Raw genomic sequence first — 50470 nt, forward strand, 5'->3', positions numbered from 1 at the left:
CGGGTCAGCCGCTGTTCGCGCTGGATGCCAATGGCGACGGCATTGCCGATCGTGACGGCAACAACCGGGTCATCCTATCGGGGGCGCCGACCGATCCGACATCGGGCGTTGCGTTCAATGAAGACGTGATGTTCGCGGGCTGGCGTCCGCTGGGCAAGGATTTCCAGGGCCTGCCGACGGTCTCGAATGACGACAACTCGTCACCGCTGACCAACAAGGCAACCTTCAGCCGCTATTCCGTCGGTTTCGATATCGAGATCACCGACAACTGGCTGGCGGACATCGATTACACCTACAACCGCTTCCGCGACATGCAGACGCGCGCCGACGCCTCGCTCATGGGCATCGCCCTGGGTCTGGAAGGCAAGCTCGGTACCAACCGGGACCAGTGGTACAACCCGTTCGGTACCTCGCAGATCGAGTGCGTCGACAGGGTGTGCGGCAGCACCATCACGCCCGAGTCGAGCCCGGCCTACAACACTCAGTACGTTGCCGACCAGGTGGCCTATCGTTCGACCTGGAACGGCGAAACGAAGCTGCAGGCGGTCGATCTGGTCGTGAGCAACGGCTCGCTGTTCTCTCTGCCCGGCGGTCGTGCCGGCGTGGCGGTGGGCCTGCAGCTGCTCGACTCCGCAGAGGACTACTACGCCGACAGCCATCGCGGCGGTTGCGACTCCTGGTCGCTGGGCTGCGATTCCGATTTCCGGGACGGTCGCCGGACGAACTCCTATTTTGCGGAGTTCAGTCTGCCGCTCATGGACAACCGTGCGGGCAAGCTGAACCTGGATCTGGCCGGCCGGTTGACCGACGTCGACGACATGGACAGCAGCTTCGATCCCAAGGTGGGTCTCGTCTATTCGCCCATCGATATCCTGTCCCTGCGCGCTTCCTGGGGAACGTCCTTCCAGGCGCCCACGCTGCGGCAGCAGAAGGCGACGACGAACGTCACGCGGGAAACGATCGATCCCACCTGCGCGCTCTCCGGCGGCCGGTGCAGCCCGACGATCGCCAACTTCGTGGTGAGCTCCGTCGCGGGCAATCCGAGCCTGGAACCGGAAACGGCGGAAAGCTACACCGTGGGCTTCGCGTTGCAGCTGCTGGACGGCGATCTGTCCCTGAAGGCTGACTACGTCAACATCGACTTCACGGATCGTATTACGGAGTACCCGTCAACCAGCATCCTGAATGCCGATGCCGTCAATTACGCCGCCTACGCCAATGCGCAGTGCGGTGCAACGCCGACCAATGCCTGCCTGAGTGGGGCGCACGAGCGATGGACCAACGGCGGATTGAACGATCCCCGCATCCAGTACTCCGGACCGCAGCTGGGCCGGGTCATCACCAGCTTCATCAACGCGGCTGCCGTGGAGACGACCCAGGTCGACATCGCGGTGGACTACCGGCTGGATCTCGGCAGGGCCGGCGAACTGCGGCTGGGCGCCAACGCCACCAACGTCCGCAAGTACGAGTATCAGTCGGTCGAGAACGGTCCGGTCGTCGATGCCAAGGGCAAGACCAATGAAGGGACGGTGTATCCGGCACTGCCGGAATGGACCGTGGCTCCCCGCATCGGCTGGTCGCTCGGCTCGCACAACGTGCTGCTGTCCGGACACTTCCATGACGGTGTGTTCGTCCGCAACATTCCTGGCGGTCAGCTGACCCTGCCCAGCTATTCGACCTTCGACCTGTCGTACTCCTACGACTTCAGCGATCTGATGTTCAGCAACCAGGGTCGGATCACGGTGGGCGCCCTCAATGCGTTCGACCAGTTGGCTACCCCGTACAGCACCCCGGGTGGCTACAACGCATACCTCGAGGATCCGTTCGGCCGCACCTGGTACGCCCGGCTCACGACGTCTTTCTAAGAGACCTCGAGTGCTCAGGATCGCCGCCCGTCAGGGCGGCGATCTTGACCCGGAGCGGAAAGTCCATGCATAACGAGGCCATGAAACTTCATCGCAAAGCTTTCCTCGTGGCACTGGCGCTGCCGTTTGCTTCACAGGCGACGGCGGCGGGATTGGATGATGCAGTGGCGCGGTGCCAGGCGATCGCAGACCGGGCAACCCGGCTGCAATGTTTCGACGAGTTGCCTGGGCGCGCTGCGCAGGAAGCGGCGCCCGCTCCTGTGGCGACGGACACAGCCAAGGTTCGGCCGTCGACGGATCAGGGCGGACAAGCCGCAAGCCAGAAGACGGTCGCAGCCTCACGCGATACGGTTGCGCCGCGAATCGACGAGGCTCCCAAGGCATTCGAAGTCACGCGCATCAGCAAGACCATCGACGACCGTCACATCTTCTATCTGAGCGACGGCTCGGCGTGGCAGGAGTCCAGCGGCGGATCGAAACGGTTCCGTGCGAACAGCATGGCGACCATCGAGCAGTCCAGCCCCTTGGGAGGCACGCTGCTCGCCAGCTACTGGATGAGAATCGACGGTGCGAAATTCAAGGTGATTCCGCTGAGATAGAGAAGGGCGCTGTCGCAGCATCAGCGCCGCCATCGATGTCTCGCCTCCTTCCTTCCTGAAACACGCCTGCGTCGTTGCGACGTGGGAATGCGGTCTGCGTCTGAGCGAAATCACACATCGTGGTCACTTCAGCCACTTCAGTTCGCGTCGGCTCGGTCGCCGACGCTGAAGCCATCGCGGCGCTCGCGATACAGGTCTTCCTCGACACATATGCCACGGAAGGCGTCCGTCCGGATCTGGCCAGGGAAGCATTTGCCGAGTACGGTCACACTGCGTTCGTGCAGCGACTATCTCAGGAAGAGAGGATTTTCTATCTGGCCGAACAGGGTGAGGGTCTTCTGGGATTTGCCGAGGTGCTGCGCAACGATACGGAGTCTCCGGTTCCTGGTATTCGCGGCTCGGAGCTGGTTCGCTTGTACGTTCAGCCGCAGGCGCAAGGCCGTGGTCTGGGACGTGCGCTTCTTCAGCGGGTTGAACGCGGGGCCAGGGAGGCCGGCAGCGCGGGCGTCTGGCTCTCCGCGTGGGAGCGCAACACGCGGGCGCTTTCGTTCTACAAGCGTCAGCGCTACGAGGATGTGGGGCACGCCCTGTACGTCATCCAGGGCCAGTCGTTCGGGAATCGCATCTTCTTCCGGTCTGCTGCGGGCGAGGCCTGAACCTCGCTCCGCGCGTCGCCATCGCCCGGACAGGGCGCATCAATGGCCAGGACTGACACGCTCCTCTTTCAGCGGTGATCCATCTCTGCTCAGCCGCACGCCTGTAATCTTTTTCTGCGCCAGCAGCTGAATGATGCTGTCGTCGCCAGCCAGATGGCCGGTACCGACGACGATCATCTTTGTCTGCGGTGCCGATTCGAGCAGTCCGGCAATCTGGTCGGCCATCTTCTCGTTGCGTTCCCGGAAGACCCGTCGGTGCCAGTTCCGGAGTTCGGCGGAAGCGTCGTAGTCCGTCGCCATCAGGCTGGCGATTCGCTGCAGGTCTCCGAGGTACCAGGCTTCCAGCAGTTCATCGGGCCGGTGACTCAATGTCTTGCTGTCGAGGGTCGTTCGCGACTGAATCTTCTGCAGGTCGACCGGCATTTCTCCCAGCAGCGCAAGCTGGAATTCCAGGGTTTCCAGCTGGTCGACGGTCTTGCCGCCCTGCAATGCCCGGGTCAGCAGGTGCTGATCGATACCTGCCTGCGGAAAGTATCCGCGAGTCATGAACAGCGCTTGCGAAAACTCGATGCCGAGGGCCGCCGGCGTCAGCGTGGCCACAGCGCTCCAGGGGACGCCCAGATCGGCGATCTCTTTCTTTGTCTTCTCCAGCAACGGCTCGGGCAACACTGAATCCAGGGTCTTGCCGTCGGGAAGCATCAGATGCTTCTGCCGGAGCTTCATCAGATCCTGCGGAGGCACCGCGGCCAGATTGACTTCGAGGATCAGACTCTCCGAGTCGGAGAATGCCTTCTCATAAGCTGCGGGCAGGGGATAGAGCGAACTCTTGAAGACGTGCAGCGAGCCGGCAAGGTAGAGCGTCCTGTCATTTTTCTGGAAGCGCCAGACCATGGCAGGCGTTGCATCGGACGCATTGATGCGCTTCGCGAACGCCCGGCCAAGCTCGAGCTCCTGATCGTTCACCCGGATGATTTCGCAGGGTGTGGCGATTTCCTTCTGCCGCCGTGCCTGCTCGCAACCCTGCAGCGCGGCCCCGATGGCAGGCAGTACGCCGGGCGCTTTTTCCAGCCAGCCGAACGCCCAGGCACCGTCTTCGCCCAGGGCCATCGCCAGTGCTTTGGGTTCGGCAAAGCCCTCGTACTGTTTTCGCCAGGTCTCGACCAGGTCACTGCTCGCCTTCACAGGAAGAGTCTGGAAGACGGCCCCTTCATCGACGGGTTTGCCCTCATCGGCATTTGCCACCGCAGCACAAACGAAAAACAGCAGGGCTGCTCGAACCGGTTCAGTCGCATGCTCAACTTCCTTGAATGCCAACGTCGGGGAATCTTTCTTGAAGGTGCTAGTGTCGCGAATGCAGGTGAGTAGCAGTATGGCGATAGTTGGTTGGTGATATTCGACTGGCGGGCAGCGAACCGCCGCGTACACACAGCTCACTGCGACGTCGCCGCTGCGTTCTCTGCCCTATGGACCGCCGCCGTCGATCCAGGTGTCGTCATTGAGGAGAGGCTGGTCATCATCGATTGCCGTGTGTAGCTTCCTGTGTGAGGTGTTACACATGGCAACCAATCTCTCTGTTGATCCGGAACTGATCGAGCAGTCGCTCAAGGTCAGCGTAGATAAAGACCAAGGCCGCTGCCGTCACGAAGGCATTGCAGGAGTTCATCGCCCGGCGGCGTCAGAAGGCGCTGCTCGAACTTGCTGGAAAGCTCGAATGGGACGCCGGGTATGACTACAGGAAGGAGAGATCCCGCGATTGAGCCTCTTCGTAGACATCAGTGTCTGGTCGCTGCTGCTGCGTCGCGACCGGCCGGCGGAGACGCCGCAGGCATGTGGCAAGGCACACGACGCTGAATCTCTGGACAGGCTGAGCGGGTCCCGAGGCTTCCGATGTCCGTTCTGACGCAGTTCGCGCCATATTTCGACGGTGCCACGCGCCGGCGTGGCGATGCTTATGCCGACAGCGGCCGGGTCGCCGTCGAGGAGATCGATGACCGGCGCGTACGGGCGCTCGTTCGCGGCAGCGAACTCTACGAGACGATGCTCGAACGTCGCGGGTCGCGCTTGCGCGCAGCATGTACATGCCCCTATGCGGAGGACGCGCCGTGCAAGCATCTGTGGGCATTGATCGTCAGCGTGCGGGACGATCCGATACTGCAGCCTGCCGGAGACGGCAAGCGCCTCGGATTGCAGCACATCGAGCCATGGGCCTTCGATCGTCCCATGGCAGACATGTCGCCCGGACGGTCGCGAAAGCCGCAGAAACCTCAGCCCAAGGCTGCGTGGCGCACGCAACTGAAAGAGATCAGCGATCTGTCGCGGGCATCGCAGTCACCAGCCATGCTGGACTGGCCCTCCGCACGTCAGTTGCTGTACGTCATCGATGTTGCGTCGACCCGCGCCAGCGGTGCGATCGCGCTGCATGTCATGACGCGCGATCCCAGGAAGGACGGCAGCTGGGGCAAGCCGAAAGTGCGCGCCGTGCCTGCAGAAGTCGTCGAAGAATTGCTCGATGCGCCGGATCGTCGCGTCCTGACGCTGCTCGGCGGAGCGCAGGAGTACTTCGGCGGGTATGACTTTTATTCGATGCCGGCCTATGGGGCGTTCAGATATCGCCCGGCGCTCGCTGCGCGCTACCAGATGTCGGAAGGACAGGCACGCGAATTGCTGCCCGTGCTGTGCGCGACTACGCGCTGTTACGTGCGATTGCAGCCCGAGGACGATCAGTCATCGTGGACCCTGTTGTCGTGGGACGATGGCGAACCCTGGGAATTCGTGCTCACGGTTGCAGCGCCGTCCGGCGATCGCTACGAAGTGCAGGGTGTGTTGCGCCGGAACACGCAGACGATGAGTCTGAGCGAGCCCGCTGTATTGCTCAGACAGGGCCTCATGATCACGCCCTCGACGATCTCGCGCTACCAGCCGGCTCATGCATTTCCCTGGATGTGGCTGCTGCGACAGAAGGGCCCAGTGTCCGTGCCTGCCGCAGATGCGGGGGAGTTCGTGGCGGCACTCGTGCAATCGCCGTCGTTGCCGCCCATCGAATTGCCGCCGGCGCTGCGCTACGAAGAAATCGCAATGGAACCGCGTCCGCAACTGCGTCTGCGTCCGACGCCGCGTTCGTGGGAAGGCGACAAGTACGAAGGCGAGCTCGGCTTCGCGTATGCAGATGCAGTGATCGGCCATGCCGATCCGCGCGGCGTACTTCTGACCAGGGAACAGCGACAACTCATACGCCGGGACATGCAGGCGGAGACGGCGGCGAGGCAGCGGTTGATAGATGCGGGACTGAAGCACCGGCCCGCCAGCGGTCTCGATGCGCACGACACATTCACGTTTGCCTCGCGGCGTCTGCCTGCAGTCGTCTCCGAACTGCTCTCGGCCGGATGGCAGGTCGAAGCGCAGGGACGCCTGTACCGCCAGGCCGGCAGGATCGACGTACGCGTTCAATCCGGTATCGACTGGTTCGAACTGCATGCCGACGTGCACTTCGGTGACCAGGTCGCGCACCTGCCGGACCTGTTGCGGGCAGCGCGCAGCGGCGAGCAGTTCGTCAGACTCGGCGATGGCACGTGGGGCGTGCTGCCTGAACAATGGCTGCAACGCTATGCCGGATTCGCCGGAACCGGAAAGACGCACCAGGACCATGTGCGCTTCGGCCGCAGTCAGGCAGGGCTGCTGGATGCGTTGCTGGCGCAGCAGTCGCAGGCCAGCGTCGACGAGCCGTTCGCCAGGCTGCGTGCCGATCTGAAACGCTTCGGCGGCATCGCATCGCTGGAACCGCCGCCTGGCTTTAGGGGCGAGCTGCGCCCGTACCAGCGCGAGTCGCTCGGCTGGTTCGCCTTTCTACGGCAGTACGGTTTCGGCGGCTGTCTTGCCGACGACATGGGGTTGGGCAAGACAGTGCAGGTGCTGGCGTTGCTCGAAAGCCGTCGAATGCAGCGTTCGCACCCCGAACGCGTGGCAGGCCGCAGCAGAAAATCCTCCCGCGCCGTGGCGCAATCGGTGCCGCCTTCGCTGATCGTGGTCCCGCGATCACTCGTCTACAACTGGAAGCAGGAGGCTGCACGCTTCACGCCCCAATTGCGCATGCTGGATCACACCGGTTCGCAGCGCCAGAAGGATCGTGCGCATTTCGAGCAATGGGACGTCGTGCTGACCACCTACGGCACGCTGCGGCGCGACGCGGCCGACCTCATGAACATGCGCTTCGACTACGCGATCCTCGACGAATCGCAGGCCATCAAGAATGCGGCATCCGATTCGGCCAAGGCCGTGCGGCTGCTGCGCGCCGACCATCGTCTGGCCCTGAGCGGTACGCCGATCGAGAATCACCTGGGCGAGCTGTGGAGTCTGTTCGAGTTCCTCAACCCGGGCATGTTCGGCACTGCGGCGCTGTTCAAGGACATGACGACGGGCAGCACGGCGGACGACGATGCCCGCAGGCTCATCGCGCATGCGCTGCGGCCCTTCCTGCTGAGGCGCACCAAGGAGCAGGTCGCACGCGATCTGCCAGCGCGCGTCGAGCAGACGCTGTACTGCGAGCTGGACGACAAGCAGCGCAAGCGCTACGACGAGCTACGCGACCACTATCGCAAAGCCCTGCTCAGCCGCATCGCCATCGAAGGCATCAACAAATCCAGGATGCAGATTCTCGAGATGCTGCTGCGATTGCGCCAGGCGGCGATTCATCCGGGCCTGATCGACGACAAGCTGAAACGTGAATCTTCCGCGAAACTCGAAATGCTGTTGCCGCGCCTCGCGGAAGCCGTCGAGGAGGGGCACAAGGTGCTGGTGTTCTCGCAGTTCACGCAGATGCTCGGCATCCTGCGCGCCGAGCTCGATCGCATGAAGATTACGTACGAGTATCTCGACGGCAGGACGCGCGACCGGCAGGCCTGCGTGCAACGGTTCCAGTCCGACCCTGACTGCAAGCTGTTCCTCATCAGCCTGAAGGCGGGCGGAGTCGGCCTGAATCTCACCGCCGCGCAGTACGTATTCCTGCTCGATCCCTGGTGGAATCCTGCAGTCGAAGCGCAGGCCATCGATCGCGCGCACCGTATCGGCCAAACACAGCAAGTGTTCGCCTATCGCCTGATCGCCCGCGACACCGTCGAAGAGAAGATCCTCGAACTGCAAACCAGCAAGCGCGATCTGGCGGATGCCATCGTCAACGCCGACAACGCATCGATCCGGAATCTGAGCAGGGAGGATCTGGAGTTGTTGCTGGCGTAGAGGGTACGGCAGTGCAGTCTCGTCAGGACGATCGCCAGCTGTATGCCGATAGGTGGTTGAGGATATTCGTCGATTGACGAGCGGCCTTCTCTATCGGGTACGCAGAATGCGACTACACCTGCGTCAAGCAGGGACGATCAAGATCGAAGCGGTCGGATGCGCGCTCAGTGCCACGGCTGCAGAAGAACGCGAATCAGGGAAGGGAGAGGCGGGATGTCCACACGCAGGCACGTTTCATTCTTCACGACGTGCGCGCTCGTTGTGCTGGCGGTTTCAATCCCGCTGTCCGCCGTCGCCGATACGGCGCAACGGGAACGATGGGAACTCCTGAATGCGAAAGTGACGGTGTTGCTTGAACGGGGGCAGCTGAAGGCAGCGTTGCCTCTCGGGTTGCAGGCCGTGGAACTGGCCGAGCAAATGGGAGATCCCGAGTACCCGATGCTCAGCAACAGCCTGCACAACCTGGCGGAGATCTATCACCGGCAATACAAGCACGACGAGGCAGAGCCACTCTACAGACGTGCCCTGGCGATCCAGGAGCTTGCCGGCGCAAAGGAGTATCCGGAGATTTCCCGCGAACTCGATGGTCTGGGAAAGCAGTACTTCATGCAGCGCAAGTTCGCCGCTGCGGAAGAGTTGTACCGCCGGTCGCTGACGATAAAGCAGAAAAACCTGCCGGCCGACAGTGCGGTCGTGCAGTCGGCGCTCGGCAATCTCGCGCTCGTTCTGGAGTCGATGGGGAATCCGGCGGAAGCAGCGTCGTTGCTTGAAACCGCGCTGGTCGCAAAGGCGGATCCGGCTTCCGTCGATCTCGTGATGTCGCTCGCGAGAATCTACGAAAGCCTGGATCGGATTCCAGACGCCGAAGCGATGTATGCCAAGGCCCTGTGGGAAACGCGCGATTTCAGGGGACTCCGGCTTTGGAAATTCGCGCTCGTGCGGTACGGGGCGGCCACATTCTATGAGCGACAGGGCAAGTGGCAGGACGCCCAGCAACTCTTCGAGAAGGCGTTGTCGGCCGATTCGGAAATCTATGGAACGAAGAGCGTCGTGCTCGAACGCAATCTCATCCATCTGGCGAATGTCTACAGAAAGCTGGGCAATGACAGGAAGGCGATCAAGACCGCAGCCCGCCTGCGGCAGGTTCTGGAGGCGAACTGGGCGGCGTCGAACCGATACTTCCAGAAGCAGGCCGACGAGCACAAGGTTGCCGATGCCGTGACGCTGATCGTGAGCGCGTACGTTGCCGATGGAGGCAGCGTTCATGACCCCGAAGTGGTGCTGTCGTCGGGTCAGGGCCGGCTCGACGATGAAGCACTGGCATATATGGGTCAGCGGGTATTCAACCCCGTCGTGCTCTTCGGCGTCGCGATCGGGCATCGGCAGACCTACCGGGTGGAGTTCCGCGAATCGAAAACCGACGGGCTGTATGTGATGACGCGGTTCGATGAATTCGTGACCGCATCGGCAGATCTCCCGGAGGGATCGTAGCGTCTCTATAAGTTGAAGAATGCATCCTCATAAAGATTCGCTATCTTCATTGTCGCGACAGCAGCGTCAGTAGCTGCCCGATCCTGCGCTTCGATGGCATCCATCGCCACGCGTTCCGGTTTGACTACAGCATTCGACGTGAGAGGGAGACCGAGATGGAACAGGGCAAGCCTCGATACTGGTTTCCGGTGAAGCGGTATGGATGGGGCTGGGGTCTTCCGGTCAGATGGCAGGGTTGGGTAGTGCTGCTGCTGTACTTCGCACTGATCGGCATCGGCATCGGGTACTTCCGTCCCCGGGATGACGTGGCCGGCTTTTTCGGGGTCCTCGCTCTCGCTTCCGTCATGTTGATCGCGGTCACCGCGTGGAAAGGTGAGAAGCCGCTCGCATGGCGGTGGGGGAAGAAGTCGACGACTCGCACCCCCTGAACTGTTCTTCTTGTAGGTCAGGCTTCAGCCTGACTCCTTAAGAAGGCCGGCTGTGACCGAAGGAAATCCCGCGGGAAAGCCGGCCCCACAGGCAGAGCGGATGAAACCCGTCTGCCGTTTTTCCTCCTGTCCGCAATCGCGATCGTTATCGCGCCGACAGCATCAGCTTGACGATCTCTTCCGTGACATGCGGCTCGAGTCCTTCGGTGTGACCCTTGCCGAGGCGCACGATGTCGGCGACGACGCGGCCGTCGGCACAGTCCGGATAGACATAAACCTGCGCGGTGCCGGGGCCGGGCTGCAGTCCCCAGATCTTGCTCGGCGGACGCGTGCCGCTGCCGTCGAAGACGTAACCGGCCTGGGTGTCGACGATGTCGGCGCGCTGCTCGCGCTTGCCGCATTGCAGTTTTTCCGCCCAGGGTGAGGTCTTCGGCACACCGGCTGCCGTGTACTCGTGTTCGCCCGCTTCATAGATATGAGAGAACGGGTAGTCCGGCAGGTTCTCCGCATAGGCGGCGAGCGTGCGCGGAGCGCCCGCGGCGGCTGGCGGCGTGCCGGGAATCGTCGCGCGGATGTCTTCGCGTTTCGAACCGAGCCGCCCGCCCGACAGGCTTACCCAGCCGGTGAGTTTTTCGCGAAAGAAGTCGGTCTGCAGCAGGCGGTTCGAGGTCTGGCCGCCCTGCGAGTGGCCGGCGAGCCAGAACGCTTTCACGTTGTCCTTGCCGATCTGGTCGTAGACGAACGTGACGATGTTCTGCAGATATTCATCATCGGCCGGCGACCAGGCGCGCGTCGGCGAATTCGGCGTCGCGATCACGAGGCGGTACTTGTCCTTGTAGTCGAGCAGCGGAAAGTAGTGACGTTGCCAGTTCCCGTACGAACCGCCGCCGTGCAGGCTGAGGACGAACGTGACCTTCTCGCCGGGTTTGAGATCGCACGGATAGTCGAGGAAGTACGTGCGACGCGTCTTCATCTCGACGACGTTGCCGGGATTGATCACGCGGTCGCCCGAGCAATCCTTGTCGGGGCAGTGCAGGGGCGGCGGCGTCACGCACGGCGCGCCGGCAAACTGGAACGGTTTGTCCTGCGCCATCGCGGCGGATGCGCCGCACGCCAGGCCAAGGGCCAGCAGGATCTTTGCACTTCGCATGGGATTCTCCTTCTTCATGAATGTCGCGGCGCTACGCCACGTGGGTCGCGGTGCCCGCGACGATGTACCAGGTCACGAACAGGCCGCTGATCAGCGCGCCGGGCAGGTAGTGACCGGTTCGCTGCCAGGTGAAGACGCTGATGATCGCGAACACGCTCATGAGCGGCAGGAACTGGATCGAGATGATGGCGTTCAGCGCCTGCGCCGGCACCAGCAGATGCCCTGCGATGAACAGCGGCGCGTATTGCGCGACGATGAACAGCGCGAAGCCGCCCGCCAGCGCGACGAGTGCTGACGTATAGATTCGCCGCGTCGAATCGCCCTTCACGGCAAGGAAGCCGTGCAGGGCGCGGAAGGCGACGATGAAGAAGGCTGTGAACGGCACGAGATAGATGAGGAAGGTCGTGAACCGGTCGGCGCCGAGCAGCTTGAGCGCCACGACCCAGAAACGGAAATCGACCTTGAAGAAATAATCCGCGAGCAGCAGCGCGAGATAACCGACGCCGACCGTGCCGAGCGCAATCGCGATCGATGCACCCCAGCGCGCCGGCAGCCGCGCGGCGCCGGACTTGAACAGCACGCCGAGCGCCAGCGTGATCGCGCCATTGAGCAGCGCCCAGGCGACGATCTGGTTGGTGATGCCTTGCGGCAGCCATTTCGATGCAGGCAGCGCCTGCGATCCGAGAGTCAGGAAGGGATAGAACGTCAGCACCGGCACGAGCGCACTCAATGCCAGCGCAATCCACCAGCGCGCGTCGCGACGATCGCGCGCCGGTATTGCAGCGTTGCGCAACGAAGCGAAGGCGGGCAGTTGCAGCAGCCAGTCGAAGGCGCCGAGCAGCACGGCGACGAATCCGCCGAAGGCGATCAGCGTGCCGATCTCCTTCCACCACCAGATCTGATCGCCACGGTCGCGCGGCGTGCCGCCAGCGAGCGTGCGCTGGAACCACTCGATGCTGTCGCCGATCGCTTCAGGCGAAAGGTGATCGCCCGGATGCGTGGTGCCCGGGGTGTAGAGAATGCGCGCCGTGCCGTCCTCGATCGAGCCATGGAGTTCACCGGGGACGACCGGCTGCTGGGTATCGAAGAGCGAGAGCAGTTTGGGACTTTGCGTGACGTCGACCGCGCGCGGCACGCTCCACATGAGCTGGCTGAACTCGTCGTACTTGCTGAAGACGATGGCGAGATTGCGCGGGAACTTCGCATCGCCCGGCGGCGAGAACAGCGTGCGCGTTGCCGAGCCTTCCAATACCACCGACTTGTAGCCGTCCGGATAGGCGAGGGCAGCGGCGAGCACCGAGCCGCCGCCCATGCTGTGACCTTCCAGGCCGATGTTGTCGCCGTCGACGATGTCGAGGCTGCGCAGATACTTGAGGCCGGCCGGTCCGCCGAAGCCATCGGCGAAAGCCGGCGCGGCGCTGTAGCCGTGACCAGTCTGATCGAGCGCCAGCACCACGTAGCCGCGGCGCGCATATTCGATGGCGAAGCCCGATTGCGTCTCGCGCGAGTTGATGTAGCCGTGCACCGCGAGGATGCCCGGCGCCGGCGTCTTCGCGGTTGCGTTCGGCGGAATGTACAGCAGCGCGCTCATCGGCTTGCCGTTCACGCCGGTGAAGCGCACATCCTGAATGCGGATGTCGCTGGATGTCTGAATCCAGTGCGCCAGCAGACAGCCGATCAGTACGGCGAGCCATCCCCACGTGAACCAGGAACGCGATGCCTTCATGAACCCCCCCCTATATGTCGATGTGCCGTCTGCGCTACCACGCCCCTTCCCCCGCTTGCGGGGGAAGGTTGGGATGGGGGCAGGCGTGCGAAAGCACGCGCATTCTGCGCGCCCCCCTCCCTTGCCCTCCCCCGCAAGCGGAGGAGGGGAAGAACAAGCGAATCAGCGTTCCCCCGGATACTTCGAATGCGTTTCGATGACCCGTACGCCGTGCGTTTCGCAGACGGCTGCCATCTGCGGACCGCTCAGGCGGTCGGTGACGAAAATATCGACGTCGCTCAGATGGCCGATGCGCACCGGCGCCGGACGGCCGACCTTGTTGCCGTCCGCGACCAGGATGACCTGTCGCGCGTTCTGGATGATCGTCTGCGACACCTGCACTTCGTTGATGTCGAAGTCCAGCAGCGCGCCGTCCTCGTCGATCGCGGAGGTGCCGATCACGGCGAAGTCGACCTTGAAGTTCCGGATGAAATCGACGGCGAACGGGCCCACCGCCGCGCGATCGATGGCGCGCACGCGGCCGCCGGCGACGATGACTTCGATGCCGGGATTGCGATAGAGCTGGTCGACGACGTTGAGATTGTTGGTGATGACCAGCAGTCCGGAATGCTGGTGCAGGGCGCGCGCGACTTCTTCCGTCGTCGTGCCGATGTTGATGAAGAGCGAGGCCTGATCGGGAATCAGCGCGGCCGCCGCCGCGCCGATCGCCAGCTTTTCTTCCTTCGTCAGCAGGCGCCGTGCTTCGTACTCGAGATTGTCGACCCCCGAAGTGATGACGGCGCCGCCGTGCACGCGCGACAGCAGCGTGCGGTCGCACAGTTCGTTCAGATCCTTGCGGATCGTCTGCGGCGTCACGTCGAGCCGTTCGGCCAGCGCTTCGACGGTCACGCGGCCGGTGCGCCGCGCGATGTCGAGAATCTGCCGGTGACGCGTCTGGATCGCCGGCGACAGGTGGCTGCTCGTATCGTTCGTGAGCATGAATCGTCAGAAGTTGTAGCTGAACTCCACGCCATAGCGCCGCGGATACGGCGACACCGTGAAGCGCTGGTAGAACGTCGATTGATCGGCGCCCACCTGGCCCGCGGCCTCGTCGTTGTCCGTCAGGTTCTTGCCCCAGACGCCGACTTCGTAACGGCCCGAATCGGAGCGATAGACGACGCGTGCATTCGCCTCGTAGTAGGCCTCGCCCACCGACAGATTGCTCGGCGGCAGATTGTTGAACGGCGTGAAGAACTTCGAGCCGACCCGCGAGCCGTCGACATGGGCGTGCACGCGTCCGGCGCCCAGCGCAAACATCGACCAGTCGAGCGCGAGACTGAATGTCGTGTGCGGCGCCTCGATCAACTCATTGCCGGCGAGGTCGTAGTCGACCAGCGGCGTGCCGCGCGCGAGATGCAGTTCGACATACTCGGTGTCGAGCAGCGCCATGCCGAAGCGCAGGCGCAGATGGTCGGTGAGCTGCGCGATCACTTCCGCTTCCAGGCCCATCAGCCGGGCTTCGCCCGCGTTCACCATCTTCGATTCGGTCAACGTGATCGCATTGACGAACTGCTGGTTCAGGTACTGGTAATAGAACGCCGACGTATTGAGCTGCAGCCGGTCGTCGAAGAACTGCGATTTCAGGCCGACTTCGTAGGAGTTCAGTTTCTCGGGATCCGCGACGTTGAAGTCGCTGGCATTCGTCAGTGCGCTGCCGTTGATGGTGCTGCTGCGATAGCCGCGCGCGTACTGTGCATAAGCCATCACGTCGTCGCTGAATTTGTAGCGTACGCCGATGCGGCCGGTGGGCGCGGAATCCTCGTAGCTCTGGGTCGGCTGTACCGGAATGATGGGCACGACCTGGAAGTCGGTGGCCTTGCCTTCATCGTCGGTCCAGCGCAGGCCGCCGTACAGGGTCCAGTCCGGAGTCAGGTCGTAGGTCATGTCCGCGTAGGCGGCGTACGAGGTGCGTTTCTGTTCGTAGCTCTGGGCGAGATCGACGGCGGCGAACAGCGTGTAGTCGGTGTTGATGCCGGTGACATCGTGGTTGTAGTACAGGCCGGCGATGAAGTTGAACGGGCGGTCGTAGTTGCTCGAGATGCGCAGGTCCTGGCCGATCTCGCGCGTGCGGGCGTAGAAGTCGATGGCGAGCAGGGGTGCGATCGAGCCGTCGGCGTCGACGTTGTTCTTGAAGTCGCCTTCGATGTAGGACGTGATCGAGGTCAGCGTGAGCTGGCCGATCTTCTGATCGATGGTGAGGATGGCGCCGTCGCCGTCGGCGATGATTTCGCCGCCGGTGCGGTCGTAGTAGCCCTCCCAGGCGTCGAAGTTCTCGCCGGTGAGCGGGTTCACGCGAGGATTCACGCCGAAGGCATTGGTGTCGCCGGGGCCGGTGCCGTAGTTGATGACGCCGATGTTGGTCGGATTGCTGCGCGAATGCAGCAGCCGCAGCTTCGCGCTGGTGTTCTCGGTCGGTTCGAACAGCAGGCTCAGGCGCAGTGCGTAGTTGTCGATCGATGACAGATCCTCGCCGGCCGGATTGTAGTTGCGGATCCAGCCATCGCTGCGTGTGTAGTTGGCGGCGAGACGCGCGGCGAGTTTGTCCTTCACCAGCGGCAGATTGAATGCGCCGGTGGCATGGACGTAGTCGTGGTTGCCCGCCTGCACGGAGACATAGCCTTCGGTCTCGTAGCTCGGCGAGCGGGTGATGAAGTTGATCGCGCCGCCGGTGGTGTTCTTGCCGAACAGCGTGCCCTGCGGACCGCGCAGCACTTCGACGCGTTCAAGGTCGAAGATCTGCGGGCCGCCGAGGAACTGGCTCGCGACATACACTTCGTCATAGAACACGCCGGTGGGCGAGGTCGTGTTGAGATTGAAGTCCGGCGTCGCGATGCCGCGCAGCGAGAACTTCGGCTGATCTTCGTTGCCGAGGTTCGACACCTGCAGGTTGGGCGTCTGTCGCGCGATCTCGGTGCCGCTGACCAGTTGCAGATTGGCGATCCGCTCCGCGCTCATCACTTCCAGCGAGATGGGCACGTCCTGCCCGCTTTCTTCGCGCTTCTGTGCAGTGACGATGACCTCTTCGACGACGGCGCCGACACCGGGGCGCGGCTGAACATCCTGCGCGTTCGCCGCGCCTGCCAGTCCCGCCACGGTCACGCCAATGAGCCATCCCCACGACCGTCCTTCAGACGCTGATGCGAACATGATTCCCCCTGACTGGATTTTCGTTTGGTGCGCGATTCGTTTCTTTTTGTTTTCGTTTCAGCGGCTGCGGAGCCTACGCGCGGCTGCGAGAGGGCGTCTACACGCCGGAATGCAAAGATTTATGCGTTCTGCAGAGCGCTTTTGCTGCGGTTTTCGGTCGAGGGCGTCGTCTGTTGCGAAGGCAACGGGGCGATGCGGCGGTGGTCTGCAGAGCAGATGCGGTCTTTCTGTAGGTCAGGCTTCAGCCTGACTCTGATAAGGAGGCCGGCTGTGACCGAAGGGAATCCCACGGGAAAGCCGGCCCCACAGTAAGAGGCCCCGCCCAGACTCAGTCCTCGCGCAACTGCGCGAACCGCTCGCCCAGGTGATCGAGCAGCGCGCGCACCGACGGACGCAGGCCGCGTTTCGACGCATACACCGCGTGAACGATGTGACGGCGCGGCGCCCATGACGGCAGCACGTGCAGCAGCGTTCCAGCGCGAATGTCATCGCTGACCATCAGCAACGGCAGTTGCGCGATGCCTGTGCCAGCGAGTGCGGCGTTGCGCAGGGTGAGCATGTCGTCGGTCACCAGTCGGGGATGATGGCGGACTTCCGCTCGCGCACCGTCGATGGCTTCGAGCATCCAGATGTGTTCCTGGCGTGCGGGGCCGAGATCGAGCGTGGGGCGAGTCGTCAGATCGGTCGGCACGTCGATCGGTCCGTGCCGTTCGAGAAACGCACGACTCGCGACGAGCGCATGACCGCGTTCGCCCAGCACCTTCAGCATCAGGTCGCTGCTGTCGAGCGGCGCCGGCCGCGCCCGCAGTGCGATGTCGATGCCTTCGGCGATCACGTCGACGCGACGGTTGGTCGCTTCAAGGTGCAGTTCGATCTTCGGACACGCCGCCATGAACTCCGTCAGCATCGTGCCGACGCGCGCATGCAGCAGGGCAATGGGGCAGGTCACGCGCAGGACGCCGCTCGGTTCGCTGCGGGTCTGTTCGATGGCGGCTTGCGCCGCGTCGGCTTCCAGCAGCATGGCGCGGCAATGTGCGTAGTAGTCCTGACCGATGTCGGTGACGGAGAAATGCCGGGTCGATCGCTGGATGAGACGCACGCCGAGGCGTTCTTCCAGCAGGGCGATGCGGCGGCTGAGTTTCGACTTCGGCAATCCCAGCGCACGGCTGGCAGGCGCGAAGCCGCCGTGTTCGACCACCTGGGCGAAGTAGTAGAGATCGTTCAGATCCTGCATGCGCGGATCATCGTTCCATGGGTGGAACGGACAGTAGCAGGATCGCCGTCTACCGGCATCGTCGTTCCACGCGTATCGTCGTTCGCCAGTTGGAACCCTGTCGAAGGAGGCAGCCATGAAACAGATCGTCGGTATTTACAGCGCGCCCGGGAAGCACTGGGTGGGCGACGGTTTTCCGGTGCGCTCGCTCTTTTCGTACAACAGCCAGGGCCAGCATCTGAGTCCGTTCCTGCTGCTCGATCATGCCGGTCCGTTCGCGTTCACGCCGGGCAACGGCCGGCGCGGCGTGGGCGAGCATCCGCATCGCGGTTTCGAGACCGTCACGGTCGTCTATGAGGGCGAGGTCGAGCATCGCGATTCCACCGGCGCCGGCGGCAGGATCGGCCCGGGCGATGTGCAGTGGATGACGGCGGGCGCCGGCATCCTGCACGAGGAATTCCATTCCGAGGCCTTCACGCGTCGCGGCGGCAACCTGCACATGGTGCAGTTGTGGGTGAATCTGCCGGCGAAGGACAAGATGACGGCGCCGAGCTATCAGACGCTGCTGAACGAGGACATTCCCGTGGTGGCGCTGCCCGGCGAGGCCGGCAGCGTGCGCGTGATCGCGGGCGAGTTCGACGGACGCCGCGGTGCGGCACGCACGTTCAGTCCGGTGGATGTGTGGGATGTGCGGCTCGAGCAGGGTCGCAATGCGACGTTGAACTTCAAGGAAGGCAACACCGTGGCACTGGTGATCCTGCGCGGCAATGTGCAGATCAACGGCGGCGACATCGTTCGCGAAGGACAGTTCGTGCTCATGGATCGCGAAGCCGGCGAGGTGCTGCTGGAAGCCGGCGGCGTCGATGCGAGCTTCCTGGTGCTGAGCGGCGAGCCGCTGGACGAACCGATCGCGGGCTACGGACCGTTCGTGATGAACACGAACGAGGAGATCGAGCAGGCCATCCGCGATTTCAATTCCGGCCAGTTCGGGCGCATTCCGCCGCGCACGCTGACCGCGACGACGTAAGCGTCGCTCCTGCCTCTTCCTGTGGGTCAGGCTTCAGCCTGACATTCTTCAGGCCGGCTGAAGCCGGCCCCACAGGCGGAGCGAATCCTCATGCTCAATTCTCCAGGTACCACTCGTAGTCCGCTGCGCTCACTTTCGCGTTGAACTTGTCGCACTCCTGCTGCTTGATCGCGATGAAGGCTTGCATCAACTCGGCGCCGAGTGCGTTACGCAGGAACTGCGACTGGTCGGCGGCGCGGATGGCGCTGTGCCAGTCGTGCGGCAGTGTTGCGGTCGCAGTGGCTTCGTAACCATTGCCAGTGATCGGTGGGCCGGGATCGGAATGGCCATCTAGGCCGACACGCACGCCCGCAAGAACGGTCGCCGCGACGAGATACGGATTTGCATCCGCGCCGCTGACACGATGCTCGACATGCCGACTCGCTGCGCCACCGGCGGGAATCCGCAGGCTCACCGAACGGTTGTTGATTCCCCAGGTCGGCGCCACGGGCGCGTAACTCATGCGGCGGAAGCGCCGGTACGAATTCGCATTCGGCGCGAAGATCAGCATCGATTCCGCCATCGTCTTCTGCAGCCCGCCGATCGCATGACGCAGCAGCGGCGTGCCGGCCGGATCGTCGCTGCCGAAGACATTTTCGCCTGCATCGTTCTGCAGGCTGACGTGCACGTGCATGCCGCTGCCGGCCTGCTCCTCGAAGGGCTTGGCCATGAAGCACGCAATCAAGCCGTGTCGCAGCGCGACGCCGCGGATCAGGCGCTTGAAGACGATGGCTTCGTCGATCGCGCGCAATGCGTCGGCCCGATGCAGCAGCGTGATCTCGAACTGGCCGGGCGCGTATTCGGACATGAGCGTGCGCAGCGGCAGGTCCATCGACTTCGCGGCGGCGTAGATGTCGTCGAACACCGGCGACATGTCGTCGAGCTTGCCGAGTCCATAGGAATCGAAGCGCGCCTGTCTGCGGCCGGAGAGCAGTCCCGATGCGGGCCGCAGCGTGCCGTCCGCATCGCGCGTCAGGAGATAGAACTCGATCTCGGCGGCGACGACCGGCGTCAACGGCGCGAGCGCCGCAATCGATCGCGCCAGTGCGTGCCGCGGATCGGCGTACGTCGGCGTGCCGTCGAGATCGTGCATCGTCAGCAGCACCTGCGCGCAGGGACGCCGTGTCCACGGCGTGCGTTTCAGCGTTCCCGGAATCGGCCAGCAGCGTCGGTCCGCATCGCCGACGGACCAGACGAGGCCGGTGGCTTCGACGTCCTCGCCCGTGATGTCGAGTCCGAGAATCGAGCCGGCGACATAGCGGCCTTCGCGATAGATGCCTTCCAGTTCTTCGCGGGCGACGAGCTTGCCGCGGGCGACGCCGCCGGGATCGGTGATCAGCAGTTCGATCGCTTCGATGTCGGGATGGGCCGCGAGAAAGTCGCGCGCTTCAGCGGGATCGGCGTGCGGGTTCATGACAGCAGTTCGGTGCAGCAGGCGTCGAGCGCATCGAGCAGCGCGCGAACCTGGGCAGGTTCGGTGGCGGGACTGATCAGCATCATGTTGTGGAAGGGTGTGATGAGCACGCCGCGGTTCAGCAGGTAGAGATGGAGCGTCCGTTCCAGCACGGGCACGGCGGCGCTGAGCGATTCCCGCGCGGTGAGCGCAGGCATTCGCGAGAAGCACAGCTCGCTGCGCGCGCCGACGTTGCTGACGTGCCAGGGCAGCGCGTGCCGCTGGATGATGTTCTCGATGCCGGCGACGAGTTGCGCAGACAGATCGGTCATGTGCCGGTAGGCGTCCTCGGTCATCACATGCTCCAGGCAAGCGGCAAGCGCGGCACTCGCCAGGGCATTCGCAGCGAGCGTCGTGCCCATGCCCGAATGTCCCGACGGCTTCTCGCGCAGCAAGGCGGACATGGCCTGCGCGAGTTCGGTCGTGAAACCGTACACGGCGCAGGGTACGCCGCCCGCGATGGCCTTGCCGGCGACGACGAAGTCCGCGCGCAGGCCGATGCGTCGTGCATAGCCGCCGGGGCCGCTGCTCAGCGTGTGAGTCTCGTCGATGGCCAGCAGCGTGCCGTAGCGGTCGCACAGGGCGCGCGCCTGCTCCCAGAAGCCTGGCTGCGGCAGCACCATGCCGGCGTTGGTCATGACCGGTTCGGCCAGCACGCAGGCCACGTCTTCCCAGGCCAGTGCCGCTTCGAGTCCGGCGAGGTCGTTGAACTCGACGACGCGCGCGAGCGCAGCGAAGTCCGCGACCTGGCCGACCTGACCGCGACGCGGTGTCACGCTGCCGTCCGACAGTTCGACCATCGTGTCTTCGAGCGAGCCGTGATAGCAGCCCTCGAACACCAGAATGCGCTTGCGTCGGGTCAGCGCCCGCGCCCAGCGCACGACGGCGCGGTTCGCATCCGTCGCGGTCTGGGTCATCTGCCAGCAGGGCAGGCTGAAGTGGGCGGCCAGCAGTTCGCCGATCCGCGCCGTCGCTTCGACTGGCAGCATGCACGTCAGTCCGCGCGATGATTGTTGCCGGATCGCTTCCGCGACGGGCGCCGGCGAATGACCGAACATCGCGCCGGTATCGCCCAGGCAGAAATCGCCGTAACGATGGCCGTCGATGTCTTCGACGATCGAACCGCTGGCCTGCTTCACGACGAGCGGCACCGGCAGACCCCAGTCCGTCATCCAGTGCATCGGCACGCCATCGAGCCAGTGGGCTGCCGAAGCGTGCGTCGCCGCCGCGCAGACCGGATGCGCCGCGAGATAACGGGCGCGTTCGCGCTCGCCGATGCGAGCAATCGCCTGCGAGGGAATTCCGGCAACGAGATCGACGGTGGGCATGCGTCGACTATGACGCGAAGGCTTTGCCGGGTTCAATGGGAAGAGAGGAGAGCCGCAAGGACCGCACAAAAGAAGGGATCAGAAGAAATTCCCGTTCCTTTATGCGGTCTTTGCGGCTCTCCCTCTTCTTACGTCCCGGCGTCGTGAAAGATGACGCCCGCAGTGAAGCGCTCGCCGGAATCGACGGTGCTGACGCCGTGACGCATATTGACGCGATAGCTGCCGCGGGTGCCGCGCACCGGTCGATGGTGAACGGCGAAGATCACGAGGTCGCCTCGACGCAGTGGCACGACAGCGGCGCGCGATTGCATTCGAGGACGTTGTTCGGTGAGAACGAATTCGCCGCCGGTGAAGTCTTCGCCGGGTTGCGACAGCAAGGCCGCGGCCTGCAGCGGAAACACGTGCTCGCCGTACAGATCCTGGTGCAGACAGTTGTAGTCGCCGGCGCCGTAGCGCAGGAGCAGCGGCGTTGCCAGCGTCTGGCCGGCGACGTGGCAGCGCTGCAGAAACGAGTGGTGATCGTCAGGAAAGCGCGTGTCGATTCGCAGCTGCTCAAGCCAGCGATTCGCGATTCCCGCCAGCCGCGGATACAGGTGTGTGCGCAGATCCGTGATGAGCGGCGGCAGCGGATAGGCGAAATATCTGTACTCGCCGCGGCCATAGCCGTGCCGTTGCATCACGACGCGTTTGCGGAATCCGTGGTCCGCGGAGTAGAGAGCCCGAAGCTCGCCGCATTCCTGCTCATCGAGCAGACCTTCGAGCACGGTGAAGCCGCGAGCATCGAGTTGTTCATACGCTTGCGGCCAGTCGTGGCGGGCGACGCGGGCGGCCGGATCGACCGTCCGCGTCGAGGATGTGCGAGCGTGCACGGTCAGGCAGCCTTCTCGCGTTCCAGCAGTACGCGCTTGCGTTCGATGCCCCAGCGATAGCCGGAGAGGTCGCCATCGGTGCGCACCACGCGATGACAGGGAATCGCGATGGCGATGGGATTCGCGGCACAGGCGCCTGCGACGGCGCGTATCGCTTTTGGCGCACCGATGCGCTTCGCCATCTCGGCGTAGCTGATCGTGGCGCCGGCCGGGATCTTGCGCAGCGCCTGCCACACGCGTTGCTGGAACGCGGTGCCGCGGATGTCGAGCGGCAGATCGAGACCGCGCGAGGGTTGTTCCACCATTCCGACGACTCGCGCCACGAGTCGTTCGAAGTCGGCATCGCCGCCGATGAGTTCGGCGCGATCGAACCGGTCCTGCAGATCGCGCACGAGTGCTTCCGGATCGTCGCCCAGCAGGATCGAGCACACGCCCTTGTCGGTCGCGGCCACGAGGACGGCGCCGAGCGAACACTGGCCGACGGCGAAGCGGATGGCCGCATCGGCGCCGCCGGCGCGGAACTGGCGCGGCTGCATGCCGAGCACGTCCTTCGACTGTGCATAGAACGGCGCGTTGGAATTGAAGCCGCTGTCGTAGATCGCCTGTGTCACCGAGGCGCGACCGCTCAGGTTGCTGCGCGTGCGCCGGCTGCGATGCGCCGTCGCATAGGCCTTCGGCGTCACGCCGGTGACTGCCTTGAAGATGCGATGGAAGTGATAGGGACTGAGCTGCGTCGACTTCGCCAGCTCGTTCAGCGTGGGCGCGGATTCGCTGCGTTCGATGAGTCGACATGCGCGTGCAATCCGCTCGGCGTACTGCGCGGCCAGCGCCGGTCGATCCGGCTTGCAGCGCTTGCACGGACGGAAGCCGGCCTTCTCGGCCGCGGCCGCGGTGCCGTAGAAACCGACGTTCTCGCGTCGTGCGCGACGCGATGCGCAGGACGGGCGGCAGTACACGCCGGTCGTGCGCACGGAATAAAAGAACTGGCCGTCCGCTTCGTGATCGCGGCGTACGACCGCGGCCCAGCGGGCATCGTCGTTCGTGTAGGCGGAGCGGGTATTCATCGCAGACGGCAGGGCAATGACGGTGGCTGAGGTAATCATGGCGCGTTCTCCGGATGAGGCAAGATCGATGGGCGCAGAGTGCCGGGGCAGGCATTCCCTGACACCCGGGTTCTTGCGGTCGAATCCGGGCATTTCCTCTTCCTGTGGGGCCGGCTTGAGCCGGCCTCTGAGGAGTCAGGCTGTGACCGAAGGAAATCCCGCGGGAAAGCCTGACCTACAGGAAGAAAACCGAGCTTCTCCTTTGCGCCTTTTGCGCCTTTTGCGGCTATTCTTCCGGCCCTCCCGCCGACCGTGTCCTTCCATGATCGCCGCCGCCTTCTACAAGTTCGTTGCCCTGCCGGATTTCGCCGACCTCAAGGCGCCCCTGCTGGCGTTCTGCGAAGAACGCGGCGTAAAGGGCACGATCCTGCTCGCCGCCGAAGGCGTGAACGGCACGATCGCGGGCGAGGCGCAGCAGGTGCGCGAAGTGCTCGACTGGCTGCGTCGCGATCCGCGCCTGGCCGATCTGGAACACAAGGAGTCGGGTGCGTCGCGCCAACCTTTCTATCGCATGAAGGTGCGGCTCAAGAAGGAGATCGTCACGATGGGTGTGCCGGGCGTCGATCCGACACGCATGGCCGGCACCTACGTGAAGCCTCAGGACTGGAACCGGCTGATCGCGGATCCCGATGTCGTCGTGGTCGACGTGCGCAATGACTACGAAGTGGCGCTCGGCAGTTTCGCAGGCGCGGTGAATCCGCAGACGCGCAGCTTCAGCGAACTGCCAGCGTGGGTCCGCAGTCACGAGGGACTGCGTGCGAAGAAGAAAGTCGCGATGTTCTGCACCGGCGGCATCCGCTGCGAGAAGTCGACCGCGTTCCTGCGCTCGGAAGGCTTCGAAGAGGTCTACCACCTGCAGGGAGGCATTCTGAAATACCTGGAGACGGTTCCGGAGAGCGAGAGTCGCTGGCAGGGAGAGTGTTTCGTCTTCGATGAGCGGGTCGCCGTCGGGCACGGCCTGCAGCCCGGCAAACATGATCTGTGCCGTTCGTGCCGCAATCCGATCGGCGAGGAAGACAAGCGCTCGGATCTGTTCGTCGAGGGCGTGAGTTGCCCCGCGTGTCATGGACAGAAGTCGCAGGAGAAGCAGGCCGGTCTGCGCGAGCGCCATCGCCAGGTGGAGCTGGCGAAGCGACGCGGCGAAGAGCACATCGGGCGCAGGGCGGAGGGTTTTGTTTCTTCCTGTGGGGCCGGCTTCAGCCGGCCTTCTGAGGAATCAGGCCAAACCAAGGAGTCAGGCTAAAGCCTGACCTACAAGCTTCACTTCGGCATGTCCGGACACACGTACGGCACGGACGCCGCGATATACGTCTGCGCCTCGTTCTGTCCGACGATCTGCAGCGTCAGTTCATCCGGGCTGGGCAGCGACACCGACGCTTCGATCGGAATGCTGTCCTCGCGCCAGCGGATGGTGTCGCCCATGACGCCCCATTCCGAGATCCGGTAGGTCTCGAAACACGAATCCATGATCAGGCTGCGATTGGGCAGGAACACGATCATGGAGCCGAGCGGTCGTCCCGGCCGGGTGGACACCCATACGCGACCGACGAAGGCGCCGTCGGCCGGCAGGTTGTCGACGGAGGGCGCGGAAGAACGGGCCGCGACCGGAGCAGGGCTCGGCGAATTGCCGCAGGCCGCCAGCGCAAGCAGCGCGAGAACCGTGGCGAAAGACTTTTTCATGGGCAGTACTTCCAGAATGACGCGACGAAGTGTACTCACGCGCGCGTTTCGCGGCACGGGGTTGGGCCGCGATGCCGAGCGTAATCCCGAATGAAAACAATGCGTGCGTGCTCCGGCGATTGCCGCTACGATCTGGCGGCCGTCGCTGCTTCCGTCAGGATGCGGTGCGGTATCACCACGCGGCGCCATGCGCCCAAGGAAAGCAGTTAGCGCGGAACCGACACTACACCGCTCCACGAATGCCGGCGTGCGGTCCGGCATGCCCCGAATCAAGCAGGCGACGATGGCGAAGAGGCAGAGAGAGATGAGAAAAAGGAGCGGTCGGTCATGCAGCTGACATTGATCGTCCTGTTGCCGTTCCTGGGCGCGCTGTGCGCCGCCTTCCTGCCGTCGAATGCCCGCAACGCCGAGGCCTGGCTCGCGGGAGCGGTGAGCATCACCTGTTTCGGCCTCGCTATCAGCCTGTTCCCGCAGATCGCCGACGGCGAAGTCGTCCGTGTCGTCATTCCCTGGCTGCCGCAGTTCGGACTCGATTTCTATCTGCGGCTCGACGGCTATTCCTGGCTGTTCGCGCAGCTCGTCACCGGCATGGGCGCGCTGGTGGTGCTCTATGCGCGCTACTACATGTCGCCGGCCGATCCGGTGCCGCGCTTCTTCTCCTTCCTGCTCGCGTTCATGGGCGCGATGGTCGGGATGGTGCTGTCGGGCAACCTGATCCAGCTGGTGATCTTCTGGGAACTCACCAGCCTGACCTCGTTCATGCTGATCGCCTACTGGTATCACCTGCCCGATGCGCGGCGTGGTGCCCGCATGGCCTCGACCGTCACGGCGGCCGGCGGACTGTGTCTGCTCGCCGGCGTGATCGTCATCGGCCAGATCGCTGGCAGCTACGATCTCGACCAGGTGCTCGCGTCCGCCGAGATCATTCGCGCGCATGAGTGGTATCCGATCGCCGTCGTGCTGGTGGCGCTGGGCGCGCTGACCAAGAGCGCGCAGTTCCCGTTCCACTTCTGGCTGCCGAACGCGATGGCCGCGCCGACGCCGGTGTCCGCGTACCTGCATTCGGCGACGATGGTGAAGGCGGGCGTGTTCCTGCTGGCGCGGCTGTGGCCGGTGCTGGCGGGCACCGATCTGTGGTTCTTCATCGTCGGCGGGGCGGGACTGTGTTCGCTGCTGATCGGTGCATTCGCGGCCGTGTTCCAGCGCGACATGAAGGGCGTGCTGGCGTATTCGACCATCAGTCATCTCGGGCTGATCACGCTGCTGCTGGGCATGAACAGTCCGCTGGCGCTGATCGCCGCCGTCTTTCACATGATGAATCACGCGACGTTCAAGGCGTCGCTGTTCATGGCGGCGGGCATCGTCGACCACGAAACGGGCACGCGCGATCTGCGGCTGCTGAGCGGGTTGTCCAAGGCCATGCCGATCACGGCGACGCTGGCAACGGTGGCGGCGGCGGCGATGGCCGGCGTGCCGCTGCTCAACGGCTTCCTCTCCAAGGAAATGTTCTTCGCCGAGACCATCTTTGCCGGACACAGTCCGTGGCTGCGCATCGGTCTGCCCGCAGTGGCGACGCTCGCGAGCGCCTTCAGCGTGGCGTATTCGCTGCGCTTCATCCACCAGGTGTTCTTCGGTCCGCTCGCCGACAATCTGCCGCGCACGCCGCACGATCCGCATCGCTGGATGCTGGCGCCGAGCGCACTGCTGGTGACGGCGTGTCTGCTGGTCGGTGTCATGCCGGCCGTGACGGTCGGGCCATTCCTCCACAGTGCCGGCCGCTCGATCCTTGGCCTGGGAATGCCGGAGTTCAGCCTGTCCGTGTGGCACGGACTGACGCAGCCGCTGGTCATGAGCGTGCTGGCGCTGGCGGGCGGCGCGGGCTTCTATCTGTTCCTGAAGCGGCGCGGCGAAGTGCATGGCGCCGCGCCGCTGATCGATCGCTTCGACGGCCGGCGCGCGTTCGACGTCATCATCGTCGCGCTGATCCGGTCGGCCGATCGCATCAAGCGCCGGCTGTACTCGCGTCATCTGCAGACCCAGCTCGTCGTGGTGGTGTGCGTCTCGGTCGGTGCGGCCTGGGTCGCACTGCACGAAAGCTTCACCTTCTGGGGCACGCAGGCGCCGTCGCGGGTCGATCCGGCCTTCGCGCTGATGTGGCTGATCGGCGCGGCCTGCGCCATCGGCGCGGCGATGCAGGCGAAGTATCACCGGCTGGCGGCGCTCGTCATGCTGGGCGGCACCGGGCTCATCACCTGTCTCACCTTCGCCTGGTTTTCGGCGCCCGACCTGGCGCTGACGCAGATCGCAGTCGAAGTCGTGACGCTCGTGCTGATCCTGCTCGGCTTGCGCTGGCTGCCGCGGCGCATCGAAGTCGACGACCCCGACCGGCGCACGCTGCGCGCGCGCGCGCGCCGGGTTCGCGATCTGTTCATCGCCACCGCAGTGGGCTTCGGCATGGCGAGTTTCGCCTTCGCCATCATGACCCGCCCGCGCGGCGAACAGACGCTGGCGGAATTCTTCATCGAGCGCGCGCTGCCGCAGGGCGGCGGCAGCAACGTGGTCAACGTGATCCTGGTCGACTTCCGCGGCTTCGACACCTTCGGTGAAATCACGGTGGTGGGCATCGTCGCGCTCACGGTGTTCGCGCTGCTGCGACGTTTCCGCCCGGCGCCGGAGTCGATGAGCGTGCCGCGCGCCCAGCGCGACGATGCGCCGCGCAGCCTGACAGCCCTGCCGGATCCGGACGAGCAGCTGCCGCCGAGCTACATGCAGATCCCGGCCGTCATCGTGCGGCTGTTGCTGCCGATGGCGGGGCTGGTTTCGGTGTTCTTCCTGCTGCGCGGGCACAACGCGCCGGGCGGCGGCTTCGTCGGCGGCCTGGTGATGGCAACGTCCGTGGTCGCGCAGTACATCGTCGCCGGCACCATGTGGGTCGAGTCGCGCACGCGCATCCATCCGCAGTACTGGATGGCCGCCGGATTGCTGGCGGCGGCGGCGGCGGGCATGGGCGCGTGGCTGGCGTCGCATACGTTCCTCAGCGCGCTCGCGTGGCATGGCACGCTGCCGATCGTCGGCGAGATCCATGTTTCCTCGGTGCTGCTGTTCGACATCGGCGTGTACATGCTGGTGATCGGCGCCACCGTGCTGATGCTGGTCGCGATTGCTCACCAGTCGCTGCGCAGCCATCGTCGTCCGGCGGCGGTCGCGGCGGCGACCCAGGTGCATGTCGAAGCGGCGGCGGACGCGCCGACGGGAGCGCAGTGATGGAACTCGTCTATGCACTTGCCATCGGCGTGCTGACCGGCTCGGGCGTCTGGCTGATCCTGCGGCCGCGCACGTTCCAGGTGATCGTCGGGCTGGCGCTGCTGTCGTATGCGATCAATCTTTTCATCTTCTGCATGGGGCGGCTCACGGTGGAGCGGCCGCCGATCATCCGCGCGGACGGCGCGACCGATCCGCTGCTGTATGCCGATCCGGTGCCGCAGGCACTGGTGCTGACGGCGATCGTGATCAGCTTCGCGACCACCGCGCTGTTCCTGGTCGTGATGCTGGCCGCGCGCGGACTGACCGGCACCGACCACGTCGACGGCAAGGAGCGCGACAAGTGACCCCGTGGGCGCATCTGCCGGCGTTGCCGATCGTCCTGCCGCTGGTGACGGGCGCGGCCCTGCTGCTGTTTCCGGAATCGCAGCGGCGCGTGCGCGAATCGATCGCGCTGCTGTCGACGCTCGCGCAACTCGCCGTCGCACTGGGGCTGATGTGGCTGACCACCGACGCCGTGCCGCACGTGTGGCATCAGGGGATCGGCGTCTATCCCATCAGCGCCTGGCCGGCGCCGTACGGCATCGTGCTGGTGGTCGATCGTCTCTCGGCCCTGATGGTCGCGCTGAGCGCGATATTGGCGTTGCCGGCGCTGCTGTATTCGGTGGCACGCTGGGAACGCGTCGGCGTGCACTACCTGCCGCTGTCGCAGTTCCTGCTGATGGGATTGAACGGCGCGTTCCTGACCGGCGACCTGTTCAACCTGTTCGTGTTCTTCGAAGTGCTGCTGGCCGCCTCGTATGGATTGATGCTGCACGGCTCGGGCCCGGCCCGCGTCAAGGCGGGTCTGCAGTACATCGTCGTCAACCTGGTGGCGTCGCTGCTGTTCCTCACCGGGCTCGCGCTGATCTACGGCATCGCCGGCACGCTGAACATGGCGGATCTGAGCGTGCGCTGGAGCACCATCGCGGCGACGGATCGCGGACTGTTCGATGCCGGCGTCGCCATCATGGCGATTGCCTTCCTGGTGAAGGCGGGGACGTGGCCCCTCAATTTCTGGTTGCCGCCGGCGTACGCCGCGGCCGGCGCACCCGTCGCCGCCGTGTTCTCGATCATGACCAAGGTGGGCGTGTACGCCGTGCTGCGATTGAGCGTGCTGCTGGGCGATGCCGCGGCACCGGCGCCGCTGGCCGGCGAGTGGCTGTATTACGGCGGACTCGCGACCCTGGTGTTCGGCATCGTCGGTCTGGTGGGATCGCAGCAGTTGAGCCGGCTGATCGGATTCGTGGTGATCGTGTCTTCGGGCACGCTGCTGGCGGCCGTCGGGTCGGGAGCGCAGAACCTCACCGCGCCGGCGCTGTTCTACATGGTCAGCTCGGTGCTCGCGACCGGCGCGTTCTTCATGCTGAACGGCATGACGGAGCGCACGCGCACCGGCTCGGTCACCGACATGGCCGATGTCGCGCCCATGCCCGCAGTGAGCTATCGCGCCTTCGACATCGACGAGCCCGGCGACTCGTACAGCAGGGAAGAGGAGGTCGGTGTCGCGATTCCAGCAGCGATGGCCTTCCTCGGCCTCGCATTCGTGTTCTGCGTGCTGCTCGTCACCGGCCTGCCGCCGCTGTCGGGCTTCGTGGGCAAGTTCGCCCTGCTGTCCTCGATCGTGCAGGCCATGAACACAGGCGAGTTGCCGCCGACGAGCTGGGCGCTGCTGGTCGCGGTGCTGGCCGGCGGACTTGCCGGGCTGATTGCGCTGAGCCGCATCGGCATCCGCCTGTTCTGGTCGTCCACCGAACGCACGACGCCGCGCCTGCGCTTCATCGAGGCGGGGCCGGTGGCGTTCCTCTTGCTGCTGACCATGGCGCTCACGGCGTATGCAGGCCCGATGATGAACTACCTGCAGTCGGCCGCGCAGACCCTGCATGACCCGCAGATGTACATCGAAGCGGTGCTGGCGCAGCCGGCGGCCGCGGTGGGTCTGCCATGAAGCGCGGACCCTTTCCTTTCGTCTTGGCCATCGCGCTGTTCGTGGCGTGGCTGCTGCTCAACAACTCGCTGTCGACCGGCCACCTGCTGCTGGGCGCGGTGCTGGCGATCTTCTTCGCCAACTCGAGCCGCAGCTGGCGGCCGCTGCGGCCGAAGGTCAAGCATCTGTACGTGGTGGTCGGGCTGGTCTTCGTCGTCCTGATCGACATCGTGAAGTCGAACATCATGGTGGCGAAGGTGGTGCTGCGCGGCATCACGGGCGGCGGGCCGGGCCTGGTGACCATTCCGCTCGACATGCGCGATCCGCATGGCCTCGCCATCCTCGCCATGATCCTCACCGCGACGCCGGGAACCGTCTGGGTCGACATGGATCGCGTGCAGGGACGGCTGGTGCTGCACATTCTCGACATCCATGACGAAGCCGCCTGGGTGCGGACGATCAAGGACCGCTACGAACGACCGCTGATGGAGATCTTCGAATGAACGCCATCGTGCTTCTCGACTGGGCCGCCGGCTTCGCGCAGTTCTGTCTGATGGCCGCGATGACCTGCGCCGGCATACGGCTGATCCGCGGCCCCGCCGCGCAGGACCGGGTGCTGGCGCTCGATGCCCTGTACGTCAACGGCATGCTGTCGATCCTGCTGCTCGGCATCCGCTCCACGTCGACCATCTATTTCGACATGGCCGTGCTGATCGCGCTGTTCGCCTTCGTCAGTTCGATGGCGCTGAGCAAGTTCCTGCTGCGCGGCGAGGTGATCGAGCCATGATGACCGAACTGCCCGTGTGGGCGGCGCTGATCGCCTCCCTGTTGCTGGTCTGCGGCGGGCTGCTGTGCCTGCTCGGCGCGATCGGCCTGTTGAAGATGCCGACGTTCTACATGCGCATGCACAGCCCCTCGATGGGCAACACGCTCGGCACCGGCTGCATCCTGATCGCTTCGATCGTGATCTCCTCCGCGATGGCCGGTCGTCCCATCCTGCATGAGCTGATGATCACGTTGTTCATGGTCATGACGGCGCCGGTGTCGGCGATGATGATCATGCGCGCCGCGATCTATCGCACCGGCGTGCACGAGGCGCGCCGCGCGCGGCAGTCGCCGGAGGATTGAAGGCTCATGAGCTTCTCCTGCTGTGGGGCCGGCTTTAGCCGGCCTGAAAACAGTCAGGCTGAAGCCTGACCCACAGAAAACCATCCTGCCCGAGGAGCACGCCATGTCCGTCAGGTTTGCCGCCATTGGTGCATTGCTGATGACTCTGTCGCCGACCATTCATGCCGCCGTACCGTCCGGCGATGCGCATTCATTCGCCAATACGCGCGAGTTCCGTGCGACGCACCTGTCGCTGGATCTGCAGGCGGATTTCGCGCGCAAGCGCTTGCGCGGCCATGCCGATTTGACGTTGCAGCGGCTCGATCCGCAGTCGCGCCGCATCGTGCTCGATACGCGCGGGTTGACCGTCAGCAAGGTGGAGTTGCTGCAGCCGCAGCCCGTCGCGCTGAAGTTCACGCTCGGCGAGGCGCAGCCGATGCTCGGAGCGCCGCTGTCGATCGAGCTGCCGGCGTCTGCGCAGGGCAAGGATGTGTTGGTGCGCATCCACTACGAGACTTCACCGCAGGCGAGCGGGCTGCAATGGCTCGAACCGTCGCAGACCGCGGGCAAGAAACATCCGTACCTGTATTCGCAGTCGCAGGCGATCCATGCGCGCAGCTGGATTCCGTTGCAGGACACGCCGCAGGTGCGCCTCACTTACGACGCGCACATCCGCACGCCGCCGGAACTGCTGGCGGTGATGAGCGCGGAAAACGATCCCGATGCGCAACGCGATGGCGATTATCGTTTCAGAATGCCGCAGGCGATTCCTTCGTATCTGATTGCGCTCGGCGTCGGCGATCTGGTGTTCCGTCCGATTGGCAAACAGACGGGCGTGTACGCGGAGCCGGCAGTCGTCGAGGCAGCGGCTGCCGAGTTCGCCGACGTGCAGTCGATGCTGGAGGCCTGCGAAAAGCTGTTCGGCCCGTATCGCTGGGGACGCTACGACCTCCTGATCCTGCCGCCGAGTTTCATGTGGGGCGGCATGGAGAATCCGCGTCTGACGTTCCTCACGCCGACGGTCATCGCGGGCGATCGCAGCCTCGTCTCGCTGATCGCCCACGAACTGGCGCATTCCTGGTCCGGCAATCTCGTGACCAACGCAGACTGGGACAGCGTCTGGCTCAACGAAGGATTCACCACCTACCTGGAGCGCCGCATCATCGAAGCGCTCTACGGCCGCGAGCGCCATGAAATGGAGGACACGCTCGGACTGCAGTCGCTGCAGCGCGATATTGCCGATCTCACGGAGCAGGGCGATGCGGCGCTGACGAAGCTCGACATGGATCTCAAGGGCCGCGATCCGGACGATGCGTTTTCCGATGTGCCTTACGAAAAGGGTCGGCTGTTTCTGGGTTTCCTGGAATCGCGACTGGGCCGGGCCGAACTCGACCGCTTCCTGCGCGGCTACTTCGATCACTTCGCTTTCCAGAGCATCAGCGCCGGGACGTTCGTCGACTATCTGACGAAGCACGAACTCGATCGGGCGGATGCGCGCATCACGCGGGCCGAGCTGCAGGTGTGGCTCGATGAACCCGGCATTCCGGCGCTCGCGGTGCTGCCGCATTCGGATGCCTTCAAGCGCATCGACGCACAGCGCGATGCGTGGCTGAAAGGCGCGACGCCGGCGAAGTCGCTGGACACGTCGAAGTGGACCACGCACGAATGGCTGCACTTCCTCGACAACATGCCGGCGGATCTGTCGAGCGCACGCATGGCTGAACTCGACGAGGCCTTCCATCTCACGACATCGACCAACGCCATGATTGCGCACAGCTGGCTGCTCGATGCGATCCGCGCCGGCTACACCCCCGCGTGGCCGCGCCTCGAGAACTACCTGACGACCATTGGCCGCCGCAAACTGGTCAAGGATCTCTACGAGGAATTGCTCAAGACCACCGACGGCAAGCAGATGGCGCAGCGCATCTATGCCAGGGCCCGCCCGCTGTACCAGGTTCCCCTCGCGGCGCAGCTCGACGAATTGGTAGGGAAACCATAAGAGCCGGATTAGATTTCCTGTGGGGCCGGCTTCAGCCGGCCTTTGCACTTGAAGAGGCCGGCTGAAGCCGGCCCCACAGGAAGAGCACTGCTCTCTGTGTGAAATCTTCCTCTTCCGAACTCCGTGTGAAACCCTCTTTCCGCTTCCGTCCCCCGGACCGTTGGGCCATAATCGCCCGCACTGGCCCCAAGCTGTTCGCGCCCGAGAGTGCCGACGATCCGTACGCCGTTCATGTCTTCCTGCAACGTTCCATCTCCGCGGAACGGCGTTCCTTGTCCAACCCATCCGATCGTCGTCCTGGTCACCCGCAGTGAAAATCACCGGCGATAACCTCGCGTCCTCGCTGTCGCGCGGTTTGTCCCCGATCTATCTCGTGTCGGGGGACGATCCGCTGCTGGTCAACGAAGCGGCCGATGCGATCCGCGCGCGTGCCCGCTCGGAAGGATTCACCGAGCGCGATCTGCACGTCGTCGAACGCGGTTTCGACTGGGATGCGCTGATCGCCGAGAGCCGCGCGATGTCGCTGTTCGCGCAGCGCAAGATCGTCGAGATCCGCATGACCAATCCGACGCCCGGCGATCAGGGCGGCAATGCCATCGTCGAACTGGCCGAGAATCCTTCGGCCGACAACGTGGTTCTCGTCATCACGGGCAAGATGGATGGGCGCGTACAGAATTCCAAGTGGGTGAGCGCCATCGACAAGCGCGGGGTCGTGACCCAGATCTGGCCGATCGACCTGCAGCGTCTGCCGGGCTGGATTCGCGAACGTCTTGGCCGGCACGGACTGAAGGCGGATGCCGAAGCGGCTGGCCTGCTCGCCGAACGGGTCGAGGGCAACCTGCTCGCGGCGCATCAGGAAGTGGAGAAGCTGGCCCTGTTGCTGCCGCCTGGACCTGTAACGACTGAAACTGTGCTGGATGCCGTGGCCGACAGCGCGCGCTTCGACGTGCTGCAGCTCGGCGAGGCCGCGATGCGCGGGCAAACAGCACGCGCCCTGCGCATTCTCGAAGGCCTGCGCGGTGAGGATGTCGAGATCGTCCTGGTGCTGTGGGCGGTCAACAAGGATCTGCAATGGATGGCGCAGGTCCAGCACCTGGTCGCCAACGGGCAGAGCGTCGATGCCGCAATGAATTCGGTTTACGTCTGGCGGCCGCGGCAGGCCGCGATGAAGCAGGCGCTGGCGCGACTGAAGCCGGGCGCGCTGCGCGGCCTGTTGCTGGATGCCGCCCGCGTCGATCGCGCCATCAAGGGCGTGCTGCGTACGGATCCCTGGATCGAGATGGAAAGTCTGGTTGCACGGTTCTGCGGAGTGCGGCTGGCACGCGCGAGGGCCGCATGAATCCGATCGGTATTTTCGGTGGCACGTTCGACCCGATTCACTTCGGGCACCTGCGCACCGCATTCGAATTGCTGCAGTCGCTGCGTCTGACGGAAATCCGTTTCATGCCGGCAGGCAATCCGCCGCATCGCGAAGGCACGATCGCCGGCGCGGAGGAACGGCTGGCGATGGTGCGCGCTGCCACCGAAGGTCAGCCGGGTTTCGTCGTCGACGATCGCGAGATCCGGCGCGAAGGGCTGTCGTATTCGGTCGACACCATGCGCACGCTGCGGACCGATTTTCCCGACCGCGCGCTGTGCCTGATCGTCGGCATGGATGCCTTCCTCGGCCTGCCGAAGTGGCATCAGTGGCGCGAACTGCTCGATCTCACGCATCTCGTCGTTGCGCATCGTCCGGGCTGGCGCGCGCCGAGCATGGGTCCGCTGGGCGAACTGCTGGTCGATCGCGGCACCGGGCGCATCAACGATCTGCACGAATCGCTGGCGGGCTGCATCTACATTCATGCGGTCACGCAGCTCGAGATTTCCTCGACCGAAGTCCGCAAATCGATTGCCGCGGGGCGCGATCCCCGCTTCCTGATGCCCGACTCCGTGCGGGCGATCATTGCCCAATCCGGGTGTTACCGACCCAAGAGGTGAGCATGGCCGAAAAGCGCGCAAGCACTTCACGACGATCCGGTTCCTCCACCGCAGCACGCAAGCCCGCCGCCGCGAAGCGGAAGGCCGGCGCATCCAAAGCACCCGTCAAGAAGAAGGCTCCAGCGCGCGCGGCGAAGCCCGCCGCCGTCAAACCCGTGGCGAAAGCCGCGGCCGCGAAGCGGCCGAAGGTTGCCGCACCTGCCAACGACCTGATCAAGGTGGTCGAGCATGCGCTCGACGACATGAAGGCCGTGCAGGTGAAGGTGCTGGACGTCCGCAAGCTGACGGACATCGCCGATACGTTGGTCATCGCGTCCGGCAATTCCGACCGTCACGTCCGCTCGATCGCCGAGAAGGTGATCGAACAGGCGAAGAAGGCCGGCTTCCGCCCGATGGGCGTGGAAGGACAGCGTGACGGCGAATGGGTGCTGGTCGATCTGCAGGATGCGATCGTTCACATCATGCTGCCGCGCGTGCGCGAGCTGTATCGCCTGGAAAACCTGTGGGACGTGAGCGCGGCGCGGCGGGATGCGGCGGTGGGGGAATGAGTGACGAAAGTCACGAAGGTCACGTAAGTCACGAGGGGTAGTTGACCCTCGTCACTCTTCCTATGCTCCTGCGCCTCATCGCCGCCGGCACCCGGATGCCCAACTGGGTGAATGAGGCTTACGCCGATTACGCGGGCCGGCTGACGGCGGACTACCGGCTCGAACTGAAGGAAGTGCCGCTCGGCCAGCGCGGCAGCGGCAGTCCGCAACAGGCGATTGCGAAGGAAGGCGAGCGCATGCAGGCGGCGATTCCCGCGCGTGCGTTCGTCGTCGCGCTGCAGGTCACCGGCAAATCCATGACGAGCGAACAGCTCGCGAAATTCCTCGAAACCCGCGCGCGCGACGGTCGCGACGTCGCCTTTCTGATTGGCGGGCCCGATGGCATCGCGCCGGAGCTGGATGCGAAGGCGGATCTGCGCTGGTCGCTGTCAGCGCTCACGCTGCCGCATGGCATGGCGCGGGTGATGGTGGCGGAGGCGCTGTACCGGGCGGTGAGCATCGTGAAGGGGCATCCGTACCATCGCGCATAGCGCGAGTTCTCTCCTGCTGTGGGGCCGGCTTCAGCCGGCCTCGGTCTGTAGGTCAGGCTTTAGCCTGACTCCTCAGAGGCCGGCTGAAGCCGGCCCCACAGCAAGATCCCTCACACCTTCAATCGCGCCAGCTCCGCCACCGCCGTTTCCACGCTCGGAAACCGCTCCGCCGGATTCTTCGCCAGCAGGCCGTCGATCAGGCGCTGGAAGCGGCTGAGTTCGGGCGGCAGGGTGGGGATGGGATCGTTGCGATGCGACTGGATGATCGCGATCACCGTGCTGCCGCGAAACGGACGGGTGCCGGTGAGCATTTCGTAGAGGATCACGCCGAGGCTGTAGAGGTCGCTGCGCTGATCGACCGGGGCGCCCTCGGCCTGTTCGGGGCTGATGTAGTACGGCGAACCGCGGACTTCGCCGGCGCTGGTGAGCTGCGTACTCGCTTCCATGTGCTTGGCGAGGCCGAAGTCGATGAGGACGATGCGACCGTCGGGCCGCATCATCACGTTGGCCGGCTTGAGATCGCGATGGCACAGTCCGGCGGCGTGCACGGCGACCAGCGCGCCGGCGATCTGCAGGAAGATGTCGACCGTATCGCGCACCGTCATGAGATTGCGGATGCGCAGTTCCAGGCTGCCGCCCGTGAAGTATTCGGTGACGATGTAGCGGAAATCCTCGCCGTGACCCCAGTCGTACACGTCGACGATGGCGGGATGGCGGATGCGTGTCAGCAGTTCGCGCTCACGCTCGAAGCGTTCCTCTTCGCCGGCCTCGGCGCTGGACTGCGGCCCCGTGCGCAGCACCTTGACTGCGACGTTGTGGCCCAGCTCCGCGGAGTAGGCGACGTGGATCTCGGACTTGATGGACCGCGCGATGGTCTGCAGGAACCGGTAGCCCGGAATGACGGGAAACACGGGAAGCACTGGTTTGCGCCCCGTTCCCCCCGGTTTGTCAGATTCGCGCATCGCTCAATGACGCTCGCGGCCCAGTCCACTTTTCTCGATTGCGTGCAGGCCGCACACGCTACGCAGCGCAGCAGCGGGCGGCAAGGGGAATGTGTCACGAATATGTGGCCGGCCGACCCACTCCAGGCCATTATTTTCAGGAATTGCCGCACGCCTTGCCCGGTCGATCCCTGCGGCAGGACGGCTATGATGCTCGCCTTGTTCGTGTGATGCCGCAGGCGGTGGGGACAGTCGGTGCGCATGGAGTCCAGTTTTTCGATCCACGAAACGGATGGTCTGCTGTACGTGCACGTCCGCGGCGAAGTGACCGTCGACGGCCTGATCGACATGGTCCGGCGCAGTCGCCAGGACCCGTCGTTCCGCGATGGCATGAGCTCGGTGTGCGATCTGCGCGAATCCCACGGTCAGTGGGACTACTCCGAAACCCAGCGCTACCGCGACTTCATCGTCCACATTGCCGGCACGCACAAACGCCGCTGGGCCATGGTCGTCCGCCCCGGCGCGCTGGCGGCGGCCCTGCACGTCATCATCCTCATCAGCGATCAGATCGGCGACATCATCCAGATGCAGGTGTTCGACGATCCCGAGCGGGCGCGGCGCTGGGCGCGCCGCGAAATCGACTGACGTCGCGGACGATCGCCATGCAGCGCGAATACCTCGCCGGGCGGCTGATCGTGCAAACCGGCGACATCACGACCGCTGCCGTCGATGCCGTGGTCAATGCCGCGAATTCATCGCTGCTCGGCGGCGGCGGCGTGGACGGCGCCATCCATCGTGCCGGCGGGCCGGCGATCCTCGAAGCGTGCCGGCAGATCCGTCGCAGCGACTATCCGCGCGGCCTGCCGCCGGGGGAAGCCGTTGCCACGACGGCGGGCGAACTGCCGGCGCGATTCGTGATCCACACCGTCGGTCCCGTCTGGGGACAGGATCGCCCCGAGGCGGACCTGCTGGCCTCGTGCTACCGCAAGTCGCTCGAACTCGCCGAGTCGCTCGAATTGCGCAGCATCGCTTTCCCCGCGATTTCGACGGGTGTCTACGGCTATCCGAAACCGCAGGCCGCGCAGGTCGTCTCGCAGGCCCTTGCCGGGCTGCTGCCGCAACTGCGTCGCATCGAGCAGGTATGGCTGGTGTTCTTCAGCCCGGCCGACGCCGACGTGTTCGTCCGTCATCAGCAATTCCCCTCGCGCTGATCGCGGCCGCGCGGAAGGATTCAGCGCCGATTAACGCGCCCCACCGGAAAATTTCCGCTCCGGGTGAATGCATTCGACCGGCGCCCGCCTGTATCCTTCGACGGATGACAAGCTCTTCCAACTCATTGATCTGGCTGGCCTCCGCATCGCCCCGGCGCAGCGCGCTGCTGACCCAGATCGGGGTCGCGCACCGGGTGCGGCCGGTCGACATCGACGAATCGCTGAAGCCGGGCGAACTGCCGGTCGACTACGTGCGCCGCCTGGCCATCGCGAAGGCCGAAGCGCTCTGGGAACGGTTGTCCGCCGCGGAACGCGCGCCGGTGCTCGGGTCCGATACGACGGTCGCGCTGGGCGATGACGTGCTCGGCAAGCCGCGGGATCGCGACGACGCGTTGCGCATCCTGCGACGGCTGTCGGCGCGCACGCATCAGGTCTACACGGCCGTCGCCGTGCGTCATGCCGGCGGCTGCGACTGCCGCGTCAGCATCAGCGACGTCAGCGTGCGCGCATTGCGCGAAGAGGAGATCGCCGCGTACTGGGAATCGGGCGAACCGGTCGACAAGGCGGGCGCCTACGGCATCCAGGGCCGGGCGGCCGTGTTCATCGAACGCATCGCGGGCAGTTATTCCGGCATCGTCGGACTGCCCTTGTTCGAAACAGGAGAACTGCTGCGCATGACGGGCTGGACGCTGGACAGGACGGAATCGCGGATCGGGGTGTCGGCATGACGGCGGAGATCCTGATCAACGTGAGCCCGCGCGAAGTGCGCGCCGCGCTGGTGGAAGAGGGCGTGCTGCAGGAAATCTTCCTCGAGCGCGCCAACCGCCGCGGCCTCATCAGCAATATCTACAAAGGACGTGTCTCGCGCGTGCTGCCGGGAATGCAGGCGGCCTTCATCGACATCGGCCTCGAACGCACGGCCTTCCTGCACGCTTCCGACATCGTGCATCCGGCCGTGGGCGAAAACGGTCAGCCCGACCAGCCGGTGACGGGCACCAGCAGCCAGGAAATCCAGTCGCTCGTCACGGAAGGCAGCGAGATCCTGGTGCAGGTGCTGAAAGATCCGCTCGGCACCAAGGGTGCGCGGCTCACGACGTTCATCACGATTCCGTCGCGGTATCTCGTCTACATGCCGAAGGGCAAGGGCATCGGCATCTCGGCGCGCATCGAAGACGAAGCCGAGCGTCATCGACTGCGCGAGGCCGCCAATCTGTTTCTGCAGAGCGAGGAGTCGGGCGGCTACATCGTGCGCACCGCCGCGGAAGGAGCGAGTCCCGACGCGCTGCGCGCCGACATGCTGTTCCTGCAGAAGCTCTGGAAAGTGCTGGGCGAAAAGGCGGCTTCGACGCGGCCAGGCAATCTCGTGAACGAAGATCTGCCGCTCGCCGTGCGCGTGCTGCGCGACGTCGTCTCCAGCGGCGTCGACAAGGTCAGCGTCGATCACGAAGAGACCTTCCAGCGCATGAAGGACTTCGCGCGCACGTTCATGCCGGAAATGACCGAGCGCATCGAACTGTACGACGGCGACCGGCCGATCTTCGATCTGTACGGCGTCGAGGAGGAGATCCAGAAGTCGCTGGAACGAAAAGTGCCGCTCAAGTCCGGCGGCTACCTCATGTTCGACCAGACCGAGGCCATGACGACCATCGACGTGAACACGGGCGCCTACGTCGGCCATCGCACGCTGGAGGAAACGATCTTCCGCACCAATCTCGAAGCGGCGGTGGCGATCGCCCGGCAACTGCGCCTGCGCAATCTCGGCGGCATCATCATCATCGACTTCATCGACATGGAAGAAGAGGAGCACCGCCACCAGGTGCTGCAGGCGCTGGAGAAGGCGCTGGTCGGCGATCACGCCCGCAACCACATCTCGTCGGTATCGCCGCTGGGTCTGGTGGAAATGACCCGCAAGCGGACGCGCGAAAGCCTGGAACACATGCTGTGCAGCTCGTGTCCTACCTGCGAGGGTCGCGGCTTCGTGAAGACCACGGAAACAGTCTGTTACGAAATTTTCCGGGAAATCCTGCGCCAATCGCGTCAATTCCAGTTCCAGGAACTGATGGTGCTGGCGCATCAGGACGTGATCGAACGCCTGCTCGACGAGGAATCCGCCGCGCTCGCCGAACTGGAAGTGCACACCGGCAAGCCGATCCGGCTGCAGACGGAGGCGTTGTATCAGCAGGATCAGTATGACGTGGTGTTGATGTGAGGAGAGGCGACGGGCGACAGGCTACAGGCGACAGCCAGAGCGCTGCTCCTTCCTGTCGCCTGTTGCCTGTCGCCTGTCGCCCGTAGCCTGTAGGCCCGTCCCCGATGCCCACCCCACTCAAACGCACCCTGATCGCCGTCGCTGCGGTCATCGTGCTGCTGGGCTCGCTGCTGGGCGCATTCCAGTTCGCCGTGACGCGCGTACCCGAGTACCGCGTGGAACTGCAGCAGTGGGTGAGCGACAAGACGGGTCTCGTCATCGAATTCAGTCGCATCGGCGCCCGTCTGCGCCAGTACGGTCCGGAACTGGTGTTCTACGACGCCGTCGTGCGGACGACCGATCGCACGCGCGTGCTGGCGACGGCGCGGCGCGGCAGCGTGGGCTTCGACTGGTGGACGTCGCTGGCCGAGCGCCGCCTCACCGCTGGCCGGTTCACGCTGGATTCGCCGGAGATCGCGCTCATCCGCACTCGCGAAGGACGCGTGCGGTTGCTGGGACAGAGCGTGCTGGAGGAGCAGCCGAAGACGATCGCAGTGGAGTCGCTGCCGGTGGGGCAGTTCCGCGTGCGCAACGCCGAGGTGAGTTTCCGCGACGAAATCACCGGTCGCGGGCCGTGGTCGTTGTCCGGCATCAACTTCACGCTGGTGCGTCAGAACGATCTGCTCGAATTGAACGGCAATGCCGCGTTGCCGCGAACGCTGGGGCAGTCGCTCGAATTCTCGGCGCATGTCGCGGGCGAACTCGACCAGGTCGATTCGCTGACGTCGCGATTCGCGCTGGAAGGCAGGGGACTGGATCTCGCCGGCTGGGCCGACGTGATGCCGAACCAGTGGTTCGTGCCGGAAACGGGACAGGGTTCGATTGCTCTGTCGGCATCGTTCCGCGGTTCGCAGCCGGCGTCGGTCACTGCGAACCTGGATCTGAACAGCGTCAGCGCGCTGGCGCCGGAATGGGTGACGCCGCTGCCCGGTCCCGAAGTGCTGCAGCCGCACGAAGAGGATGACGACTGCACCGGGCATCCGTGTGCCGACAAAGAGGTCCCGGCGGCAGCGCCTGCGCCGGTCGAGGCGGAAAGCCAGCCGACGGCGCCGTCGCTCGTCGCGTTCGACCGGCTGGCACTCAAGCTCGCGGCGGAGCGCCGCGACGGGACCTGGCAGGCCACGCTGACGGATCTCGATGTTTCGCGGAAGGACTCGCCGTGGAAGGCGCAGAAAATCGCAGCGCAATGGTCGCGGTGGGACGGCGGCGCGCTGGATGTCGCGCTCAATGCCGATCGGCTGGTGCTCGAGAATCTCTGGCCGCTGCTGGCCTACCTGCCCGAAAGCGAACAGGCCGCACGCCTGCGAGCGCTCGCGGCGCACGGCACCATTGCCAACCTGGATGCCCACCTTGCCCGCGCGCAATCCGGTGCATTGCCGACCTACTCGGTGAAAGCGGATCTGGTGGATATCGGCGTGCAGCCCGTGCTGCGCGTGCCCGGCTTCAGCGGACTGAGTGCGCATGTGGAAGGGAACGAGGGCGATGGCAGCGTCCGTCTCGACGCGAAGAACGTCACCTTCGAACTGCCGCGCATGTTCCGCACGCCGCTCGTGGCGCAATCGGCGCAGGGCGACATTCGCTGGCAGCGCCACGACGATGGCTGGTACGTCGCCAGCGATGAACTGCGTGTCGCCACCGAGGACGGCAACGCGCAGGGACGCATCGCCGTGACGCTGCCGCTGGACAGATCGGCGTCGCCCGTTCTCGATCTCGAAGCGACTGCGGATGACCTGCGCGTCGCGGCCACGCCGAAATACCTGCCGGCCAACAAGTTCTCGCCGAAGGCGCTCGACTGGCTCGATCATGCATTTCTCGACGGTCGCGTCCGGGATGCGCAGGTCTTCTTCAAGGGGCCGACCCGCGCCGTGCCGTTCCGTCGCGGCGAAGGCGAATTCGTTGCGCGCGGGCGCATCGAGAACGGCGTACTCAACTATCAGGAGGGCTGGGCGCAGGCGCACGAACTTGCCAGCCGCTTCGAATTCCGCAACGAGGGAATGAAAGTCCTCACGGGCACGGCCGAGATCGGCGGTCTGCAGGTGTCGCAGGTCAGGGCGAGCATCGCGGACTTCAAGAAGAGCGTCCTCGCCGTCGAGGCGAAGGCCACGGGCGATCTCGGCCAGGGCCTGTCGCTGCTGCAGACCAGCCCGATCCGCGATGCGCTGGGCGATCTGTTCAACGGCCTGCGCGGCCACGGAGCGATCGAGAGCGACGTGAATTTGCTGCTGCCGCTCAAGCAGATCGCCAACCGGCGCACCGTCGTCACGACGCAGGTGCGCGATGCGACGCTGGCCGCGAGCGGACTGGAGGCGCCGATCAGTTCATTGAACGGTTCGCTGACGGTGCGCCAGACGCTGCCGGAATCGGCCGATCTCGCAGGCACCTGGCTGGACGGTCCGGTGAAGATCGCGATCGATCCGCTCGCAGGCGACAGGCCGGCAGCGCGACTGGCCGCCACCGGTCGAACGAGCGCGACGCAACTCGCGTCGACGTTCAAGTTGCCGTCGAGCATCAAGCTCAGCGGCAGTACCGACTGGCGCCTGTCATCCGAGCTGACCGCTGGCACGGCGGAAGAACCATCGCATCAGCAGCCGCGCAAGTTCGTGCTCGACAGCGATCTGGCCGGCTTCGGCATCGCGCTGCCTCATCCGGTCGGCAAGCCTGAAGATGAAACGCGCGCGCTGCGTGCGGAAATCGAATTCGACGGCGACGACGAGATCCTGCTGCGCACCGCATTGGGCGACGTGCGTTCGCTCGTGCGACTCGCGAAACGCGCCGATGGCTGGAACTTCGATCGCGGCGGCGTTCGCGCCGATGCCATCGCCGCCGCGCTGCCGCCGCATCCAGGACTGCGCATCGAAGGCTCGCTCGACCGGCTGGTGCTGGACGACTGGTTTGCGCTGCGCAGCGATTCGCCGGGCAAGACGCGCGTCTCCGACGTTCTGCGTGCAGCCAATCTGAAGATCGGCACGCTGCAGTTGTTCGGCTACCAGTTTCCGGACGTGCGCGGCCTGATGCAGACGAAGGAGGGTACGTGGAAGATCGACGTCACGGGGCCGAGCGCGGCCGGCGAACTCAGCATTCCGGAAGATTTCGCCAGTTCGCAGGCGCTGACGGTGCGGCTCGATCATCTGGTGGTTTCGCGCGAGAACAAGCAGAGCACGCCGTCGGGAAGCGGTCGCGATCCGCGCAGCTGGCCGAACCTGCGGGCCTTCGTGCAGGACTTCCGTTACGAGGATCATTCGATCGGTTCGATCGACCTGCGCGCGACGCGCGTGCCGATGGGAATCCGCGTCGATGGATTGACGATCGTGCAGGAAGCGGTGCGGGCCGAAGCCGATGCGCAATGGCTGGTGACGCCGGACGGCGAACGCGCGGAAATGACGGCGACCATCGCTAGCACCGATGTCGCGACGACGCTGCGGGCGCTCAACTACACACCCATCGTCGAAGCCAGGCACGGCGAAGTGACGGCCAGACTGTCGTGGCCGGGCGGATTCGACAGCGATTTCCTCGGCCGCGCCTCCGGCAGCGTCGCAGTGTCGGCCGAGGACGGACAGCTCGTCAGCGTGCAGCCCGGTGCGGGCCGCATGCTGGGATTGTTCAGCGTCGCCGCACTGCCGCGGCGGCTGGCGCTGGACTTCAGCGATCTCACCGACAAGGGTCTGAGCTTCGACAAGATCCACGGCGATTTCGAATTGCGCGATGGCAATGCGTACACCAGCAACCTGCTGTTGCGCGGACCGGCAGCCGAGATCGGTATTGCGGGACGCACGGGCCTGGGGGTGCGCGACTACGATCAGACCGCCATCGTCACCGGCAACCTCGGCGCCTCGCTGCCGGTGGCCGGCGCGCTGGCCGGAGGCCCCGCCGTGGGTGCCGCGCTGCTGCTCTTTTCGCAGGTCTTCAAGGAACCGCTGAAGGGCATGACGCGCGGTTACTACCGGATCACGGGGCCGTGGGACAATCCCGTCATCGAACGAGTCGAGGCGGCGCAGGGCAAGGAAGCTGCGAACAGTGCGCGCGAAGGCGCGTCGATGTAGCAGGAACGAGATCACCGATGCCAGTTGCCGCCGTCATCCAGCTCACGTCCGGTCCGGACGTCTCCGCCAATCTCGCCAGTGCGCGCACGCTGCTCGAACAGGCGCGTCGCGAAGGTGCGGTCTTCGCCGCGCTGCCCGAGAACTTCGCGATCATGGGTCACAAGGAGACCGACAAGCTGGAAGTCGGCGAGAGCTTCGGCGAAGGGCCGATTCAGGCATTCCTCGCGCATACGGCGCGCGAGCTGCGGCTGTGGATCCTCGGCGGTACGGCGCCGATCCAGGTGCCCGAATCGCCCGGCAAGGTGGCCGCGGCATCATTGCTGTTCGACGATCAGGGACGTTGCGTCGCGCGCTACGACAAGATCCATCTGTTCGACGTCGACATTCCGGGCCGCGAGGAGCGCTATCGCGAATCCGCGACGATCGCTGCAGGTCGGTCGCCCACCGTCGTTACGACACCCATCGGTCGGCTGGGGATGGCCGTGTGTTACGACGTCCGGTTTCCCGAGCTATTTCGCGTGATGCAGTCGCAGGGCGCCGAGGTGTTGAGCCTGCCGTCTGCGTTCACGGCCCCGACCGGCAAGGCCCACTGGGAAATCCTGCTGCGGGCGCGGGCCGTGGAGAATCTGAGCTTCGTTCTGGCGCCCGCGCAGGGCGGACATCATGCCAACGGACGCGAGACCCACGGCGATTCGATGATCGTCGACCCGTGGGGCCATGTACTGGCGCGCGTGGCGGCGCCCGGTCCCGGGCTGGCAATCGCGGAAATCGACCATACTGTGCTACAGGAACTGCGCGGTCGCTTTCCGGCGCTGAACCATCGGCGCTTCGCGATCGGTGGCCTGTAGTCCTTTCCCCTGATCGAAGTCGAGATCGCTCACCCATGTCCAACGTTTCCAGCACCACATCCAGCCTGCACCTCGAATTGCCATCCGCCGCGGGCGCCGCGCAGCCGCTCGATCTGGCGCGTCAGGCGATTCTGGCGCCGTCGGGACTCGACGATCAGCGCATCGCGAACGTGCTGGGCAGCGTCATGGGCTACAGCGTCGACTACGCCGATCTGTACTTCCAGCTGAGCCGCGACGAATCCTGGTCGCTGGAAGACGGCATCGTGAAGGATGGCGCACACAGCATCGAGCAGGGCGTCGGCGTGCGTGCGCTCGCTGGCGAGAAGACGGGCTTTGCCTATTCGGATGAAATCCTGCTGCCGGCGCTCACCGAGGCTTCGCATGCGGCGCGTGCCATCGCGCGCAGCGGCGGCAATGCCAGTCTCAAGGCCTGGCAGCCGACGGCAGGACATCGCCTGTACCTGCCCGAGGATCCGATCGAAGGTCTCAGCGATCCGGAGAAGGTGAAGCTGCTCGAACAGATCGATGTCGAAGCGCGTCGCCTCGATCCGCGCGTGAAACAGGTCATGGCGAGTCTGTCCGGCTCGCACGAAGTGGTGCTGGTCATGGCCAGCGATGGCACCGTTGCTGCGGACGTGCGTCCGCTCGTGCGCATGAACGTCTCCGTCATCGTCGAACAGAACGGCCGGCGCGAGCAGGGCTATGCGGGCACCGGCGGTCGCTATGGGTTCCGGCGTTTCCTGGAGAACGATCGCTGGAAGGAGCTGGTGCGCGAAGCCGTGCGCGGCGGCGTGGTGAATCTCGAAGCGACACCAGCACCGGCGGGATCGATGACCGTCGTGCTCGGTCCGGGCTGGCCCGGCATCCTGCTGCACGAGGCCATCGGGCACGGGCTTGAAGGCGATTTCAATCGCAAGGGCACTTCGGCGTTCTCCGGCCGCGTCGGCGAGAAGGTCGCGTCCGATCAATGCACGGTGGTCGACGATGGCACGCTCGGTTCGCGGCGCGGCTCGCTCAACGTCGACGACGAAGGCACGCCCACCCAGTGCACGACCCTGATCGAGAACGGCGTGCTGCGCGGTTACCTGCAGGACAAGCTCAATGCGCGACTGATGGGCGTGCCGGCGACCGGCAACGGCCGTCGCGAATCGTTCGCGCACATGACGCTGCCGCGCATGACCAACACCTACATGCTGGCGGGCAAGCACGATCCGCAGGAAATCATCGGCTCGGTCCAGAAGGGGCTGTATTGCCGCAATTTCGGCGGCGGCCAGGTCGACATCACCTCGGGCAAGTTCGTGTTTTCGGCGAGCGAGGCCTACCTGATCGAGGACGGCAAACTGACCCGTCCGGTGCGCGGTGCCACGCTGATCGGCAACGGTCCGGACGTGCTGCGGCGCGTCTCGATGGTAGGTAACGACCTGAAGCTGGATGAGGGCGTGGGTACGTGCGGCAAGGAAGGGCAGGACGTGCCGGTCGGCGTCGGCCAGCCCACCCTGCGCATCGATGGCCTGACGGTCGGCGGGACGGCGACGGAATAGGCTGCCAACGCCCGGATGGCGCCGGTTCGTGTCGCGCTGCTAGGATGCGGCGGCGTCCCTTAGTACTTTCGACCCGGCCATGTGGATCGCCCGACCGCTCTACGAACTGATCCCCTACCTCTACATGCTGGTCGGGCTGGTGCTGCTCGGCGCCGCCTGGCTGATCGAGATGCAGACGCTGCCGGGCGTGCTGCTGCTGCTGGGGTCGCTCAGCCTGCTGGCGGGCATCGTGCTGTGGCTGCGACGCAAGGACTACCGCACCACGCAGGCGGAATACAGCAGCAAGTCGCTCGACGACTGACGGCGTCTCTCGATCTCGTCTTGCTGTGGGGCCGGCTTCAGCCGGCCTTCTTTTCTCAGGAGTCAGGCTGAAGCCTGACCTACAAAGCCTGACCTACAAAGCCTGACCTACAACAGAACCGACTCAGCGGCGGGCGCCGACCGAGTCCTGATCCTCGTCCTCGTCTTCGGTGTCTTGCACCGTATTGCGCAGCATCGGCACCGCATCATCTTCGCCGTCGTTCGGCAGCACGCGGGTGCGCGACAGGCGTTCGTCGAAATACATGATCTCGTGCTGGCCGATCTGCACGACGTCGCCGTCGTTGAGGATGCGGCGGCGCACGCGTTTCGAGCGCACATGGATGCCGTTGGTGCTGTTCAGATCCTCGATCACGCAGCTCTGTGCCGTCGTGATGATCTGCGCGTGATGGCGGCTGACGAACTTGCTGTCGATCTGCAGATCGTTGTCGGAGGTGCGCCCGATGATGAAGCGGCCGACCGAGAGTTCGCGTTCGGCGATGGTCGCGCCATTCACGCCCACCAGGATCCGGCCCAGGACCAGGCGGCGCTCGCCGGTGGCGTCCGGAACCTGCGGGATAGGGTGCGTCAGCACCTGCAGCTTGACGGAGCGCTCGGCGTACTCGATCCACTGCATTTCTTCGATGGCGGCATTCACGTCGGCGACGGTCACGATGTCGTGGTCCTGCCCGAAGGCGGCCATCATCGAGGTGTCGCACAGCGTGTTGACCAGTCGCGGAATGCCGCCGGTGTAGCGATAGATGATCGGGAAGGTGTCCGGCTGAAAAATTTCGCGGCCCTGCGAACCCGCGACTTCGAGCCGGTGCTGGATGTACGACGCCATGTCGTTCTTCGACAGCGGCGTGAGATGGAAACGCAGCCGGATGCGTTGCGCCAGCTGCACCAGGCCAGCCGAGTTCAGCTTGTCGTTCAGTTCCGGCTGGCCGGCCAGGATGATGCGCAGGACTTTTTCCTTGGTCGTCTCGATGCCGGAGAGCAGCCGGATTTCCTCGAGCACCTTGTTCGACAGGTTCTGCGCCTCGTCGACGATCAGCAGCACGCGCCGGCCGTTGGCGTATTGTTCGACGAGAAAATCATTGAGCGTCGCGAGCAGCTCCGCCTTTTTCATCTTGAAAGGCTGGAAGCCGAACTGCACCAGCACGCTCTGCAGGAATTCGATCGCGGATACCTGGGTCTGGTTGATCTGGGCGACGACGACGTCCTTCTCCAGTTCCTTGAGGAAGGTTTCGATCAGCGTCGTCTTGCCCGATCCGATCTCGCCGGTGATGACGACGAAGCCATCCGTGAACCAGATGGTCGATTCCATGTACGCCTTGGCGCGGGCGTGATGCTTGGACAGGTACAGGAAGGCCGGATCGGGCGTCAGCCGGAACGGCAATTCCTGCAGCTTGAATAACTCCAGATACATGGATCCCGGCGGCCCCGCCTGTGGAAATGTCGTCGATCCCGGCCGGCCTGCCGGGCCGGCGAAGTGTACGGGCTCATGTCCGGGGACACAAAGAAACGGCAACCCGCTGAACCGGAGACTGGAAACGCATCACGTTCCGTGTCGCTGCGCCGTCCGCGGTCATTATTTCGGGTCTTCGGACCGCTTCAACTGACCTTAAGTTTCATCAGGCTGCGCAGGGCGCGGTCGCGCGCCGTCGCGGAGGCGGCGGTGATCGTGCAATGGCCGAGCTTGCGATTCGGGCGCGGCTCCTTGCAGTAGCTGTGGAAGTGCACGCCCGGGACTTTCAGCGCCCGTTCGAGCGTCGGGATCGTGCCGATGAAATTCACCATGGCCGAGTGGCCGATGGCCGCCGTGCTGCCGAGCGGCAGTCCGAGAATCGCGCGCACGTGATTTTCGAACTGGCTGGTCTGTGCGCCTTCGATGGTCCAGTGTCCCGAGTTGTGGACGCGCGGCGCCATTTCGTTGGCGATGAGCTTGCCGCGCTGTACGAAGAATTCGATGGTGAGAATGCCGGCGTAGTCGAAATGCCGGAGGATGCGCTTGAGATAGGTCTCGGCGGATTTCTGCAGGCGCGCATTGTTGTAGGGCGCGATCGAGTAACGCAGGATGCCTTCCGAATGCGTGTTCGCCGACAGCGGATAGCAGCGCACTTCGCCGCGCGTGCTGCGGGCGCCGATGACCGACACCTCGCGACTGAAGTTCACGAAGCCTTCGTAGATCAGCGGCACGGTGCCGAGCATCGACCAGGCCTTCTCGACATCGTCGGCACTGCGGATGAAGTACTGGCCGCGTCCGTCGTAGCCGAGCCGGCGCGTCTTGAGTACGCCCGGAATGCCGATGCGTTTTGCGGCCGCCTGCAGATCCTGCAGCGAATCGACGGCGGCGAATTCCGGCGTGGGAATCTTCAACTTCCGGAACAGCGTCTTCTCGTGCAGCCGGTCCTGAGATGCGCCGAGCGCGTCGACGGGCGGCAGGAAGGGGCGCTGCTGCGCGATGTCGCGCACGGCATCGACGGGAACGTTCTCGACGTCGAACGTGATGAGATCGACCTGCTTCGCCAGTTCCGCGAGCGCGGCCGGATCGTCGAAGGCGCCTTGCACGATGTGTCCGACCTGCGCGCCCGGCGTATCGGTGCCCTGATCGAGAAAGGCGAAGCGCAGGCCCAACGGATAGCCCGCCAGGGCCAGCATGCGTCCGAGCTGACCCGCACCGATGATGCCGATCTTCATGGGTGACGCGGTGCGATTGCGGGATCGGGATGCGCCAGTACGCCGGCGGTCTGGTCGCTGCGGAACTTGTCGAGCGCCTGCTGGATCGCCGGGTACTTGTTCGCCAGGATGGCGGCGGCGAGCAGCGCGGCATTCGTGGCGCCGGCCTGACCGATGGCGAGCGTGCCGACCGGAATGCCGGCGGGCATCTGCAAAATCGAGAGCAGGCTGT

Annotated in this window: 43 protein-coding genes; 28 read left to right on the forward strand and 15 right to left on the reverse strand. The window is 64.8% G+C overall.

Annotation, left to right across the window (positions count from 1 at the left end):
- The 3 genes from V7D81_RS12545 to V7D81_RS12555 all read left to right on the forward strand — a co-directional run.
- Window positions 1-1865, forward strand: a 1865-nt coding sequence (locus tag V7D81_RS12545; protein WP_324316870.1) for a TonB-dependent receptor domain-containing protein, incomplete at its 5' end; no start/stop codon positions are given.
- 107 nt (window positions 1866-1972) lie between these two features.
- The gene (locus V7D81_RS12550; RefSeq protein ID WP_324316871.1) at window positions 1973-2464 is read left to right on the forward strand and encodes a hypothetical protein; all 492 of its coding nucleotides are present in this window, start codon (window positions 1973-1975) and stop codon (window positions 2462-2464) included.
- 119 nt (window positions 2465-2583) lie between these two features.
- Window positions 2584-3120 carry a GNAT family N-acetyltransferase gene (locus V7D81_RS12555; protein WP_324316872.1) on the forward strand — a complete coding sequence of 179 codons (537 nt, stop codon included), beginning with the start codon at window positions 2584-2586 and terminating at the stop codon, window positions 3118-3120.
- A gap of 39 nt (window positions 3121-3159) precedes the next feature.
- Here the strand turns inward: V7D81_RS12555 and V7D81_RS12560 are convergent, their stop codons facing one another.
- The gene (locus V7D81_RS12560) at window positions 3160-4434 is read right to left on the reverse strand and encodes a TraB/GumN family protein (protein ID WP_324316873.1); all 1275 of its coding nucleotides are present in this window, start codon (window positions 4432-4434) and stop codon (window positions 3160-3162) included.
- A 335-nt stretch (window positions 4435-4769) separates the two neighbouring features.
- Between V7D81_RS12560 and V7D81_RS23280 the strand changes: the two genes are divergently transcribed.
- From V7D81_RS23280 to V7D81_RS12580, 4 genes are all read left to right on the forward strand, one after another.
- Entirely contained in the window at window positions 4770-4877 is a 108-nt protein-coding gene (locus tag V7D81_RS23280) for a hypothetical protein (RefSeq protein WP_349257655.1), read from the forward strand.
- Between the two features lie 130 nt (window positions 4878-5007).
- On the forward strand, window positions 5008-8352 hold the full coding sequence (locus V7D81_RS12570; RefSeq protein ID WP_324316875.1) for a DEAD/DEAH box helicase: 3345 nt from the start codon (window positions 5008-5010) through the stop codon (window positions 8350-8352).
- A 156-nt stretch (window positions 8353-8508) separates the two neighbouring features.
- Window positions 8509-9843 (forward strand): tetratricopeptide repeat protein, encoded by a 1335-nt coding sequence (locus V7D81_RS12575; protein ID WP_324316876.1) that lies wholly within the window; start codon window positions 8509-8511, stop codon window positions 9841-9843.
- A 155-nt stretch (window positions 9844-9998) separates the two neighbouring features.
- Window positions 9999-10271 carry a hypothetical protein gene (locus V7D81_RS12580; RefSeq protein WP_324316877.1) on the forward strand — a complete coding sequence of 91 codons (273 nt, stop codon included), beginning with the start codon at window positions 9999-10001 and terminating at the stop codon, window positions 10269-10271.
- Between the two features lie 145 nt (window positions 10272-10416).
- On the opposite strand, the gene V7D81_RS12585 is transcribed toward V7D81_RS12580, so the two are convergent.
- The 5 genes from V7D81_RS12585 to V7D81_RS12605 form a co-directional block, all read right to left on the reverse strand.
- Window positions 10417-11421, reverse strand: a complete 1005-nt coding sequence (locus V7D81_RS12585; protein ID WP_324316878.1) for an alpha/beta hydrolase — start codon at window positions 11419-11421, stop codon at window positions 10417-10419.
- Window positions 11422-11452: 31 nt separating this feature from the next.
- Window positions 11453-13147: an alpha/beta hydrolase family protein gene (locus V7D81_RS12590; protein WP_324316879.1), complete on the reverse strand. Its 1695-nt coding sequence runs from the start codon at window positions 13145-13147 to the stop codon at window positions 11453-11455.
- A 162-nt stretch (window positions 13148-13309) separates the two neighbouring features.
- On the reverse strand, window positions 13310-14125 hold the full coding sequence (locus V7D81_RS12595) for a DeoR/GlpR family DNA-binding transcription regulator (protein ID WP_324316880.1): 816 nt from the start codon (window positions 14123-14125) through the stop codon (window positions 13310-13312).
- 6 nt (window positions 14126-14131) lie between these two features.
- The gene (locus V7D81_RS12600) at window positions 14132-16333 is read right to left on the reverse strand and encodes a TonB-dependent receptor (RefSeq protein ID WP_324316881.1); all 2202 of its coding nucleotides are present in this window, start codon (window positions 16331-16333) and stop codon (window positions 14132-14134) included.
- A 328-nt stretch (window positions 16334-16661) separates the two neighbouring features.
- Entirely contained in the window at window positions 16662-17567 is a 906-nt protein-coding gene (locus tag V7D81_RS12605) for a LysR family transcriptional regulator (protein ID WP_324316882.1), read from the reverse strand.
- Window positions 17568-17682: 115 nt separating this feature from the next.
- Here V7D81_RS12605 and V7D81_RS12610 point away from each other — a divergent pair, with 115 nt between their 5' ends.
- On the forward strand, window positions 17683-18573 hold the full coding sequence (locus V7D81_RS12610) for a pirin family protein (RefSeq protein ID WP_324316883.1): 891 nt from the start codon (window positions 17683-17685) through the stop codon (window positions 18571-18573).
- 94 nt (window positions 18574-18667) lie between these two features.
- On the opposite strand, the gene V7D81_RS12615 is transcribed toward V7D81_RS12610, so the two are convergent.
- The 4 genes from V7D81_RS12615 to ada all read right to left on the reverse strand — a co-directional run bounded on the left by V7D81_RS12615 (window position 18668) and on the right by ada (window position 23365).
- Window positions 18668-20026, reverse strand: coding sequence for a glutamine synthetase family protein (locus V7D81_RS12615; RefSeq protein ID WP_324316884.1), 1359 nt, complete (start codon window positions 20024-20026; stop codon window positions 18668-18670).
- Window positions 20023-21393 carry a transaminase gene (locus V7D81_RS12620; RefSeq protein ID WP_324316885.1) on the reverse strand — a complete coding sequence of 457 codons (1371 nt, stop codon included), beginning with the start codon at window positions 21391-21393 and terminating at the stop codon, window positions 20023-20025. The genes V7D81_RS12615 and V7D81_RS12620 overlap by 4 nt, the downstream gene beginning before the upstream one ends.
- Window positions 21394-21521: 128 nt before the next feature.
- Window positions 21522-22268 (reverse strand): 2OG-Fe(II) oxygenase, encoded by a 747-nt coding sequence (locus V7D81_RS12625; protein ID WP_442958349.1) that lies wholly within the window; start codon window positions 22266-22268, stop codon window positions 21522-21524.
- Window positions 22265-23365, reverse strand: coding sequence for a bifunctional DNA-binding transcriptional regulator/O6-methylguanine-DNA methyltransferase Ada (gene ada / locus V7D81_RS12630; RefSeq protein WP_324316887.1), 1101 nt, complete (start codon window positions 23363-23365; stop codon window positions 22265-22267). Before ada ends, V7D81_RS12625 begins: the two co-directional genes overlap by 4 nt.
- A gap of 262 nt (window positions 23366-23627) precedes the next feature.
- Between ada and trhO the strand changes: the two genes are divergently transcribed.
- Complete coding sequence (gene trhO, locus V7D81_RS12635; RefSeq protein ID WP_324316888.1) at window positions 23628-24608, forward strand: oxygen-dependent tRNA uridine(34) hydroxylase TrhO; 981 nt, start codon at window positions 23628-23630, stop codon at window positions 24606-24608.
- A 17-nt stretch (window positions 24609-24625) separates the two neighbouring features.
- Here trhO and V7D81_RS12640 read toward each other — a convergent pair whose 3' ends face one another.
- Entirely contained in the window at window positions 24626-25045 is a 420-nt protein-coding gene (locus V7D81_RS12640; protein ID WP_324316889.1) for a hypothetical protein, read from the reverse strand.
- A gap of 327 nt (window positions 25046-25372) precedes the next feature.
- Here V7D81_RS12640 and V7D81_RS12645 point away from each other — a divergent pair, with 327 nt between their 5' ends.
- From V7D81_RS12645 to rlmH, 11 genes are all read left to right on the forward strand, one after another.
- Window positions 25373-28309, forward strand: a complete 2937-nt coding sequence (locus tag V7D81_RS12645; protein WP_324316890.1) for a monovalent cation/H+ antiporter subunit A — start codon at window positions 25373-25375, stop codon at window positions 28307-28309.
- A complete protein-coding gene (locus V7D81_RS12650) occupies window positions 28309-28653 on the forward strand; it encodes a Na+/H+ antiporter subunit C (protein ID WP_324316891.1) in 345 nt (114 codons plus the stop codon). The genes V7D81_RS12645 and V7D81_RS12650 overlap by 1 nt, the downstream gene beginning before the upstream one ends.
- Window positions 28650-30293: a monovalent cation/H+ antiporter subunit D gene (locus tag V7D81_RS12655; protein WP_324316892.1), complete on the forward strand. Its 1644-nt coding sequence runs from the start codon at window positions 28650-28652 to the stop codon at window positions 30291-30293. Before V7D81_RS12650 ends, V7D81_RS12655 begins: the two co-directional genes overlap by 4 nt.
- On the forward strand, window positions 30290-30775 hold the full coding sequence (locus V7D81_RS12660; RefSeq protein WP_324316893.1) for a Na+/H+ antiporter subunit E: 486 nt from the start codon (window positions 30290-30292) through the stop codon (window positions 30773-30775). The genes V7D81_RS12655 and V7D81_RS12660 overlap by 4 nt, the downstream gene beginning before the upstream one ends.
- A complete protein-coding gene (locus V7D81_RS12665) occupies window positions 30772-31059 on the forward strand; it encodes a K+/H+ antiporter subunit F (protein ID WP_324316894.1) in 288 nt (95 codons plus the stop codon). The genes V7D81_RS12660 and V7D81_RS12665 overlap by 4 nt, the downstream gene beginning before the upstream one ends.
- On the forward strand, window positions 31056-31400 hold the full coding sequence (mnhG, locus tag V7D81_RS12670) for a monovalent cation/H(+) antiporter subunit G (RefSeq protein WP_324316895.1): 345 nt from the start codon (window positions 31056-31058) through the stop codon (window positions 31398-31400). Before V7D81_RS12665 ends, mnhG begins: the two co-directional genes overlap by 4 nt.
- Window positions 31401-31503: 103 nt before the next feature.
- Window positions 31504-33378 (forward strand): M1 family metallopeptidase, encoded by a 1875-nt coding sequence (locus V7D81_RS12675; protein ID WP_324316896.1) that lies wholly within the window; start codon window positions 31504-31506, stop codon window positions 33376-33378.
- Between the two features lie 310 nt (window positions 33379-33688).
- The gene (gene holA / locus V7D81_RS12680) at window positions 33689-34717 is read left to right on the forward strand and encodes a DNA polymerase III subunit delta (RefSeq protein WP_324316897.1); all 1029 of its coding nucleotides are present in this window, start codon (window positions 33689-33691) and stop codon (window positions 34715-34717) included.
- Window positions 34714-35355, forward strand: a complete 642-nt coding sequence (nadD, locus tag V7D81_RS12685) for a nicotinate-nucleotide adenylyltransferase (protein ID WP_324316898.1) — start codon at window positions 34714-34716, stop codon at window positions 35353-35355. Before holA ends, nadD begins: the two co-directional genes overlap by 4 nt.
- A gap of 2 nt (window positions 35356-35357) precedes the next feature.
- Window positions 35358-35903, forward strand: a complete 546-nt coding sequence (rsfS, locus tag V7D81_RS12690; RefSeq protein ID WP_324316899.1) for a ribosome silencing factor — start codon at window positions 35358-35360, stop codon at window positions 35901-35903.
- A gap of 62 nt (window positions 35904-35965) precedes the next feature.
- Window positions 35966-36433 carry a 23S rRNA (pseudouridine(1915)-N(3))-methyltransferase RlmH gene (rlmH, locus tag V7D81_RS12695; protein ID WP_324316900.1) on the forward strand — a complete coding sequence of 156 codons (468 nt, stop codon included), beginning with the start codon at window positions 35966-35968 and terminating at the stop codon, window positions 36431-36433.
- A gap of 110 nt (window positions 36434-36543) precedes the next feature.
- On the opposite strand, the gene V7D81_RS12700 is transcribed toward rlmH, so the two are convergent.
- Window positions 36544-37344, reverse strand: a complete 801-nt coding sequence (locus V7D81_RS12700; RefSeq protein WP_324316901.1) for a serine/threonine-protein kinase — start codon at window positions 37342-37344, stop codon at window positions 36544-36546.
- A gap of 291 nt (window positions 37345-37635) precedes the next feature.
- Here V7D81_RS12700 and V7D81_RS12705 point away from each other — a divergent pair, with 291 nt between their 5' ends.
- The 8 genes from V7D81_RS12705 to V7D81_RS12740 all read left to right on the forward strand — a co-directional run bounded on the left by V7D81_RS12705 (window position 37636) and on the right by V7D81_RS12740 (window position 47563).
- Entirely contained in the window at window positions 37636-38019 is a 384-nt protein-coding gene (locus V7D81_RS12705) for a hypothetical protein (RefSeq protein WP_324316902.1), read from the forward strand.
- Between the two features lie 17 nt (window positions 38020-38036).
- On the forward strand, window positions 38037-38585 hold the full coding sequence (locus V7D81_RS12710) for an O-acetyl-ADP-ribose deacetylase (protein WP_324316903.1): 549 nt from the start codon (window positions 38037-38039) through the stop codon (window positions 38583-38585).
- A 104-nt stretch (window positions 38586-38689) separates the two neighbouring features.
- The gene (locus V7D81_RS12715) at window positions 38690-39313 is read left to right on the forward strand and encodes a Maf family protein (protein WP_324316904.1); all 624 of its coding nucleotides are present in this window, start codon (window positions 38690-38692) and stop codon (window positions 39311-39313) included.
- A complete protein-coding gene (gene rng / locus V7D81_RS12720; protein WP_324316905.1) occupies window positions 39310-40794 on the forward strand; it encodes a ribonuclease G in 1485 nt (494 codons plus the stop codon). The genes V7D81_RS12715 and rng overlap by 4 nt, the downstream gene beginning before the upstream one ends.
- A gap of 104 nt (window positions 40795-40898) precedes the next feature.
- Window positions 40899-44873: a YhdP family protein gene (locus V7D81_RS12725; RefSeq protein WP_324316906.1), complete on the forward strand. Its 3975-nt coding sequence runs from the start codon at window positions 40899-40901 to the stop codon at window positions 44871-44873.
- A gap of 17 nt (window positions 44874-44890) precedes the next feature.
- The gene (locus tag V7D81_RS12730) at window positions 44891-45721 is read left to right on the forward strand and encodes a carbon-nitrogen hydrolase family protein (protein ID WP_324316907.1); all 831 of its coding nucleotides are present in this window, start codon (window positions 44891-44893) and stop codon (window positions 45719-45721) included.
- Window positions 45722-45756: 35 nt separating this feature from the next.
- Window positions 45757-47262 (forward strand): metalloprotease TldD, encoded by a 1506-nt coding sequence (gene tldD / locus V7D81_RS12735; RefSeq protein WP_324316908.1) that lies wholly within the window; start codon window positions 45757-45759, stop codon window positions 47260-47262.
- Between the two features lie 79 nt (window positions 47263-47341).
- Window positions 47342-47563, forward strand: a complete 222-nt coding sequence (locus tag V7D81_RS12740) for a hypothetical protein (RefSeq protein ID WP_324316909.1) — start codon at window positions 47342-47344, stop codon at window positions 47561-47563.
- A gap of 123 nt (window positions 47564-47686) precedes the next feature.
- Here V7D81_RS12740 and V7D81_RS12745 read toward each other — a convergent pair whose 3' ends face one another.
- The 3 genes from V7D81_RS12745 to V7D81_RS12755 all read right to left on the reverse strand — a co-directional run.
- Window positions 47687-48988: an AAA family ATPase gene (locus V7D81_RS12745; protein ID WP_324316910.1), complete on the reverse strand. Its 1302-nt coding sequence runs from the start codon at window positions 48986-48988 to the stop codon at window positions 47687-47689.
- 185 nt (window positions 48989-49173) lie between these two features.
- A complete protein-coding gene (locus tag V7D81_RS12750; RefSeq protein ID WP_324316911.1) occupies window positions 49174-50259 on the reverse strand; it encodes a 5-(carboxyamino)imidazole ribonucleotide synthase in 1086 nt (361 codons plus the stop codon).
- Window positions 50256-50470: AIR carboxylase family protein (locus V7D81_RS12755; protein ID WP_324316912.1), on the reverse strand; the 215-nt coding region annotated here is incomplete at its 5' end. The genes V7D81_RS12755 and V7D81_RS12750, both read right to left, overlap by 4 nt.

This window comes from Povalibacter sp. (assembly GCF_036735925.1).
GTDB lineage: Bacteria > Pseudomonadota > Gammaproteobacteria > Steroidobacterales > Steroidobacteraceae > Steroidobacter.

What these genes read in the sequence shown, in the direction of transcription:
- V7D81_RS12570 (WP_324316875.1), top strand. Translation starts at nt 5,008, where the DNA reads ATGTCCGTTCTGACGCAGTTCGCGCCATATTTCGACGGTGCCACGCGC.
- V7D81_RS12575 (WP_324316876.1), top strand. Translation starts at nt 8,509, where the DNA reads ATGCGCGCTCAGTGCCACGGCTGCAGAAGAACGCGAATCAGGGAAGGG.
- V7D81_RS12580 (WP_324316877.1), top strand. Translation starts at nt 9,999, where the DNA reads ATGGAACAGGGCAAGCCTCGATACTGGTTTCCGGTGAAGCGGTATGGA.
- V7D81_RS12585 (WP_324316878.1), bottom strand. Translation starts at nt 11,421, where the DNA reads ATGCGAAGTGCAAAGATCCTGCTGGCCCTTGGCCTGGCGTGCGGCGCA.
- V7D81_RS12590 (WP_324316879.1), bottom strand. Translation starts at nt 13,147, where the DNA reads ATGAAGGCATCGCGTTCCTGGTTCACGTGGGGATGGCTCGCCGTACTG.
- V7D81_RS12595 (WP_324316880.1), bottom strand. Translation starts at nt 14,125, where the DNA reads ATGCTCACGAACGATACGAGCAGCCACCTGTCGCCGGCGATCCAGACG.
- V7D81_RS12600 (WP_324316881.1), bottom strand. Translation starts at nt 16,333, where the DNA reads ATGTTCGCATCAGCGTCTGAAGGACGGTCGTGGGGATGGCTCATTGGC.
- V7D81_RS12605 (WP_324316882.1), bottom strand. Translation starts at nt 17,567, where the DNA reads ATGCAGGATCTGAACGATCTCTACTACTTCGCCCAGGTGGTCGAACAC.
- V7D81_RS12610 (WP_324316883.1), top strand. Translation starts at nt 17,683, where the DNA reads ATGAAACAGATCGTCGGTATTTACAGCGCGCCCGGGAAGCACTGGGTG.
- V7D81_RS12615 (WP_324316884.1), bottom strand. Translation starts at nt 20,026, where the DNA reads ATGAACCCGCACGCCGATCCCGCTGAAGCGCGCGACTTTCTCGCGGCC.
- V7D81_RS12620 (WP_324316885.1), bottom strand. Translation starts at nt 21,393, where the DNA reads ATGCCCACCGTCGATCTCGTTGCCGGAATTCCCTCGCAGGCGATTGCT.
- ada (WP_324316887.1), bottom strand. Translation starts at nt 23,365, where the DNA reads ATGATTACCTCAGCCACCGTCATTGCCCTGCCGTCTGCGATGAATACC.
- trhO (WP_324316888.1), top strand. Translation starts at nt 23,628, where the DNA reads ATGATCGCCGCCGCCTTCTACAAGTTCGTTGCCCTGCCGGATTTCGCC.
- V7D81_RS12640 (WP_324316889.1), bottom strand. Translation starts at nt 25,045, where the DNA reads ATGAAAAAGTCTTTCGCCACGGTTCTCGCGCTGCTTGCGCTGGCGGCC.
- V7D81_RS12645 (WP_324316890.1), top strand. Translation starts at nt 25,373, where the DNA reads ATGCAGCTGACATTGATCGTCCTGTTGCCGTTCCTGGGCGCGCTGTGC.
- V7D81_RS12650 (WP_324316891.1), top strand. Translation starts at nt 28,309, where the DNA reads ATGGAACTCGTCTATGCACTTGCCATCGGCGTGCTGACCGGCTCGGGC.
- V7D81_RS12660 (WP_324316893.1), top strand. Translation starts at nt 30,290, where the DNA reads ATGAAGCGCGGACCCTTTCCTTTCGTCTTGGCCATCGCGCTGTTCGTG.
- V7D81_RS12665 (WP_324316894.1), top strand. Translation starts at nt 30,772, where the DNA reads ATGAACGCCATCGTGCTTCTCGACTGGGCCGCCGGCTTCGCGCAGTTC.
- mnhG (WP_324316895.1), top strand. Translation starts at nt 31,056, where the DNA reads ATGATGACCGAACTGCCCGTGTGGGCGGCGCTGATCGCCTCCCTGTTG.
- V7D81_RS12675 (WP_324316896.1), top strand. Translation starts at nt 31,504, where the DNA reads ATGTCCGTCAGGTTTGCCGCCATTGGTGCATTGCTGATGACTCTGTCG.
- nadD (WP_324316898.1), top strand. Translation starts at nt 34,714, where the DNA reads ATGAATCCGATCGGTATTTTCGGTGGCACGTTCGACCCGATTCACTTC.
- rsfS (WP_324316899.1), top strand. Translation starts at nt 35,358, where the DNA reads ATGGCCGAAAAGCGCGCAAGCACTTCACGACGATCCGGTTCCTCCACC.
- rlmH (WP_324316900.1), top strand. Translation starts at nt 35,966, where the DNA reads ATGCTCCTGCGCCTCATCGCCGCCGGCACCCGGATGCCCAACTGGGTG.
- V7D81_RS12705 (WP_324316902.1), top strand. Translation starts at nt 37,636, where the DNA reads ATGGAGTCCAGTTTTTCGATCCACGAAACGGATGGTCTGCTGTACGTG.
- V7D81_RS12710 (WP_324316903.1), top strand. Translation starts at nt 38,037, where the DNA reads ATGCAGCGCGAATACCTCGCCGGGCGGCTGATCGTGCAAACCGGCGAC.
- V7D81_RS12715 (WP_324316904.1), top strand. Translation starts at nt 38,690, where the DNA reads ATGACAAGCTCTTCCAACTCATTGATCTGGCTGGCCTCCGCATCGCCC.
- rng (WP_324316905.1), top strand. Translation starts at nt 39,310, where the DNA reads ATGACGGCGGAGATCCTGATCAACGTGAGCCCGCGCGAAGTGCGCGCC.
- V7D81_RS12725 (WP_324316906.1), top strand. Translation starts at nt 40,899, where the DNA reads ATGCCCACCCCACTCAAACGCACCCTGATCGCCGTCGCTGCGGTCATC.
- V7D81_RS12730 (WP_324316907.1), top strand. Translation starts at nt 44,891, where the DNA reads ATGCCAGTTGCCGCCGTCATCCAGCTCACGTCCGGTCCGGACGTCTCC.
- tldD (WP_324316908.1), top strand. Translation starts at nt 45,757, where the DNA reads ATGTCCAACGTTTCCAGCACCACATCCAGCCTGCACCTCGAATTGCCA.
- V7D81_RS12740 (WP_324316909.1), top strand. Translation starts at nt 47,342, where the DNA reads ATGTGGATCGCCCGACCGCTCTACGAACTGATCCCCTACCTCTACATG.
- V7D81_RS12745 (WP_324316910.1), bottom strand. Translation starts at nt 48,988, where the DNA reads ATGTATCTGGAGTTATTCAAGCTGCAGGAATTGCCGTTCCGGCTGACG.
- V7D81_RS12750 (WP_324316911.1), bottom strand. Translation starts at nt 50,259, where the DNA reads ATGAAGATCGGCATCATCGGTGCGGGTCAGCTCGGACGCATGCTGGCC.